Raw genomic sequence first — 57671 nt, 5'->3', positions numbered from 1 at the left:
ATTAGCAAACAACCAGGTTGAAAGCAGGGCGTTAATGATCAACATCAGCCAATAGGAAAGGCGCCCACGGAAATAAAGGGCAATCCCTAGAAAAACTAATGCCCCTGGAATAGTGTTAAAGGCTAACAGAAAGTGTTGAATGCTTCCCTTAACGCCAAGGTTAAATTCAGTACTGTACGCCCAGTAACTTTTGATTCCGAACAGGAGTACTACTAGCAGAAAGAAGCCGAGTTTGGTATTTAAACCCTTGCGTAGCTTCTGCAAAGCTGTCTTCATAATCGTTCCTCCATAAAAAAATATCAACGTTAACAATAATACTATAATAATCGATTGCAAAGGGAACGAAGAAGCTTTTTTTAGAAAATTTTCAAATTTGTTTACTTTATGGTGAATAATCTGTTAGATTATTGCTATCTTATTGAACGGGGAGCGGTTAAAAATGACCAAGAAAAAGGCTAATTGGTGGCTGTTAACGGTCGCCGTCATTTGGGGATTTTCCTATATTTTTGTAAAAATGGCATTAAATGCCGGTATGCACTCTGGAATGCTCAATGCCGGTCGTGGGACGATCTGTGTTCTGGGTTGCATAATCTTTTTCTTTCCGCAATTACGGCGGATGACCAAATTTGATTTTAAAGTTGGCCTCTTGCTCGGCATCATTAACTTTGTGGCCTACTTTCTCCAAACGGACGGTTTAAGGTTCAACACGCCGGCTAGCAATGCCTTTTTAACCACGATGTATGTGGTCTTAGCACCATTGCTCCTGTTCTTCTTCTGGCATGAACGGCCACGACTGAAGACATACTTTGTCCTCCCAATTGCAGTCCTGGGAATTGCCATCCTGACCAATGTTATTTCCAGTGGCTTGCAGCTTCAGTATGGGGACTTATTGACTCTCATCTCTGCCATCTTCTGGGCCCTCCAAATTATCTACTTCGGTAAGCTGGCTTCTCGGGCATCCAGCCCCTGGGTAATTATCTTCATGATTGCCCTCGTTCAAAGTATCTGCGGATGGATCACGGCCCTAACAACCGAACAGGCAACTTTTCCCCATATTCACTGGCTGCAAGCAATGATCCCCGTGGTCCTGTTAGCCGTCCTAGTAACCTTTATTGCCCAAGGAATGCAACTCACTGCGCAAAAGTACACCGATGCAACATCCGCTGGTTTATTACTGATGCTCGAATCATTCTTTGCCAGTCTGCTTTCTGTCCTGATGGGCTATGATCATTTAAGCTGGTCACTAGTCATTGGTGGTTTACTCCTGTTATTTGCCAACGCCGTCATGCAAACGGACTTGCACTCACTTTCAATTTTGAAGAAACATTAATCCTGCTGATCTAATAATAAGGCGGTTGACCCAATGAAATTATCACGACAAGGTGCTAATCTGACTCTCTTCATCGTCACTGCGATGTGGGGTAGTTCCTATATTTTTAATAAAATGGTTGTTCAGGCTGGAATGCAGCCAGCAACCATCAACGCCGTCCGCGGCGTGATGTGTCTTCTCACTGGCCTGCTTATTTTTCATCGCCAGCTGCGGCACATGACAAGTTATGACCTGCGTGTTGGCCTAATGGTCGGTGTAGTGAATTTCTGCGGTTTCTTTCTCCGAACTGCCGGTTTGCAGACCACTACTCCCGGCAAAAGTGCTTTTTTAACCGTAACTTACGTGGTGTTTACCCCACTTGTTATGTGGCTCTTTTGGCATGAACGTCCCCAGCGACAGATTTGGATTGCTGTCCCGCTCTCGTTACTAGGAATGGCGATTTTAACCGGAGTTACTAGTACAAGCTTTACTCTCTTGACTGGCGATTGGTTAACCTTATTATCAGCGGTCTGCTGGTCTTTTCAGATTATTATCTTTGCTAAGTATGCCAGTCATGCTTCCAGCCCATGGGTAATCATTACGTTAATTGGCTTTGTCCAGGTTATTCTGGGAACCCCATTGGCGCTACTATTTGAAGGACCATCATTTGGTCATATTGACTGGTGGGCAGCACTATGGCCACTGGCGATCGTCGCCATTGTGATCACCTTCATTGCCAGGAGTCTTCAACTGGTCGCGCAGAAGTTCACTGACCCCACCACGGCCAGTCTAATTCTCATGACCGAATCTTTCTTTGCCACCGTCTTCTCAGTTCTGTTTGGATTTGAAAAACTCACTTCCACTCTGGCAATTGGTGGGGCCTTGATCCTATTAGCCAACGTTATCTTACAATTAAAGCAAAAATAAGGAAGCTGGGAATTAACCTTTTCAAGAGCCTGGTGGGCTAACCTAGAACAATGAATGGCGATAGAATCACCAGAAATGTTCGTAGTTAGCCTCGAAGGCTCTGGTTAATTCCCGCGATTAGACTTGGTAAGTTCGATACTATTAGTAACATTGAAGAGGATGAGAAAAAGCAGAAATGTTTTTTCTCATCCTCTTCATTAGTTTTCAATTAATTGATACTCATCAGTAGGGACACCCTTTAATAAGGGCGTTGGTTGCCCGACTGAAATTAATGTCAACAGGTGCATTGCTCGAGATGCAATCGTGTACAAGAGCTGCCGTTCTGCATCGTCTGGGTATTGTGTTGCGTTACAGTTCCAGACAATCACGGCATCGAATTCCAACCCCTTGGCCAGGTAAGATGGTACGATAATCACCCCATCAACCAGCCGTTGGTTTTCGGTACGGATCAAAGTGGCCTTAACATTACGCCGCTTAAGTGCCGATGCTAACTGCTCACACTCAGCCAAGTCCTTACCAATAATGGCAACGGCATCGTGCTGCTGTTGGTCAGTCCGCAATGTCTTCACTAGAGAATCAACGCCATGCTGATAATTTCGATCCACAATTACCGTCGGCAAATCACCGTTCCGGTCAAAAGCCTCAATCTGTTCACCATTCATTAATAAATGCTTGGTAAAGTTAGTGATTTGTTTAGTAGACCGGTACGACTTCGTTAATTGAACCACCTTCGTTTTATCTGGATCAAACATGGTCGTCAGTTGTTGCAATAGTGATCGACTGTTCTCATGGGTAAAGATGGCTTGGTTGAGGTCTCCTAATAATGTAAACCGAGCAAATGGGAAGCGGAACTTCAGGTATGCTAATTGGTAAGCATCATAATCCTGGACTTCATCAATAAAGACGTAGCGGATATCCCGCTGCCCTTTGCGGCCGGTGATTAAGTCATATAGGTACAAGTAAATAGTAATACCGCTAGCACTAATTTGACCGTGGCGCAGTTCTTCCTTAGTCTGATCAACAAATGCTGTCCAGTCAGCTTCCGTGAGTCCAAATTTACTTAAATCAAGCAACTTAGGAGTAACCCGTAGTAAGTGAATAAACTGACCGTTAATATTGATCCATAAGTTATGATCAATGGCCCGCTTTACTGGTGTCAGGGCTTCCATCACAATTTGCCGGGCCAAGAAGCGGAATTGCTGGTCTTCATTTTCAAATTCCCGAGGCTGATCGCCCATCATATCGTCAATCTGTTCCTTACTCAAGGATTGAACATCTTCTTCAACCCACTTACTCCGCATTTCCACGCTAATCCGGTGGTTCAAAGCCTTGATGAGGGCTTCCTTGGTTCCGTCTAGCCGATTTCCCAGGTTATAGTTCTGATTGAAAGAATAATAGATCTCCTTGATTTTCTCTTTACTAAAGAGGACTTTTTTGCGGAACATAATGTTACGGAAACGAAGGTGGGCCTTCCCCAGATGCTGAGCGTAACGTCCCGTCGCCTTAAAGTAATCCAGACTGGTGGTCAGGCGAACCGCTTTTTTCATCATTGGATCCTGACTACTTTCAAAGCGTTGGCCGAGGGTTTGGACATGGAGCCGTGGTACCCGGCGATTAGCAAACTGGAAGTAGGTCATTTGAACCATATTATGTTCACCCAATTCGGGCAACACTTGATCGATGTAGTCGTTGAATAATTGATTAGGCGAGAATAGGACCACTTGTGAAGAAGTCAGATTACCCCGGTAGCGGTACAGTAACCAGGCCACCCGTTGCAAGACGGCTGCGGTTTTCCCGGAACCAGCAGCCCCCTGCACAAATAGCAAGTCATCTTTAGTGTCCCGAATAATTTCATTCTGCGTTCGTTGAATGGTAGTAACGATACTCTTCATCTTGGTACTGGAATGGTTGCCCAATGCTGACAAGAGCATCTGGTCACCAACTTGTTCATCAGTATCAAAGATAGTAACAATCGTCCCGTCCTCGATTTGAAATTGTCGTTTTAAGGTTAAATTAGCTTCCTGTTTGCCAACTGGCGTATCATAAGAAACTTTGCCCAATTTTCCTTCATAATAAATAGAGGAAATTGGTGCCCGCCAATCGTAAACCAGAAAGTGGTCAGGACGGTCTGAAAAGGAAGCTAGTCCAATATAGATAGTTTCCGGATGATCGCTCCCTTTTTCCTGAAAGTCAATCCGTGCAAAGAAGGGCTTCTTCTCTAATCGCCGCAAAGTTGATAGGTGATCTGCGGCGTGTTGCCAACTATTGTGCCGTTCATCCAGCATCTGCTGCTGAGTACGGAAGGACATGGCAGTATCCATCATCCCTGAATAAGTCGTCGTGTTCAGATGAATATCGTCAATCTGCTTATTAATCCCCTTGATATCACGTTTGGCAGTCTTGATTTTGCCTTCCGCAGAGGTTTCTGCTTTTTTGACCTCATCAATAACGTGATCCAAGTGGGCTTGTTCAAATTGTTGTTCCGATTGTTCTACCAAACTAATCCCTCCCGGCAAATAAATCGTCTAATAATTATAGCATTTCTGAGTCAACGCTCCTAATACAAAGCCAACTATTAAAAGAAGGTTAATTTTGGTCAAAGTGGTCATCTTTTCATATAATTAAAGGGTAGAATAAGACAAAATAACGGGAAGGAAGTGATCGCCATCGCCCATATTCTTTATATTTTGACCCACCTTGCTGAAGTCATCATCCCGATGTTCGAATGGTTAGGTCCCTGGAGCTACGTCCTCCTGTTCGCCTTAATTTTTATGGAAACCGGTCTGGTGGTTTTCCCCTGGCTCCCTGGTGAATCACTAGTCTTTCTTACTAGTTCGTTTATTGCTTTCCACCCCTTCCTGAAAATGGAAATCGTGGTGCCCGTTTTCTTCTTGGCTGCCTTCATCGGTGACACCGTTAACTACTTTATTGGTCGTTCTCTTTCCCACTGGAAGTGGCTGAAGAAACGGGTGGAGGGTCCCGGAATGGTCCGTGCCCACGAACTGCTGTATCGCCACGGAATTAAGGCAGTTGCTTTTGGGCGGTTTGTTCCGCTAGTACGGACGTTTGTTCCATTAATTGCTGGAACAATGCGCTTCGACCTCCGTCGTTTTATGATTGGCAACATTATTGGGGTTACCGTTTGGGTTATCTTGGGGTGTACCATTGGTTACTACTTCGGCTCAATTCCATTTGTTAAGAAGCACTTCTCACTGATCCTGTTGGCGATGGTTGCATTGGGATTAGTGGTTGTTGGCATATTAGCTCTGATTCGCTACTTACGTCGCCAAATTATCAAACGTAATCAGATGCTCTAGCTTGATGATTTAATTCAGACCAATTCATGGTAAAATGAAGAGTGAATTATTTTCTAAAGGAGTTGGTCAAGTTGGCAATTACTGCTTACTTTGTTCGTCACGGGCAAACCTATCTTAACCGCTACAATCGTATGCAAGGATGGGCAGATGCCCCACTAACTGAAAAGGGAATTGAAGATGCCAAGCGGGCAGGAAAAAATCTGGCTGCGGTGGACTTTGATTACCTCTTTGCTAGCGATCTGCCACGGACAATGGCAACAGCTCGGTTGTTGCTAGCTGCTGATCCGAATACTGATATCCAGGAACCAACTCCAGAGCCAGCCTTCCGGGAAGAATTTTTTGGCTACTTTGAAGGTGCTAATGGTGCTGAATTAGCTGACATGCTGGGCGGTGTTGAAGGTTATCACACGTTTGCCCAAATGGCTGCCGGTTGGGGCCCTGATGAATTGAAGGACCGAATTGCTGCTGCTGACAAATATGGTGATGCGGAAAATGCCGAACAGTTTTGGACCCGGATTAACAAAGGATTTGATCACTTACGTCAATTACCGGATGACTCAGTTGTCGTGGTTGTTTCTCACGGAGCAACAATTCGCTCCATCGTGCAACATTTTTCTAATGAATACGATCCGAGTGAATCACCACGTAACGGCAGTTTAACTAAATTAACGATTACTGATTCTAATGTTCACGTGGACTTCTTCAACAAGTTACATGTGCCTGATAATTAAACCAAGGGGGAAATTCTTTCTTCAATGGAAACAAACATACAAACTGAAGAACAAGTATTGATCTCCGGCTTAAACACGGAGCAAGAAGATTTCGACTATTCGATGCGTGAATTAGCTGAGTTAGCTCAGGCCAACCATATGGAAGTTGTCGGTCAGGTATCTCAGGCAATTGACCGTCCTAACCCTGCCACTTACTTTGGGAGCGGGAAAGTCGAAGAGTTAAAAGAACGGGTCTTTAATGACCATGTCCATACATTAATTACAAATGATGAACTGACACCAAGCCAGTTACGAAACCTCGAAAATGAACTGGGGTGTCGGGTTTTAGACCGAACAGCTTTAATCCTGGAGATTTTTGCCGAACGCGCAAAGTCAAAAGAAGCCAAGCTGCAGGTTCAGATTGCTCAATTGCAATACCGTTTACCACGCTTGCAAACATCCGCCAACCAACGGCTTGACCAGCAAACTGGTGGAGGTAGCGGCTTCACCAACCGTGGTTCTGGTGAAACACAGTTGGAAATGGATCGACGGACGATTCAACGTTCAATCAATCACCTCCGTCATGAATTGTCAGCGATTGATCGCTCTGAAGAAGTTAAACGAAAGCAACGGGAAAAGAGTAATATCCCAACGGCAGCCCTAGTTGGCTACACTAACGCTGGTAAGTCCACCATCATGAATGGCCTGGTTCGGCGATACGGTGCGGTTGAAGATAAGACTGTTTTCGAAAAAGACATGCTCTTTGCAACGCTTGACACCAGTGTTCGGCAACTGCACCTGCCTGACCAGAAGCGTTTCCTGTTATCTGATACCGTTGGGTTTGTCAGCAAGTTACCAACGCACTTGGTGGAATCATTCAAGTCGACGCTGGCCGAAGCTGCAAGTGCTGACCTCTTGATTCAAGTGATCGATGTTTCTGACCCCCACTATGAGGAAATGATGAAGACCACCAGTAAGACGCTTAAACAGATTGGCATTGAGAATATTCCAATGATTTACGTCTTCAATAAAGCTGACAAGACCGAAATGGAATATCCAGTCATGGAGGGTGATGATCGAATCATCATCTCTGCTAAACAAAGCGAGTCGCTTGACCTGCTGACCTCCGTGATCCGGAAGCACCTCTTCAAGGATTACGTGGAGGCTAAGATGTTGGTTCCATTTAAGGATGGTGCAGTAGTATCATACTTCAACGAACATACCAATATCTTAAATACCGAATACCAGAGCAGCGGTACTCTACTAACCCTGGAATTATCAGCGGAAGATTACGCTAAATATGAAAAGTATGCTGTTAAATAAAGTAATAAAAAGGACTGAGTTTTGAAGCTCAGTCCTTTTTTGCTGTCTTACAAACGAATTTCGTTCTTAGAATAACCACCATTAATGATCTTAACGGCATCGTTCAAGCTAATTTCAACCATATTCCGGACAGACGTCTTTGTCAGGAAAGCGGTATGCGGAGTAATAACGACATTTGGCATATGGACTAATTCTTTGAAGTCCTCTGGAACATCTTCAGCCGAAACCTTCTTACTAAAGTAAGTTGTTTCATCAGCAAGGGTATCCAAACCAGCACCGGCAATTTGGTGATTCTTCAAAGCAGCAATTAAGTCAGCGGTGTTAACCAGCTTTCCCCGTGCCATATTGATCAGGTATGCGGTGTCCTTCATTTCCTTGAATTGGGGAGCCGCAATCATGTTCTCAGTGCTAGGCAGTAATGGCGTGTGGAGGGACAAAATGTCGGCGTTTTTAATAACCGTGTCAAAGTCGGTGTACTCCACGAATGGTTCGTATTCCACATTGTAGGATGGATCATAAGCAATCACCTTTGCACCCAAGGCTTTGTATATCTGAGCAGTTGCTCCCCCAATGTTGCCAAGACCGACAATTCCGACTGTTAAGTTGTAGATTTCATTAGAGATCATGTCCTTGCTCCAGGCAAAGTCGTGATCTTCCAGCATCCGTTGCTTGAAAATACCGATCCGCCGTAATAGGTACATCGCATGGGCAACTCCCATTTCCGCAATTGCCCGTGGTGAATATACGGGAACGTTGGTAATCTTCAAGTTATTAGCTTTAGCAGCATCCAAATTAATCATGTCTACACCGACCATCCGGACAGAGATCTGTTTGATCCCAAAGTTGGCTAGCTTTTCATAGACCTTTTCACTTCCCAGACTAGAAGTCTGCTGGATGGAAATCCCATCATAACCGTTTGCTAGGTCAACAGTATCATCATTGAGTGGCTGGTCGACCATCTTAATGTTGTAACCCTTCTTGTCTGCAAACGCCTTAATAAATGGGACTTCCTTATCACCAACGCTATACATAATGAGCTTCATGTCTAATCCCGTCCTTCATATAAATTTGGTGCACTATTAAGTGCTTTCATGTCAATTTTATCATTAGATTGTGACATTCCAAATCGAATCGCCTGGAATTAACCAAAAGGCAAGAATTCGTTTGCAACATAAAAGGAGTCCAGAGAAATAATCCAGACTCCTTAATTATTTTACTTTTTATCTGAGGTAAAGCCATCACCCTCACCCATTGGACCGTGAGCATTTTCTGCATCAGAGGCCACTTGTGGACCGTTGAAACGGTGGGATGAGATTCCGGCCATTGTCAACAGCAACAGCAAATTGAAGACTACTGCGATTCCTAGGAGAACTAGGTTACAGAACATTGTGTAATGTGCCCCGAGTCCACCAGAAATCGAATCACGCAATCCTAAGATGGAGTATGTCATTGGCAAGTACCAGTGAATGACGTTGTAGAACTTCATCGTTACTTCCATTGGGAAAGTCCCACCAGAACCACCAAGCTGAAGCATCAGCAGAACCATTGCAACAAATCGACCAGGGTTATCGAAGGTCATGGATAAGAACATAACGACAGCCATTGAAGCAAGGCCAAACATTGCGGTCGTTAAGAAGAATGATGGAACATGGTCAATAGTTAAGCCACAAGCCATCATGATGGCACATTCAACAACTGCCATCGCGATTGCGGCACAACCACCAACAACAACCTTACTTGCCCACCATGAAACAGCTGATTGCCCTGGTAAGGCCACCCGTCGAATTGGGTAAACAAAGTTGAAGACCAGCATACCAACATACAAAGCAACTGACAGAACATAAGGTGCCAAAGCGTGACCATAGTTTGGAACGTATGAGTAATTGGTGTGCTTTTCGACTGAAGGTTCAGCAAACATTTTCGCGGTATTGTGGTTTGGCTTGAGCGCCGTGACTTGACGAGCACCCTTAGCTAAAGCAACTGCCAATTTACTTGCTCCAGCATTTAATTTAACAATCCCTTGTGTTAACTGTGGTGAGTTGTCAACTAACTGTTGAGTTCCAGCGGCTAATTGATTAATTCCAGCAGTTAAAGCAGGCACCTTAGCATTTAATTGACCTAAAGCACCAGCTAATTGACCAGCACCGGCGTTTAAGGCGCCAGAGTTAGCGTTTAGCTTTGCGGCACCGGCACCGGCTTGAGCAACACCAGCAGTGTATTGACCAATACCAGATGTTAAGGTTCCAGCACCAGCAGCGGCGGTATTAACGCCGTTCGTGTATTGGTTAACGCCAGCGTTTAACGTTGTGGCACCAGAAGATAATTGACTAGTGGCCTCTTTTAGCTTTTGGGCTTGCTCAGGCATTCCTGCTAATGAACCTTTGTAACCATCCAGCTTCGTTAATAGCTGGTTAGCTTGTTGTAAAGTCCCATCAGCATTATTAAGGACTGTATTCATTTGTGACAACTGGTTCAATTGCGATTGCATACCATTTAATGCTGAGCCCAAACTGTTTAATTGACCAAGGGTTCCTGATAATCCTGAGATCGTTGAAACATTGGCACTGGCCTTTTGTTGAATCTGTTGGGCAGCAGCTTTAGTTTCAGCACTGGCATGAGAATCACTAGCAATTTGGCCAGCTAATGCGGCTATTTGACCATCATTTTGACCAACGCTCCGCAATTGATTACCTGCCTGTGAAGCACCCTGCAGTGCCCCAGAAGCTTGTTGAAGCTTCCCAGCACTCTCTTGAACACCAGATAAGGCCGCTTTAGCCTGGCTCAAGCCGGTTTGGAGTTGTCCTAAGCCAGCCTTTAATTGATCGGCCTGGTTCATGGCACCCATAATGCCATTAAAGTCCATACTACCGAAGCTGGCGTTAACAGCAGCGTTCAGTTGATTAGCACCATTTGACAGCTGACTGGCACCACCTTGTAGATCACCTGACTTAGCACTTAATTGTCCTAAGCCACCTTGCAATTGGCTAGCACCAGAGTTCAGCGCACCGGAATTAGCCATTAGCTGATTCAACCCAGCACCGAGTTGACCAACACCACCAGTGTATTGGGCAAGCCCGTTTTGCAAAGTAGCGGAACCCGCCGCTAACTGTTGCGCCCCAGCTGCCAGTGGAGCCACCCCCATCTTCAGAGTTTGAACCCCGTTATTAACCTGGGAAACACCAGCAAAATATTGGTTAAAGCCATCTTGCAAGGTCATCATTCCGTTGCTTAGTTGCTTAGAACCAGAAGCGGCGGTCGACATTCCTTTCCCAACTTTATGTAAGGCCTGGAACATCACCGTTGCGTAAGCTTCCGTAACCTGGGCGCGAATCTTTTGATTTAACTTAGTCATCCCCAATTGACTAATAACTTGACCAATGTAGTTTAATGATCCATTGGTTTCGTATTTTAACTTCATTTGGGTTGGGTGTTTGTGCAATACGGTCGTGGCATCCTTAGAAAAGTCTTTTGGAATTGTCACAACTGTATAGTATTGCCGGTGTGACAGCCCATATTTAGCCTTTGCTGGTGAAACAATCTCCCACTTCAATTGTTTATTATGGCGCAGTTGCTTGACCATTTGGTTACCAACGTCCATTGTCCGGCCTTGATACTCGACTGGTATATCCTTATTAACCACCGCTACCGGTAAGTTTTCAGTACTGCCGTATGGATCCCAGACAGACTTCAGGAAGAAGATACTGTACATAAATGGAATCAGACAGATGACCAGCGTGGAAATCAAGAGCAGACGATTATGCCGAATATTGCTAAATTCAGCTTTAATCATTCTCCACATATCTATCTCTCCTCTTACGCGTGTTTCTTTCTCATCATTCTTTGCCCATTGGATAAGGAGATGAGCGCTTCTTCGGCGAACTTCACAACCTGATCAATGGAAACATCATAGTTCTGTTCTTGCCACCAGTAGAATGTTCCAATAATCCCGCCCGACAAAATGTAGGCCAGCATTTCTGGATCATCAGCACTTTGCAGTAATTTAATAACGGTATCATTGCTCTTTTCATGGCGCCGTTCCAGAAGAATCTTACTAATGATGTGCATCATTTCTGAATATAAGGAACTATGAGCAGTTTCAGAAGCCAAATGCCGGAACACGTTCTTGTGCTGGGCAATGTAGTTAATCAATTGGTTAATGATATCTTCTTCAGAATCACTGTTATTGATCACCCGACTGACTTGACTGTTGAGCGTTTGTTCAAGCAAGTCATACTTGTCACGAAAATAACGATAGAAGCTACTGCGGTGTAACATTGCCTCACGACAAATTTGGTCAACTGTCAACCGTTCAAATGAGTGATCTTCAAGTAGCGTTAGTAATGCGTTTTGAAAATCGCGTGTCGTTCTGGTTACTCGCATGGTGTCTCCCCCCTTTTATTATCCAATTTAGCAATGAATAGTATAAATCGTGTCCATATGAAACAACAGGGGTAATTTAAGATTGATGTTCAATAAAAAGACAAAATGATGAATTTGTATCATTCACAAAATAAAAATAGAGCTTAAAAAAGCTCTACTGTTTATCGTCTCATGAAACTATACCTTTTTAACAACAATTTTGGCAGTGAAATAAATTCCTAAAAGTAGACATGCCAAGCAAAAGTAAACCTCTAATATAGAAGTAGCAGTAAATACTGGAGCAATCCAAATTAACATAACTAATAAACTAAGATAAAAGGAAAGTTCTTTAAAGCAATGTCAATTAACCTTATAAGACACTGTGGTCACTCCCCATGTAATCCCTTTCTCTTCTTCCAATTTGATTATACTCCTCACGTTTTGAGTTGAGAAAGCATAAAAATTCCTCGGCACATCCAAATGCCGAGGAATCTGTATCGTATTTTAAAGATTGCTACTATTTCTTTCCCGGTAAGCGACTTGGGCCCGCAAGCCATAGTCGGCGGTGGTCATAATCGTCGTCCCACTCCGTCCCGGAATCTTGTTTGGCCCACCAGTTACAACCAGGTTAGCAAGATAAATTCGGTACTTTTGGTGGGCTTCCCGAACGTCGGTTAATCCGATCTTAGTAATGTGACCAACGGGCTTACGTTCCATCTGGTTCATCCCCATATAAATCTCCAGGCGATGTTTCATTGGGTCATGGACCAATTCAAAATACGGAGGAATTGATTCAGTATTCAATGCTTGTACCGGTCGCTCCGTCTCTTTGTATTGCGCAATAATATCCCTTTCGCTCATGCCATTGAAGTCATTTACAAAGATCTGCTCCATTAATAGCCGGTCAACCACTTCTTGAAGGTTTGCCTGCTCACGACTATCAATGGCAACTTGCGCTGGAATTGTGTCTTCACCAGCAAACAGCCCATTAGATTGGTTGGCCAAGCCAGTCGAAAAACGACTATCTTCCCGCCGGCCACGACTTGGGGTGCCATTCTCTGCAAATTTTTGACCAGTCACCTTGGCAATCTTTGGTGACAAGAAGTCAAATTCCGAGGTTTTTCCTAAAAAATAAAAGACAAAGTTAAGATAAAGGAAGTAAGTTAACGCCACCATTGCCAAGCAATAAAGAAAAGCCCGCAACCAAACATGGTTAGCAAAGAGCCGGAAGGTAACATAAACCAGGTAGCAGTCGCCTAAAAAGCCGAGCACAATATAAATCCGGTTTTTTAACTTAACGTCCAGGTTGAAATAACTCAATGATGAGTTAATCATATCTAGAAAGCTAAACATTAATCCAGTTCACCTCACCTAATCGTTAGTGCTATTCGTATTGGCAGTGTTAGTGCTATTCGTATTGGCAGTGTTAGTGCCCGCATTATTCGTCCCAGCAGTATTATTGGTTTGATTGCCAGTTTGCTGATTGTTGTTACTATGATTCTGGGTCGAACTCTGTCGCGTTTCATTATCGTCATTGTTATTATCATCAGTATTTTGCTGATTGTTATTATTAGTAGCGTGGGAACTTGATTGTTGCGGGTTATTATCATCATCTTGGGAACTTGCCCGACTAGATGAATTCCGCTCATTTTGTTGATCCCGATCATTAAATGATGAAGAGGTCCGTGTGACTTTGGCCCCTTCAGAAGTGTGTGTCGCTTTGTTAATCACAACGTTAGTTGCACCCAATGCTAAGGCAATTGAAAATAGAGCAAAGGGGGTAACGATAGGTGGTATTTTTTTTGCCATATTAAATGCTCCTTTTCATAGCTCTATCATACTCGCTTTTTCCGTCAACAATTATTAAGGAAATATGAAGTTATTTTGAACCTTGTTTCTTTTGGCAATTAGCACAAACCCCATGCAATTCAAAAGTATGACCCGTAATTTTTGCTCCTGGTAATTGCTGGGCAAAGAATTGTTGGTCAAGCGGTGGCATCTGAATTTCCTGCACCTTCCCACAAACATCACAAATAAAATGATGGTGGTGGTTAACATCACACCGGTACTTAACCTGCATCTGATCGCCATTAGCGCATAACTCGACGATCCCGCAGTCTGCAAATTCTTTCATATTACGATAAATGGTATCATGACTGACTCCTGGGTATGTCTGCCGCAAGAACCGGTCAACTTCCATAATATTAATGTAACGGTCTGGATCTTGTACTAGTCGTTCAATGATCAGTTGTCGCTGCTTAGTTGACCGCAAGTGATGTTTTTTCATTAAAGAATGTGCACGTTCAATCAGTTCATTCATTATGCCACCTCCTTAAGAACAAACATTATAGCAGAAATGAAATATTATTTACCTAATTGAGCGATTAATTGGTCAATTTGCCGTTTGGTGGTCGTCCAGTCATCATTTACAATCACGTGAGCAATCCCCTTTAAGTAATTGGGTAGATTTAGATCACGATGATACTCACGACTATGCAGACGCGAATCGATTGCGGATGGCTGATCACCACGCAGCTGCATTCGTTTAGCCAAGACAGTTAGTCGGCTGACTGTTAAAAAGATAATAATCGCTTGGTGAGGAAGCTTTTGATGATAGGTCAACGCTCCCTTCGTATCGAGGACGATCACATTGTCATGTCCCGTTGACCAGCCAGCTTCCAAACTTTCCATTGACGAACCATAGTGATGATGGTCATACTCCACCTCTTCTAACAGGTGCAACCGCTCCATCGATTGTTCACTTTCAAAGTGATAGTCAACGCCCTCTTGTTCACTTGACCGTGGTGGTCGTGTCGTATGAGTGATTACTCGTTGCATTTGGTACTGCCGCTGAAGGTAGTTGGCAACGGTGGTTTTACCAGATCCGGCTGCCCCAGCAATTACATATACTTTATTTACCATTATGCCTTATTTACCAGGTAAGTATTAACTTGATCGAGGAGTTCTTTCAGATTATCGTAAGTTAGCCGTTCCCGTGCATCCGCGTATGTGAACCAACCACAGTTTTTAATTTCCTCAACCTGTAGTTGAATATCTTCAGATTGATTTAACTCCGCCGTATACAATGTCATCTGTTTCCGGTTACCATTTGGCAAGTCATACTCGGTATAAACGTGGAAACTGGTGTCGATTGGCAAGACGAGTTGTGTTTCTTCCTTAATTTCACGTTGCGCTGTTTCCAGTAAGGTTTCAGAACCTTCTACATGACCCTTAGGGAAACCCCAGAAGTGTCCCTTATTCTGACTTTGCAGTAACAAGTATTCAATGTCACCAGTATCATTCCGTCGATAAACAACTGCCCCTGCAGTAACTTCAATTGCCATTGTCAGTTCCTCCCTTAAAAATAATTAATGTTTCTCATTGACTTTTAATTTTAATGACTGTATTGTTGTTGGTATATGGTAAGCATATTTAATTTTATTAACTGTTTACCGAACTATATTATAGCAAAGGTGGGATAAAAGATGGGCTTAAACATTCTGCGCAAAGAAAGTCTTGATCGGTATTTAGGTGAAGACAAGCTCTTTGTAAAGTCAATGAATGCTCGCGATCTGATGGCGATCGGAATCGGGACCGTTATCGGAACCGGGATTTTCATTTTGCCAGGAACAATCGCAGCACAGCAAGCTGGACCGGGGGTGACCTTGTCCTTCCTCTTGTCCGCGCTCGTTTGTGCCTTAGCAGCGATGTGTTACGCTGAGTTTGCGTCAGCATTACCAGTTGCCGGTAGTGCTTACTCATATGGTAACGTGGTGTTTGGCGAATTTTTCGGCTGGCTCTTAGGCTGGGCGTTAATTCTGGAATATATGCTAGCAGTTGCTTCTGTTTCAACAGGGTGGGCAGCCTACTTTAATTCCTTTATTGAAAGTTTTGGGATCAAAATTCCCAAAGCATTGTCAGGGCCATTTGATCCGGCCCACGGCACTTACATTAATATTGTCGCGGTGATTATTGTCTTACTAATTACCATCCTCCTATCACGAGGATTAAAGACTTCGGTACGGGTTAACAATATTGCCGTCATTATTAAAGTTGCTATCATTTTAGTATTCATCATTGCTGGTTTGTTCTTCATCAAGCCAAAGAACTACCACCCGTTCTTGCCATATCACATGAGCGGTGTAATTCATGGTGCCACAACCGGATTCTTCGCATACTTAGGATTTGACTGTGTATCATCATCCGCGGCCGAAGTTAAGAATCCCAAGAAGAACATGCCATTAGGAATCATCGGCACACTTGGTGTCGTCGCAGTTCTTTACATGGGCGTGGCGATTGTATTGACGGGGATGGTTCCTTACAAGAAGTTGGACGTCGCTAACCCCGTATCATACGCCTTAATGCTGGTTCACCAAGACTGGCTCGCAGGTCTCTTATCAATTGGGGCTCTGATTGGAATGTTCACCATGATGGTCGCAATGATCTATTCCAGTTCGCGGTTAATTTACGCGATTGGTCGTGACGGCTTACTTCCAGCTTTCTTAGGCAAGTTAGATAAGAAGAGTCATTCACCAGAAATTTCCTTGTGGATCGTCGCTATTATCATTGCTGTGATGGGTGGCCTGGTTTCACTGGATCAATTAACCAGTTTGGTTAACATTGGGACATTGTTCGCCTTCACATTGGTTTCATTCGGAATCATTCCACTGCGGAAGCGGTCTGATATCGGTAACCGGGGTGGCTTCAAGGTTCCGCTATATCCAGTCTTACCGATTCTCTCCGGTTTGATTTGCTTAGCCATGATGACCCAACTCAAGATGGAAACTTATATTGGTGCCGGAATTTGGTTCGCGATTGGTTTAATTATCTACTTCACGTACGGTTACCGTCACAGTAAGTTAAATAAGAATGCTGATTAAATAAGTAAACGGTTAGTGCATTGCGCACTAGCCGTTTTTTGGTGACTAAAAGGCGCCGCACGATGCTGGCGCCTTTAGGAGTTGTTATCATTCAAAGTATTATTGAGCAGTGTAGCCACCATCAGTGACAAATTCTGAACCCGTGGAGAATGAAGACTTATCGGATGCCAAGAATACACACATATTGGCAATTTCATCAGCACTGCCTAACCGACCCATTGGGTGTAATGCTTCCAGTGATTGACGCATTTCAGGATAAGCATCAACCATTGGAGTGTGAGCATACCCTGGGTGGACAGAGTTAATCCGAATTGGGTACTTCTTTTCACAGCAGTACAATGCAGCTGACTTAGTAATCAGACGGACGGCACCCTTCCCGGCATTGTAAGAGAACAGATTTGGAATACCAATCAGGCCAGCAATAGAACAAAGGTTAATGATCGAGCCACCATGTTTCTTCATGTGCTGAATACCATACTTTTGACCCAAAACTACCCCATCGAGGTCAACGGACAAGATCTTGTGGAAGTCGTCCAGTTTAAACGTTTCAGCGTTATCAAAGATCAGGATCCCGGCGTTGTTTAATAAGACATCAACTGGTCCAAAAGTGTGTTCCGCTTTTTCAAATACTTGTGGCCATTCTTCTTCCTTGGAAACATCTTGCTTAATAAAGATGACCTTATCCCCAATTTCAGCAGCTTGCTTTTGGCCTTCCTTGTCGTCAACGTCAGTCATAACAACCTTCGCACCCTCGTTAACGAAGGCTTTAGTGGTTGCTAAACCAAATCCCTTAGCGGCTCCTGTAACAATGGCAACTTTTCCATCTAATTGACCCATAATATAACTTCCTTCCTAATGAAATATATGATAACGCTTACATTTGTATAATAATTTAAAAGTTATGGTAAATGCAAAGGTTAATTGTCAATAAAATTTTACCTAAATAGACATAATGCGCGATGGGGCAATCTTTGCCAATTTACCGAAGAACCAATAATGACAACAAAAGGTGAGGCATCACAACGATGCTTCACCTTTTGTTTATATTATTCAAATTGCATTCCACCATCACAAAGAATGGTTTGACCAGTAATATAGTCGGCCTTATCTGAAGCCAGGAACTCAACGACCTTTGCAACGTCATCAGGATCTGATAACTTGTTCAGAGCAATCAATGATTCATAATCACTCATCTTAAGGCCTTGATCTTCGGCAATTTTACGCATCATTGGCGTGTCGACAATTCCTGGAGCATAGGCATTAACCGTGATCCCTTGCTTTGCCAAGTCCCGAGCCGCAACCTGAGTAATACCCCGGACAGCAAATTTCGTACTTGAGTACAGTAATTCATTCTTATTGCCCCGAACACCGGCTTGAGAGGTTGCATTGATGATCTTACCAACAACTTTTTTGCCTTGACGTGGCTTCTTTTCAAACTGTTCCAGAGCAGCCTGAATTCCCCACATATCACCAGCAACATTTACGTGCATGACTTTGTCAAACATTTCTGGAGTAACATCCTTAATGCGAGTAACCGGGCCAAGACCAGCGTTGTTTACCAAAACATCAAACCCGCCGAAGTGGTCAGCTGTTTGCTGAACAGCAGAAAACATTTGGTCACGGTCAGCAACATTCACCGTCACAGCTAGAGCATCCCCGCCAGCTTGCTTAATTTCATTCGCCACTTGTTGCGCGTTATCAGTATTTAAATCAGCTACGGCGACTGCGTAACCAGCATTCGCCAGGCGCTTAGCAATTGCTTCACCAATTCCTTGACCTGCTCCAGTAACCATTGCAACTTTAGCCATATCCATTACTTCCCTTCGTATTAAAACAACATCATCTACACTGTTTATTTTATGAGCTCTAATGAACATTGTAAACGATTTCATCTCGCAGTTAACCAGTTTTAAAAAGACTGTGAACAGGTATTTAAGAATATCTTAATTTGACCATTTTTGACGTTCAGTCATGATAAGATATCCTTACCAAAGATAAGAAGGACTGATAAACCATGAGTTTACACTAAAGTCGCTCTTACCCAGCGCAAGCGCTGAGCAACTAGTCACTTTATGCAAACCCACTACGAGGAGAACAAATGAAGAAACAATACCAACTTACCCTGAATGAAATTAAGCAGCAAAATAAACTGGCAAGCTTCACTGATGGCCTGTCCACCAGTGAAGCACAGGCGAGGCTAAGCAAAAATGGCCCCAACGTTTTAGAAGCAAAGACAACCCCTAAGTGGAAGATGTTTTTACGCCAGTTCAACAACATTGTGATCTACATTTTGTTAGTAGCAACCATGTTGACGATCATTATCGGCCACTACACTGATGCCATTGTTATCGGTGCCGTAGTCATCTTGAACTCCCTGATTGGCTACTTCCAAGAATCGAGTGCCGCCAACGCCCTTGCCAAAATCAAAGAAATGATGGCGCAAAACGCCACTGTTTATCGTGACCAAGAACGGCAAGACATTGAAGCGGCTGACTTGGTAGTTGGTGATATTGTCTTCTTAGAAGCCGGTGATAACGTTCCTGCCGACTTACGGATCGTTTCAGCTGATAACCTTCGAATTGAAGAATCCGCCTTAACTGGTGAAACTAATTCCGTCGCCAAGACAGCAGATGCTTTGTCTGACAACGATATTCCACTGGCAGAACGAACAAACATGGCCTACGCATCCACTTCGGTCACAAGCGGAAGTGGGATGGGAATAGTCGTCGCCACTGCCGAAGATACTGAGATTGGGAAGATTTCCCAAGAAGTGTCGCACATCAAGCCAAAGAAAACGTTACTAACCCGGGAAATTGGTAATGTTGGTAAGGTGGTTTCTTACATCACCATCACTGCTTCAGTGATCGTCTTTATCGTCGGCTTCATGCTCCAAATCTACTCCCTACCAGCTCTGGCCCTGGCCGTTGTGGCAATGCTAGTTGGTGCAATTCCGGAAGGGTTGCCAGCCATTACTTCCGTTATCTTAGCTTTCGGCATTAGCAAGATGGCCAAGCAGCATCAGACAATCATCAAGTCAATGCCAGCGGTCGAAACATTAGGATCGGTCGACGTCATTGCCACCGATAAGACCGGGACGCTGACTAAGAATGAAATGTCGGCGGTGGAACTTTGGGTGGGCAATACCCACTATGACGTTTCCGGGACTGGCTACGCACCCCAAGGAAAGATTATGCTCAATGGCCAACCAGCCAAATTAACAAAGCAGCTAAAACTATTCTTGGAAGCTGGCTTCCAGGCCAATGACACGGTTTTAGCGAAAAATGATGGCAAGTGGCAAATTAATGGTGAACCCACTGATGGAGCTTTCCTAACGCTGTATCATAAAGCGTTAGGTGTCGACCACCAGTCCAATTACCAGAAGATTGACCTCTTACCGTTTGATTCTGACTACCGTTACATTGCGGAATTAACTAAAGACCGGCAAACTGGTCAACAGTTTGTCTTCGTGAAGGGGTCCCCTGACAAGCTCTTTGAAATGGCGGCCCTGGCTGACCCATTCTTTGACCAGGCAGAATGGCAAAATCGGGTTAATGAATGGTCACAAGCCGGTAAGCGAGTCATCGCGGTTGGTTACCAACCAGTTCAAGGAACTGCTTTGACAGAAGTTCACCATGACCAACTGTACAAGGGTGTGCACCTGTTAGGTTTAGCAGCCCTGCTGGATGCACCACGTGAAGAGGTCATCACAGCTCTCAAGCAGATGAATCGGGCTGGTGTCCATGTCAAGATGATCACAGGGGATGACCCACAAACCGCCCGGGCCATTGGCCAGCAACTCGGCTTAACGAACGGGCCTATCCATGCCATCACGGGTGCTCAGTGGGACCAATTAAGTCCAGAAGAGCAGCAAGAAACTGCATTACAGACCCAAGTCTTCGCCCGGACGACCCCACAAAATAAGCTTGAAATCATTGACGCCCTGCAAAAGAAGCAACAAGTCACTGCCATGGTTGGTGATGGAGTCAACGATGCACCCGCATTAAAGAAGGCTGACATTGGGGTGGCAATGGGAATCAAGGGCACGGACGTCGCTAAGGACGCTGCTGACATGATCCTAGGAAATGACAACTTTGCTACGATGGCCGCGGTAATTAAAGAAGGCCGGCGCATTTACGACAACATCAAGAAGAGTATCCTCTTCCTGCTACCAACGTCGTTTGCAGAAGGCCTCGTGGTCGCTTTCTCAATTTTGACCGGTCAACAAGTTCCATTGCAACCAGCACAATTGTTATGGATCAACTTGATTGCCGCAATTACAATCCAATTTGCCTTTGTTTTCGAAAAAGCGGAAGAAGGTATCATGGAACGTGAACCACGACCAATGACACAACGGTTGATGAACCGACATGACCTTATTCAAATGGGGTATGTCGCTGCCCTGATGGCAATCTTTGCCTTGATTGGCTACTACTGGTTCATTGGCCAAGGTGCCGATGCGATTAATGCTACTACCATGATGGTAAACGTGATTGTGATCAGCAAGATCTTCTACTTCTTTAGTATTCGGACTGACCAGCCTGCTCTTGGACAAATCAAGACCATCAGCGGCAAGGCTTGGGGGATGATTGGTTTAATGATTCTCTTCCAGCTCATTCTGACCTATGTACCGTTTATGCAAACGGCATTTAAGGTTACTGCTATTAGTCCGATGGAATGGCTGATTGTCGTGATCTTCTCTTGCCTGATTATGTTCGTCAGTGAAGGAGATAAGATTATCCGATTACGCAAAGTGGAAACTGAATAATGTAAAAGGAGGGCCCCGATAAGGTCCTCCTTTTTTGTGGATTTAGTGTAACTTCAAGTGGAGTTGAAATGTGCTTGCTAGAGCTAGTTCCTACTGCAATCGGGTCGCAATGTGCTCGGCCTAAGCCTCTCTCATGCTGCCAAGTCGAAACGTGCTCACCAGGAGGTCTAAGACAACATAGTTGAAACGTGCTCACCCTAAGCCCTTCTCATGCTACCAAGTCGAAACGTGCTCGCCAGGAGCTTGCTAGAGCTAGCAACCTCCTTCCTAGGCGTAGAACGCCTTCGTCAGGAGAAATTGCTAGCCTTTCGCAAGCTCTCTGCTGGCTCGCACTTTTATTTTACAAACATCTTAAACTCCAAAAACAAATCGTTATATACCCCTAATGTCTTCAACGACAAGTCATGGTAAGTCTGCAAGTGCCGCATCGTCTGGTGTGGCGGGGAAAATGCCTGATCATCCGTAACCTTCTTCGGTAATTCCTGCTTAGCCTTCCAATTTGGCGTGGCATAGCCAACATAACGAGCATTTTGGGCCGCATTCTCGGGCTTCAACATAAAGTTAATAAACTGGTAAGCGCCCTGCTTATTCTTGGCTGTCCGCGGGATCACCAGGTTATCAAACCAGATGTTGCTCCCCTCTGTTGGCACAATGTAGTGCAAATGATGGTTAACGGACATCATTTCGCGAGCATCCCCCGAATATGTGATGCCGACTGCGGCTTCCCCTTGTTCCATGTACATTTTCATTTCATCGGCTACGATAGCTTTCACGTTCGGTGTCAATTGTTTCAAATGGTCTTGAGCTTGCTTCAATTGTTGGTAACTCGTGGTATTAACTGACTTCCCCTGCGTAATCAAAGCCACCGCAAACACGTCACGGGCACTATCAATCAGCATGATATTGTTACGCAATTGTGGATTCCACAGTTGTTCCCAATGAGCCACTTGGTCACCAGCTATTTTCTGATCATTGTAAACAATCCCCAGTGTCCCCCAGAAATATGGGACGGAGTAATGATTGCTGGGATCAAAATCCCGGTGAAGAAATTGGGGATCAATATACTTTAGATTTGGCAGCTTGCGATGATCTAGCGGTGCCAGCAAGTGTTCTTTCTTCATTCGTTGAACGGTGTATTCACTTGGTACCACCACGTCATAATTGGTCCCGCCCTGACGAATTTTCGTCAACATTGATTCATTACTATCGAAAGTTTCATAGTCAACATGGTAGCCGCTTTGGTGTTCAAATTTTTTTATCAAAGCGGGATCAATATAGTCACCCCAATTATAGACAGTCAATGTATGACTACCACCGCCGCTGGTCTGGCGATTCATCGTATAGTCGCCAATCGCCAATAACAAGCATAGGACAAGGATGCCCACGAAAGCTGATAATAGTTTTTTCATTGAGCATCACCTTCCTTAACAGTAACCAGGTGGTGCCGTCGACCGGCATGCTGACTAATGAAGTAGTAACTAATTACTAACAGGAGGGATACGATGAACATTAACGTGGACAAAGCATTAATCTCCAGGTTCACTCCTTGTCGTGCCCGGGAATAAATTTCCACTGATAGGGTTGAAAAACCATTACCGGTAACAAAAAAGGTCACAGCAAAATCATCTAGTGAATAAGTAAAGGCCATGAAATAGCCAGCCATAATGCCCGGACCGATCGCCGGTAAGATCACCCGTGTGAGCGTCTGCCACCGTGATGCACCCAGGTCATAGGCCGCGTCCACCAACGTTGGCGACAATTCATTTAACTTTGGCAGAACCATCAGGACGACGATTGGAATTGAGAAGGCAATGTGTGAGAGAAGAACCGAGATAAATCCTAAACGAACTCCTAGGACTGTAAAGAAAATCAAAAAACTAGCCCCGATGATAACATCTGGTGAAACCATCAAGACGTTATTTAGCGACATCAAACTATTTCGCCACTTACCATGACTATCCTTAATGGCGAGTGCGCCCAGTGTTCCGATGATCGTTGCCAGCAGGGATGCTAATAACGCCACCAACAGGGTATTAATAACAATTGTGATCATCCGTGTATCAGCAAACAGGTCCATGTAATGTTGGAAGGAAAAGCCATGGAATGATTCCATTGTCTTCCCGGCACTAAAAGAGTAGATCACGAGGTAAATAATGGGGGCATATAAAATAATAAACACGAATGCTAAGTAAATTGTGCTCCATTTTAATGAATGCTTTTTCATTATTGGCGTCCTCCCTTCTGCCGAGTATCACCAGTAATAAACATCACAATAAACATAGCAATGATTAGAATGACCCCGATCGTCGACCCCATCCCCCAATTCTGGGTGGTGAGGAAGTGTTCTTCAATGGCAGTCCCCAAAGTGATAACACGATTTCCCCCAATCAACCGGGTAATCATGAAGAGGGAAAGGGACGGAATGAAGACTGCTTGGATACCTGCTTTAACTCCCGGCAGTGACAGTGGCCAAATGACTGAACGAAAAGTCTGCCATTGAGTTGCCCCTAAGTCTTTACTAGCATTGATCAATGAAGGATTAATTTCTGCCAATGCGTTAAAAATGGGCAACACCATAAATGGAATTTCAATATAGGCCGCCACAAACATAAAACTCGCATCCGTAAAAAGTAATTGGTGGCTTCCCAATTCCACGAATTGCAAGAATTGATTAATCGACCCATTGCGCGAGAACAATCCAATGAAGGCGTACGTCTTCAGTAATAAGTTGATCCAGGTCGGCAGGATCACCAGTAATAGCCAAAACTGCTTATTACGTAAGTGAATCAGGACGTATGCCGTTGGGTACGAAATCACCAAGGTAACTGCTGTGATTAAAAACGCATACCATACAGAGGCAACCGTCATTTTAAGATAAACACTAGACGTTAAATAAGTCAGGTAGTTATTAACAGTAAACTGACCATCAATGTTAAAAAAAGACTGGTAAAGGATCAGAACAAGTGGCGCAATTACAAACAGGACAATCCATAAAGCGTAAGGAACAATAAAAACTGCTTTTTGGCGCATTATTCTTCCTCCTCATAGCTGTCCAAACGAGCATCAAAGTCGGCTTCACTTTCGTTGTACCGCATTACGTGAATATCTTCGGGATCAAATGTCAAACCAACTTGCTGACCGACCGTAGTCTTATGGATTGAGTTGATCTTCCATTCATGATTACGGAGGTCATGAGCAGTAATTTGATAATCAACCCCACGAAAGAGCTGGGTATCCACCGTCGCAACTAGTTTTCCCTTGTCAGGAGTAGTGATATCTAAGTCTTCAGGACGGAGGACCACTTCCACCCGTTCATTAGTTTTCATTCCCGCATCGACGCACTCAAAGTCCTGACCATTAATGTTAACGAGGTAGTCCTCTTTCATCACCGCGGGCACGATATTGCTTTCGCCAATAAAGTCCGCCACAAAGTGATTGAGTGGTTCGTCGTAAATATCGACCGGGGTCCCGGTTTGCTGAATCTTGCCATCATTAATAATCATGATCTGGTCAGACATTGCTAATGCTTCTTCTTGATCATGAGTGACAAAGATGAAGGTAATCCCCAATTGCCGCTGTAGTTGTCGCAATTCAGTTTGCATATCAACCCGTAACTTGTGGTCTAACGCAGACAAAGCTTCATCCAATAAAAGAACCTTGGGTCGATTAACGATTGCCCGTGCAATTGCAACCCGCTGTCGTTGACCGCCAGACATTGCGGTAATCTCACGTTCCTCATAGCCATCCAGCCGGACCATGTGGAGGGCCTGGTGAACACGCTCCTGAATAGTTTTTTTATCAACCCCTTTGATCTGCAGTCCAAAAGCGACATTTTCCGCCACGTTCATATGCGGAAACAGTGCATAGTCCTGGAACACAGTATTAACCTGCCGCTTGTTGGCCGGTACGTCATTAATCCGTTGACCATCAAAGTAAACATCCCCGCTGGTGGCATCATCAAAGCCAGCAATGATCCGCAAAATGGTTGTTTTCCCAGAACCGGACGGTCCCAGCAAGGTGTAAAATTTACCCGCTTCAATGTCGAAACTAATGTCTTTTAAAACCACGTTGTCACCATATTTTTTCCCAACGTGACGAAATTCTAGTATATTCTTCCCCATTTGTTGTTCCTCACCTAATCGAATTCATGCAAATTAAATTATACGCTGATTTTGTCGCAAATAGGTGACGATTGGATGACATTTCTCCTTACCTGAAATCAGTGCGATAATTAAAGTATCACAGCAATGAGGTGATTTCCGTGCATATTCATCAATTTAGTATTTGCCAAACAAGTACTGAACAGCAAATTAAAGAATTACAACAACTCCACTTACTTAGAGGAAACGAGGCCAACCAGCTTGATCCTAATCAAATGTGGTTAACCTTTCTCACCCGTGTCAATACGGCCAGTCAAGAGCCAATTGCTATTCGTCAGTGGCTTCATGACCTGCTTGCAACAGCAGATCAGGCTGTCGACGATTGGCTGGCCGATGACGAACCACTAACGACCGATATTTTCTATCGGGTAGCCTTCCAGTTATTGCAGTACGAACCAGCCGTTGACTTTCACTTAGACCAGCCATTTATGGATTGGACTAGGATCGGCCTGCCTTACCGGCAATACACGACATGGACAACGGCGGACGTTATTGATGCCTTCTATTTACTCCTTAACACCCGCAATAAAAATGGGCAAATTTATCTGGACCAGCTCACTAGTGAGGGTTTCTTAGCATGGACCTATAAGCTGCCAGCTGATCAAAAGCCATTATTTTTCAATGGCAAACCAGTGGCCTGCTTTGACCCAGCTCAGTTCATTCGTGAAGTCGTTTATATTGAAACCGACTTGGATACCGATTTTGATGGTCACGCCGACCTCGTAAAGGCTGAGATTATGCGGCCAGTGGATACCGAACATGGTTTAAAGGTTCCAGCAGTCTTTACCGCTAGTCCATATAACCAGGGAACCAACGACGAATGGGGTGACATCTCAACTCATCACGTCAACCATCCCCTCATTCACAAGGATCCTAACTATCATGCTCCGACTGAAATGACTTTCCCAGCGAAGAGTAAGCACCAGCTGGTTGCTGGTCACAGTAAAGAAGCCACAGAAAGTTTTGCAACTACCCCGGCCTATACCCTAAATAACTATTTGGCGGTGCGGGGTTACGCTATCGTGTACGCTGCAGGAATTGGTACGAAGGATTCTGATGGTCTGCAGACCTGTGGCTCACCAGAACAAACTGACTCCATGAAGGCCGTCGTTGAATGGTTGCACGGGGATCGCCGGGCTTTTACTGACCGTCATAGCGGTATTGAAATCGATGCATGGTGGTGTAACGGTAATGTGGCCATGACTGGACGTTCATATTTAGGCACCTTATCAACCGCCGTTGCAACTACTGGCGTCGCAGGGCTAAAGGCAATTATTTCTGAAGCAGCTATTTCTTCGTGGTATGACTACTATCGGGAAAACGGTTTGGTCCGCGCTGCTGGCGGTTTCCAGGGTGAAGACGCGGATACGTTAGCTGATGAAACCTTCTCCAGGACAAAACGTCCCGCAGATTACAAGCGGATTGAAGCCACCTATCAAAAATATGCCCAACAAATGGCGAAAGCGATGGACCGGGCCACGGGTAATTACAACGCCTTCTGGGATGCCCGTAATTATCGTAAGTATATTAAGGGAATCAAGTGTGCCGTCATGATGGTCCACGGTTTGAATGATACGAATGTTAAACCCAGCAACGTCAAAGCATTGTATGATGGCCTACAACAATTACCAGTTACCAGCAAGTTGATCCTTCACCAGGGTCAACACATCTACATCAACGCCTTTCAATCACTGGACTTCTCCGAAATGGTCAATCTATGGCTAGCCAATAAGCTATGGGGATTGGATAATGATGCCGATCGGCGATTGCCAAATGTCCTTGTTCAGGATAATGTTAGCGCAGAGAAGTGGACCGCCTATGACCATTGGACAGGTGCCTCTCGGCGCTGGTACTTGAGTGGCAACCAACTAACAAATAACCCAGTAGCCAATCAGGATACGCAGTCATTTGATGACGAACAACCCGTTGACAAGTACAAAGCATGGTGTCAATCACCTGCCAAGTGGCAACGCGCATTGATGAAGGATAACGGTCAGTTCAGCCGCCACTTTACTTCAGCACCTGTATCCCACGAATTATTATTACGGGGAACCCCAACGTTAACCATCAAGGTCGCTTCTTCGTTAGATCACGGCTTACTGTCCGCTGAACTGGTTGATTTAGGAGCTGCCCAGCGGCTCACCACTTCACCAGTCTTGATCAACCGTGGTGGTCTCCAGTTAGGATTCCACTGGGCAACTGATGACCTGCGAGAATTCAAGCAGCAAAAGAAGACGACTGCTGCTAAGGTAATTTCCAGTGGGCACATTAATTTGCAGAACCGGCACAGTGCCGGCCAGGTAGATGAATTAGCGGCTAACCAAATGGTGACCGTATCATTTGATTTGCAGCCTATCTTCCACCGGTTAGTAAAAGGCCATCGTCTTGGTCTGATCATCTATGGAACTGATTATGAATTCACGTTAAGGGGCAACGAAGCGGTTAAATATACACTTGATGTGAATGATGCTCAGTTAACAATTCAATAACAAATAAAGAACAGGCTCCCAAAGCAACTCATCATATCGTTTTGGGGCCTGCTATTATTTTTATTTGATATTCCCGATAATGTATAATTTTCGCAATTAGAAATAAAATGCGCTAGACTGTTTATTATACGTTTATCATTTTCAATAATGAGAGGGATTGATTAGATGAAAACTGGAACTAAAATTTTAACATTGGATAATGGATATCACCTCTGGACCAACACCCAAGGTGAAGGTGATATTCACCTATTAGCTTTACACGGTGGCCCTGGTGGTAATCATGAATACTGGGAAGACGCTGCTGATCAATTAAAAAAGCAGGGGTTAAACGTTCAAGTCACCATGTATGATCAATTGGGTTCTTTGTACTCAGACCAACCAGACTATTCTGACCCCGCAATTGCAAACAAATATCTCACCTATGAATACTTCCTTGATGAAGTGGAGGAAGTGCGGCAAAAGCTGGGCTTAGACCATATGTATTTGATTGGTCAAAGCTGGGGCGGCTTGTTAGTCCAAGAATACGCTGTTAAGTATGGTCAACATCTCAAGGGAGCCATTATCTCATCAATGGTTGATGACATTGACGAATACGTTGCTCATGTTAACGCATTGCGGGAAAAAACTTTATCGCCTCAGGCAGTCGCTTTCATGAAGGATTGTGAACAACGAAATGATTACAGCAACCCTAAGTACCAACAGTATGTTGAAGTTATGAATAAGGAATACGTCGACCGGAAGCAGCCTTCTAAGCTAGAACACCTGAAGGACCTCGGTGGCGACGCTGTTTATCACGTTTTCCAAGGAGATAATGAATTTGTTATCACCGGAAAGTTAAAGAGCTGGCACTTCCGTGATCAATTACATAACATTAAGGTACCAACCCTATTAACGTTTGGTGAGCACGAAACGATGCCATTAGACACCGCTAAGAAGATGGATCAACTGATTCCTAATTCTAAACTCGTTACTACACCAAATGGTGGTCATCACCACATGGTTGATAATCCCGACGTTTACTACAAGCATCTGGCTGACTTCATTCGCCAAGTTGAAGCCGGTACCTTCAACAAATAATTAAAGACTTACAAAGAGCTTGCCTGAAAGAAACCCGCGCAAGCAAAGATGAGCTCTAGTATTCGGATCTGCCGAACACTAGAGCTCTTTTCTGTACGACTTATCTTTAACTGAAAAGTTATGTCATACCGTTAATTTAGTGAATACTATTGTCACCTTCGCTACTAATCAAGGTTAAAACATTCGTAGCGTGGCTATTCTTTTGCAATACCGTTTGGTCTTCCCCATCTTGTTCCTGGTGGAAGAGCGAGTTGTCACCTTCATCAGTCCGCAAGTAATAACCTTCAGCTGATACTCCCCGAACAGTATTATCACCTTCATCATTTACCACTTTACAATGATGGTGCACAGTGAGCCGATGGGCCCGAAAGTCTCCTTCAGAAAGTTTAAATTGACTACTATTAGCATTGACATTATTAACGGCCACATCACCTTCATCAATCGAACTGGTTAATTGATCCAACTCCACATTATTCAAATATAAATCTCCCTGACTCAGGGATAAGCGACCACTTAACTTAACTCCTTTAGGAACCACAATAGTCACTGTATCATTCCCATAGTGGCTACTAGACCAATGAAAGCCAACCTGTCGATCAGTAGCATCCTGTTTAATTGTCGCTTGACCATTTTTTACCTGAATTTTAGGCACATTCTTACCATGATAAATGATCTGAAATTTGTTGCCGCGAACAATCGTGACATCGGCAGAGGATAAGTCAGCATTAATCTGGTGGAATTCTTTATTAACTACTTTAGAGCGTGTCCATGTTTTATTGACAATTACTGGTTTGGTCCCTTCAAACGAGACAGCTTTATTGCCATGGTTAAAGCCCCCAACACCAAGAGCAATTAAACCCACGATTAAGATGGCGAGCCCAACTTGAAATAATCTTTTCATTGCTTATTCCTCCGTTCTTGTAGTTTGCGGTATAAGAACTTCGCTAAGTTAGCGACTTGCTGACTAAGCCATCGCGTAATCCAATATAACAGTGGCAAACAAATCAGGAAGAGACCAATTAAGCTTAATCCGATCCCGCCGTAAAAGAGGCCAACGAATGGCTGGAAGCTCAATAGGCTAATTCCAGTATATAAAGTAGTCCCCGCTGCTGCAGCTAATCCAATGAAGCAGCCAAGCAACCCTACCACGATACTAAAGGCCACCGCTGCTACCGTAATTAAGAGCACTAATGCGGCAATTCCAACCCCAAAAAGCAATGGCGAACTAATAATGGCCAATACTACCCACCAAAAGACTCGCCAATTAGAGTGGGGACTTGCCGGATGACCATTGGCGGCTGATTGTTCGTTAGTCTTAATCGAGTAATCGGCAAGAATTTTATGACTTAATTGTTTAGCAGTTCCCAATTTTTCTTCAATTTTAGCAACCGTGGTCAATTGAGCATCTGCGATATATTCATCATAGAATTCAAGGGCATCCTCCCGTTCAACTTTCGTGAGCGGCCCTAGATACGTGGCTAATTCCGCAATATATTTTTCACGCGCATTCATTTTGAATTCTCCCCCTCGCTTTGTTCATTCAAGAGTGAATCAAGTTTTAATTTATAATTTCTCCATAATGTGCGAATGTTTGCTAAGTCCTTACGTCCAGTAGCCGTGATTTGATAATAACGACGGTTACGACCTTGATAAGGTTGATCATAGGTTGTTAGAAAACCATCCTTCTTCAAACGGCGAAGGACTGGATACATCGTTGACTCTGAAATATCAACTACCTGTTGAATCTGCTGGGTTAATTCGTAGCCATAGTGGTCATTTTGTTCCAACAGCGCAAGAACCATGCCATCTAGGAGATCTGCAGTAATTTGAATTTTCATATCACCACTCCATTTCTCATCGCATACTATATGCTATATAATATTATAAAAATAGTCAATATATTTCTTAAAGAACATTACTCGCATTTGTAGACCAATTCTTATAAAATATACACGAGACTTATGATTGCGAGGTTAAACGAATGGAACGTCAAATTACCAATTTTATCTTCGACATCGACGGAACACTTATTGATACGTACAACATGTACATGCCAGCCATGATTGAAGTCATGGAAAAGCATGGCTACCACGTTCCTGCGAACCAAGTGGAACCAATGAAGAAAAAGCTCTTCGGAATTACCGGTGCTGATTCACTACGCCAAGCTGGTATTCGCAGTGAAGACATTCCAGAAATGGTTGCCGAATGGGGTAAATTAGCCTTCTCACGAGAAGATCAGGTTAAGGTGTTTGATGGTGTCGTTAGCACTTTGAAAGAATTAGCTGCCCGTCCTGATACCCATATTGCCATTGCAACGTCTAAGAATCAGGATGCCTACGATCACCATTTTGCTAACGTTTGGGATTGGTCAAAATGGTTTGATGCTGTCGTGACTGAGGATCAAACCAACAAGCACAAACCAGATCCTGATCCAATCTTATTAGCAATGAAAAAATTAGGTGCTAGCCCCGAATCCTCAGTTTATGTTGGTGACACAATTAATGATCTGAAGGCGGCACATAATGCTGGTATTAAGTGTGCTGGCGCCTTGTATGGCTCCTCACAGCCACAAAACATTGCAGACGCTGATTTTCCATTGCATGAACCAAGCGATTTATTGAAGATCGATTAATTTGCAAAAAGTAGTTGCATTTTAACTTTTCTAATGATATTCTAATTTACAATCAAGTAAGTACCTATGGAGGAGATTTATGATGTTAACTTTTAATCAAAACTTTAATCAACAATCTTCTTCCTCAGCCTCTAGCTCTATCCGAGGCTGAGTGGTTTTAGTGTACTTATAAAACGGTTCAATTGAGAAGCCGGGTTCACTTAATCATTTGGCAAAGCATACCATCTGATTAATAGTGAATCCGGCTTTTTTATGCCGATTTTGAATGGAGGAATGAGGATGAATACGCAACCTAAAGAAGATTTGAAACGGTCGCTTGGCTTTTGGTCGGCAATTTCGATTGTCGTGGGGACAATTATCGGTTCCGGAATCTTTTTCAAACAGGGATCAGTCTTAGATAGCGCCGGGACGTCAACACTTGCCATTGCGGCATGGGTGTTCGGTGGCGTAATTACCTTAACCGGTGGTTTAACGGTTGCTGAAATTGGTTCGCAAATGCCTTACACTGGTGGCCTGTATGTCTACATTGAAAATATTTACGGGCGGCTGCTAGGCTTTTTAGCCGGTTGGATGCAGGTGATTGTTTATGGCCCGGCCATCATTGCCTCGGTCGCTGGCTTTATGAGTATCTTAATGGCTAATTTCTTCGGTCTTGGTACTGAATGGCGAATTCCATTGGCTGTGATTACTGTCTTAGCAATCGGTGTTATGAACCTGTTAGAAAACAAGGTCGGTGCTATTTTTGCTATCATTACCACTGCTGGTAAAATGATCCCGATTGCCGCCATTATCATTTTCGGCTTGTTTTGGGGTAACCAGCACGCTTTCGGACAAACTGTCACTGAAGTTCAACACGCAACTGGTGGTTTTGGTGTTGCTGTGCTGGCAACCCTCTTTGGTTATGATGGCTGGATCTTAATTGCTAATCTTGGTGGTGAAATGAAGAATCCGCAAAAGCTGTTGCCAAAGGCCATTGTGCTTGGGATTACTGCCGTTCTCGTTATCTACACTTTGATTACCATTGGGATTCTTAAATTTCTTCCCGCTAACCAAATTCACCGCCTGGGCGAAAATGCTACGGCCTACTTAGCAGTTAAAGCATTCGGCAATATTGGTGGTAAGTTGCTTTCAGCTGGTATTATTATCTCGATGATGGGAACGCTGAACGGTAAAATGATTACCTTCCCCCGGATTGTATACGCAATGGCACGGCGTGGCGATTTGCCATTCTCGCGGTTCCTGTCGTACGTTACTCCTAAAGGTAAGTCGCCAGTAGTTGCCACCCTGTTCATCGTCGCCTTAGCAACGGTCATGATGTTCTTCTTCGACCCCGACCACCTGTCGGACCTGTGTGTCTTTACAGTTTACTGTTTCTACTTACTCGCCTTCTTTGGAATCTTCATTCTGCGGCACCAGAACCAGGGACCGCGACCATTCAGTACTCCCCTATACCCATTAGTACCATTAGTGGCGATTGCCGGTGGTGTTTTCGTGCTAATCAGTGAAATCTTAAATGACCCGGCTGGAGTAGTCCTATTCATTGGGATCGTAATCGTTGGTTTGCCAATCTTGTATGCTGTTAAGCGGATGGATCAACACCGGATGAAGTAATAATCAATCAAATATTAAATTACTAAATAAAAAAGCAGTTTAGCTGTTCAAAGATGAATCAGTTAAACTGCTTTTATTATTTAAACAAGTTCCGCATTTTCTCTGCCAACTCAGGATCAATATCATCGGCTAATGTTCCTTCGTCCGCAGTTTGGTTACTTTCTTGATGGTTTTTAATGGTTTCAACTAAATCATCGACAACAGCTTGCTCGCCAACCTTAACAGGATTAACCGTCAAGCGTCCGCCTGCAGCATCGGCATGACCGCCACCATTAAAGTATTTCTCCGCAAACTTGGCGACATCTAATTTACCATTGGACCGCAATGAAACGCTGACCGGACTAATTACTAAGGCTGCTTCGGCATCAGGATGTTCTTTTAATAATTCATGAGCAATTTCCGACTTATAGTCACTCGCGTACACTACCCCAAACGTATGACCATCAATCTGCGTTATTAATGTATCTTTCAAATGGCTCTTCAAATATTTTGCACGACGCTCATTCAAAGTTTTAATCAACAGGCTATTTTGCGCGGCGTAATTTTGCCAATCAGTGCTCAATACATTTTCGACAAACGCAGCAGAATCTTGCAATGGGTTAAACCAGAATAATTGGTCAAAATTATCAGCATCTTGCCGTTCCTGGTCAGACATATCTGGATCATTTTGCCAATCCCAAGTATCATAGGCCCGAATCAATTCAACCAGATATGCTAAATTCTTTTGTCGTTGCTCTGACAAGTCAGCAAAATGGGCTTGCTGGTGCAACCAGTCCCACACTAAACTAGTGGCACTTGGTGCAATGTCAGGGTTAGTAGCCACTATACTATTAGCTGCGTACTTATTACGCAACTCTGCCTCACTTTCATGGTGATCAAAAACAAGCCAGTGATTAGCGAAGTTGCTGTTGAGTTGTTGAAAAGTATAATCACTATCTGGTGTCATATCCATAATGTAAACATCCGTTGTCTGAGAAGCCTCAGAAGTGGTCAACCATTTTGCAAACTCATCGTCAATCCGACCAGCACCACAGTTGGTCATACTAATTTCAACATTAGCAAGCATCGTCGGTTGAACAGCTTTCAGCAATAATGGTGCCCCAAAGCCATCAAGATCATTATGGGAAAAAACTTTAATAAGTTGTTGAGCCATCTTTATCATTCCTTCTTGTCAATTCGTCATCATTATACCGTACCACGAACCGTTTTTCCTGACATAGATGGCACTTATTGGTATGATTAAATTAGTATTCACTAGAAAGGAATGACTCAAAAATGGCTCTTTATGACTACCGCCAAGAGCTCATTCAGTTATTAGAGGAAACTGGTAATGATCAAACTAGTTTACATACCACGCTGAAGAGTCTCAATACGATTATCAATATTCTCAATCATTACGATCACAGTGATGAACAGCCGGTTGCTCACCACTTTGTCCAACGGCAACGTCACCCGCACGTTCATCAGCAACCTCATCATCAACAAAGGAGTAATCAATCGCTCCTTACTGGCCCCGAAACAACTCCAGTAAATGCGACAAGACCAGTAGCTTCAGCTGAACCAGTCACCGTACTACAAAAGGTTTCACAAGAAGAGCGGTTAGCAGCGGATGACCTGTACCTCGTTCACCGCAAATTAAGTGGCGCTGAAATTAACCACCATTATTACAATGAGGCGGTTCTACACAGTCTTCATTTTCCAATTAACGACGGGGACATTGTTCAATTAGATCCAACACAAACGGTACGGGGGCTTCCTGTAATTCGGCGGGTCACAAGTCAACATCTTGATGACTATGAACCAACCAAAATCAACGTCTTAGAATACGCTACTTTGACTGCTGTTCCGGGTTCTGACGTTCTCCAAATTAGTTCCACAATGAAGGGCAATTCTATTCTGGACGAAAACGCTGCTAATACGGTCGTTATTGACCCATTCAAGTTCCCTGGGCGCGCTCTGAAACCTGGCATGGTAATCGATTATGCTTATGTTGATCATGGGAATGGTTTAGCAGATACCCAGAATGGTTCTATTCGTTGGATCCACGAAAAGCAAGACTATGACACCACCAAGCAGCCAGCCAAGCCTAAGCAAACTAAAAAGGTTGAGCACCCGCGTCATGATTACGCTCAAAAATTAGATTACGACCTCAAGCAAAAAATTGTCCTGGTCATTACAGGAGATAAAAAGCAAGTTAAAGAATTGAAGAATGTTGTCGATCAACACCACGGTGTCTACCATGGTCTTGATGCCTCGATGGAAGATAATGTTTCCTCTAGCAAGATTAAACGAGCCATTCGTGACGCTAACTTTGTCATTGTTTGCATCGATAAGATCCATCACCGAATCAGCCAGTTGGCTAACCACCATGCTAAACGGTATGACAAGCCCCTGGCAATTGCCAACACTTCTGCCAATACAATGGTTGAACGGGCCATTGGTCGTGCATTAGATGGCGATCCTGCTTATGCGGTTAGCGGTCAAAAATAAGAAAAACAAACTTTTTTCTCAAAAAGTGTTGACATTTATTAAAAACTCATTAGAATAAGAACCATCAAATTTAATTATTCGATCGCAATGAGAAAGAAGAGTACGTTAAGTAATAGCTCTAAGCGAGTCTCGGTTGGTGAAAGGAGACAGTTCCCTACTTAACAGAAAATCACTTTCGAGCTTGAATCTTAACCTTATTAGTAAGATTCAATGGTAAACGCCCATTATCGCGTCTGCGTATCGCTGTTTAGCCGTACGTGAAAGGTGTCAGTAGTAATATTGGCATAAAGATAGGGTGGTACCACGCTCAAGCGTCCCTTAGTCAAAGCAATTTGACTAAGGGACTTTTTTATTGGGATCGGAAAGATGCAATTATTCTGATTATTTTCTTAGGAGGAAAGAGATTATGCAGGATCTTACAAAGAAGAAATTATCATTCCGACAATACCTTGTCGTTGCCTCATTACTATTTGGTTTGTTCTTTGGCGCCGGGAACTTAATTTTCCCTCTTCACTTAGGACAACTGGCTGGTGCTAATTGGGGCCCAGCTGCTCTTGGTTTCTGTGTCACTGGGGTTCTACTACCACTGCTCTCTGTATTAGCCGTTGCCGTTACTCGTGCCGAAGGGGTTTTTGATATTGGACGACCACTAGGCGTTGGGTTTGCCCTTGTCTTCATGGTTTTAATTCACGCCACTATCGGTCCCCTCTTCGGAACTCCTCGTACAGCAACCGTTTCCTTCACCGTTGGAGTTGCACCTTTCTTACCAAAGGCTGATCAGGGCTGGGCATTATTACTCTTCTCTGCAGTATTCTTTGGCTTAGCATTTGCTTTCTCTTACCATCAAAACAGCATTCTTGCCAATGTTGGTAAAGTATTGAACCCAACTTTCTTAGCACTCTTATTCTTAGTATTCGTTGTCGCTTTCGTTAGTCCAATGGGTAACCCCGCAACTGCTCACGTTACTCACGCTTACCTTGCTTCACCTGTTACTAATGGTTTCTTGGAAGGTTACAACACAATGGATGCCCTCGCTGGTTTAGCCTTTGGGGTTACTGTTGTTACCGCTGTTCGTTCAATGGGTGTTAAACGTCCTGGTGCCGTTTCTAAAGTGGTTACCTTCTCTGGATTATTATCAATGGCCGCTGTTGCCTTTATCTACTTATTACTGATTGTCCTTGGTGCAATGTCACTGGGTCACTTTAAGTTATCTGCCGATGGTGGTGTTGCCTTCAACCAATTAGTTAATTACTATGCTGGTGCCTTCGGACAAGTTGTCTTAGCTTTCTTATTAACGGTTACTTGTTTAACTACTGCCGTTGGTTTAGTTGCTGCCTTCGCTCAAGACTTCCACAAGCACTTCCCAAAGGTTTCTTACCACACCTGGTTAGCCCTTTCTTGCTTAGCTTCCTTCTTAACTGCTAACTTCGGGTTAGATCAAATCATCGCTTGGTCCACACCAATGCTGATGTTCCTCTACCCACTGGCAATGGTTTTGATTCTTCTATCTGTTTCATCACCACTCTTCCATCGAGACGGCGTTGTTTACTTCTTCGTTGTTCTATTAACAGTTGTTCCGGCTCTTGGCGATATGGTTGTTGCCTTCCCATCAGTAGTTTCACAAAGTGCCTTTGGCCTGTGGGTTGCGGGCGTGCGGAGTGCCTTACCATTAGCAAGCATGGGACTTTCATGGGTTGTTCCCGCATTAGTTGGCCTCGTTGTTGGTTTACTGGTTCACTTCTTCCGGCGTAACCGGGTTAGTGTCAATCAAACAGAAACTAACTAGACACCGTTCATTATTAAAATAACTTCAATTTAAAATCAAAATACGTTACAATACAAAGTGTTCAAAAAATAAAGTACTACTTGGTTTCTCTATTACGGAGAATCAATAAAAGGCTGGATTGTTTAATTGCAATCCAGCTTTTTATTATCTAATGATCATATTGAGCTAAGTTAAATTTCTTAATCGCATAAACCAGCTTATTAGCATAGTCAGGATCAGTGGCATAGCCATGCCGCTGTAACTCACGCGCAGCGGTTTCGTAGTCTGTTCCCGTGCGGACACTTTTAAAACGGGCATGGTCATCATGCGTACCATTAATAATCAAATCCGTATGCGCATCAATGGAGTCTGCCCAACTTTCGTAAACAGCAAAATAAGCTGGTAAGTAACGTTTGTGACCATTAATATTTTCAATCGTGTACATTCTTACTCGCTCATCCCCTTTGGTGGCTTTCATCCCAAAGAGGTTATTATACTTGTATCCTAGCTTGGAACGCCCCCATTCTGATTCAAGCCCTGCTTGAGCAATCGTAATACTAGCAGGGATCTGGTAACGTTTTTGTTCACGTTGAGCAGCAGGGGCAACCTGCTTAATGAATTGGCTCGTACTAATATCAGCCGAGTGTGTCTCACGTGGCATCCCCGATAACTGTGATTGGTGAATGGTTACTGCACAAATCCCAAAAATTACTAATAATGATGCGAACACTCCCACAATAATTACTTTGATTTCTTTTTTCATTTTTATCATCCTTATTATTTCAGGCTTAGCTTTTCAACATTCAAGATCTTGTCTAACCAGCCCTCATAAAAGCTTTGCTCGTGACTAACGAGAATTAAGTTTCCTGGAAATTCCTGAAGGGCTTCCTTTAAACCATCCTTGGTTTCATCATCCAGGTGGTTCGTTGGTTCGTCCATAATTAGGAAGTTGCAAGGTGTCAATTCCAGGATCGCCAACTTAACCTTTGTCTGTTCACCACCAGACAGCAAGTGTAGCGGTTTAGCAGTGTTAGCAGCATTGATCCCCGCCTGCGCTAATTTGCGGCGAATTGTCTTTGGCTGCATGGTGGGAAACATATTTTGAATTGTCTGCAACGGCGTTAACGATGGATCATCCCATTCCAAGTCCTGGTCAAAGTAATTAACCCGAGCCGATGGTGAAAAGACAGCTGTTCCGCCAAGTGCAGGGATCTTTTTCAAAATTGACTTTATTAACGTGGATTTACCCACACCATTGAATCCAGTAAAAAGCAACTTTTCTCCCATGGTCATGGAAAAGGTTACTGGCTTCAAAAGCGGGTGCCCATAGCCAACCGATAAGTTTTCTACGCGTAAGGCATTGGCCGAACCTGTGTTTTCGTATGGAAAATGAAAACTTGCTTTGAGGTTATCCGAAGGCGGGTCAATTCGTTTCATCCTAGCCAACATCTTTTCCCGTGACTTCGCCATTGTGGACTTCGAACCCGCCTTATTCTTTCGGATGAAGCGTTCAGCTTTCTCAATTACCACTTGTTGCTTTTCATATTCACGCTCTTGAGTTTCCTTGCGTTCTTCCTTTTGCCGCATTGCCTGTTCAAAGCTGCCACGATATTTGGTAATTTTACCAAAAGCAACATCGCAAATCGTATTAGTAACCTGCTCCAGAAAATCATAATCGTGGGAAATAATCATTGCGGCCCCATCAAAGTCATTCAGATAATCAATTAGCCACTCAATGTGTGCCGTATCCAGGTAGTTAGTTGGTTCATCAAGTAAGATCACATCTGGATTTTCCAACAGCATTTTGGCCAAAATAATCTTGGAACGCTGCCCACCACTCATTTCAGAGACAACATGATCTTTACCAATTTCTGTTAGACCCAAACCATTCATGACCCGCTCCACTTCGGTTTCAATATCATAGAAGTGATGAGCATCCAATTCTTCTTGCAAGCGACCAGCTTTAGTTAATAATTTCTCATCCATATTAGAAGCATAATCTTCATAAAGCTTGTTCATCCGGTCATTGATAGCATACAAATCCGCAAAAGCGGTGTGGAGGAAATCAATCAAAGTCATGCCATGTGGAATATCAACATACTGGTCAAGATATCCAATCTTGACGTTTTTCGCCCACTTTACCGTTCCAGCAACAGGCAGCACCTTGCCAATCAGAATTTTAATTAATGTACTCTTACCAGCCCCATTTTGGCCGACAATTCCCATGTGCTCATGTTTTTCTAGTTGAAAGCTAGCGTCGTTATATAATTGCTTGTCTGCATAGCTCATCGTCAAGCCTTCAACATCTAACACTGCCATGAAGTTCATCTCCTATGTCTTGTTTAAAGTCAACAATTATCCTATCATACATGCGGTGCTGGTTCTATTATTACCAGTGTCCATCATCAATTATTAAAAAAATCTCATTTTTATATTGACAGTAATTCTATCCTTCGCTATACTGAGAGCAACAAAAGCAAAGGAAGTAAAATATGATGAGCATTTCTAAAACTCAAACTGTGAATAATCGTTGGCAAAGCCGGTAGTTCAGGTTGGTCCCGTCATGGATGCAACCTGATGTGACAGATTGCATCTGTGCCGGCTGAGTTTTAGCGTTCATTCAGTCTGCATGGATCCTACATGCGGACTTTTATTTTGCATTCCAAAACGGGAGTCCTTAAATGAGGGCCCCCGTTTTTTTGTTAGAGAGGAGTTTGTTTTATGAAACGGATGTACACATTAATTATCATCCTGTTAGGTTTCCTAGGTGTTGCCTTTTTCACCGAAAACGGTGGCTTTAAGCAATCCAAGACACCAACAGTCGGGGTACTAACCCTGATGCATCACCCCGCACTAGACCAAATCTACAAAGGGTATGTCGATGAGTTAGCTAAAGAAGGTTACCATAACGGCAAGAATATTAAAATTGAATATCAAAATGCCAATGGTGACCAAAGCAACTTAAAGAATATGGCAACAAAGCTGGCTAACGATAACCCGTCTGTAATGCTCGGCATTACCACCCCAGCTGCTCAAGCGTTAGCTAACGCGGATAGTCGGACGCCAATTGTTCTTGGGGCGGTTTCCGATCCTCAAGGTGCCGGGTTAGTCAAAAATAACCGTCACCCCGGTAGTCACATTTCCGGCGTGTCTGATTTAGCGCCAGCAAAGGAACAGTTACAATTGATTAAGCAGTTCATGCCGGATATGAAGACACTCGGTGTAATTTATACTTCAAGTGATAGTTCCGGTGTTACTGGTTACAAAGCAATTGCCAAAGAAGCCAAGAGAATGCACATTAACCTAAAGGCATACTCGATCGCTAACAGCAATGACTTAAACCAAGTCTCCGAACAGATGCTGTCCCAAGTTGATGCCGTGATTGTTCCTGAAGATAATACGGTTGCCGGGGCCATGCAGACGCTCGTTAAAAACGCTAATGCCGTTAACAAACCAGTCTTCCCCGCTGCTGATTCAATGGTTAAGCAGGGTGGGGTGGCCACTTACAGTGTTAACCAGTACGAATTAGGTGTGAAGTCAGCTCAGATGACGGTCCGCGTCCTCAAGGGTAAGAAAATCGGCGATATGCCAATCGAATACATCCGTCATGGTGAACCAGTGCTAAACCTCAAGCAAGCACGGAAGCTCCACTTACAAGTTCCAAAGCAATTCCAACACGAAGCAGAAACGAAAGGAGAGGTCTTCAAATGAATTTAATCGTCTCATCAATCGGGCAAGGTTTACTCTGGGCTCTTCTCGGCCTTGGCCTTTACTTAACATTCCGGATCCTCGACTTCTGTGATATGACTGTTGAAGGAACCTTCCCCCTGGGTGCGGCCACAGCTGCCGCCGCCATTGCTCACGGCATGAACCCGTTGTTAGCCACCCTCTTAGCGATTGTGGTCGGGATGATCGCCGGCTTAATTACTGGGTTGCTATACACCAAGGGCAAGATTCCTAGTTTATTAGCCGGGATTCTGACAATGACTGCTATTTACTCAGTCAACTTGCGAATCATGGGTAAGTCTAACGTCTCTCTCCTTGGCCACAACACCCTCTTTTCCGGAGACTTCATGCGGAGCCTCCCCCAATACTTTGACACGGTTACCATGGGGATGATTGTGATTGCGGTCGTGACAATTCTAATGATGTTATTCTTAGCAACCGATTATGGTCAAGCCTTCATTGCTACTGGTGATAACACCACGATGGCCAAGTCATTAGGTATTCATACAGACAAAATGATTAACATGGGACTAATGGTTTCTAACGGGATGGTTGGTCTATGTGGTGCTCTCGTTGCCCAGTCTAACGGTTATGCAGATGTTAACATGGGGATTGGGACCATCGTTATTGCCCTGGCTTCAATCATCATTGGTGAAGTGGCCTTTGGTGAATTAACCTTGAATCAACGGCTAGTTGCCGTCACACTTGGTTCTATCATCTACCGGCTGATTTTATTAGCCGTCCTGCAGCTTGGCTTCTCTGCTAATGACCTCAACCTGATTTCTTCCATTGTGCTGGCCATCTGCATGATGATTCCACAATTCGAAAAAGTGGTTAATATTCGAAAACCAATTCTCAAGGGGGTTCGTCCACATGAGTAAAGCAATCTTAGAATTACGCAACGTTAAAACAATCGTCAATAAGGGGACCTCAAACGAAACTACCATTCTCAAGGGAATCAACCTCACCATTAATGAAGGTGACTTCATCACCATTGTGGGAACAAACGGTGCTGGTAAATCAACACTCTTTAACGTCATCGGTGGCAACCTGCCCGCAGATGAAGGTACCATTCTTCATAACGGTAAGGATATTACCCACGAAAGTGAAGAAGACCGGACCAGCTTCCTCGCCCGAGTTTTTCAGGATCCTAAATTAGGGACAGCTCCCCGGATGACGGTGGCCGAAAACATGCTATTAGCAACTAAACGGGGCGAAAAGCGACACCTGGTTATGCGGAAATTAAAGCAGAATATGGCCCGGTTTACCAAGTTAGCGGCCACGATGAACAACGGGTTGGAGGACCGAATGACAACTGCTACCGGTGCCCTATCTGGTGGTCAACGGCAGGCCCTTAGCTTCTTGATGGCAACGTTAAAACGACCAGATATTCTCCTCTTGGACGAACATACAGCTGCTCTTGATCCGCATACTAGTCTGAACCTCCTTCATGCAACAAATGAGCGAATCACTAAGGACCACTTAACAGCCCTGATGATCACTCACCACTTGGAAGATGCCCTCACTTACGGTAACCGCCTAATCGTCCTCAAGGATGGTCAAATTAAGGCCGACTTAAACGCCGCAGAGAAGGAAAAACTGACAACCGACCAACTTTACACTTATTTTGAAGATTAAACTTGCTAATATTCCAAATTCGGTATATATTGATAATACTAAATATATCGTTTTTGGAATATTGGAGGTTTAAATGATGAATTTCTGGTTAATCTTTATTACGTTTATTGCAGTAAACCTTGATTTCTTTTTCATCCTGCTCTGCTTAATTAATCAATATCCCCTTCGTGACGTTATCATTGGCTATGTCATTGGGGTAGCCATATTAGTAACTGCTAGTTTTGCCGCTGGAAAAGCTCTAGCCCTATTTTTGCCGGAGTGGTTACTGGGCTTCTTAGGGATACTGCCAATTTATATGGCCCTCCACGATAATGATGAAGAAGCCGGTGAAAACAAGACCACCCATTCCCCAGTTTGGATTGTCCTGGTAACCTATTTGGCTGTTTGCTCGGGGTGTAACCTGTCTATTTTTCTTCCAGTCTTAACTGGTCTACCACTAAGTCAATTTGGCTTGGCGTTAGCTTTTATTCTGGTATTAACGGTCTTGGTAGTAATCCTCATTAAGCAAATTGGTCGAATCCCGGTCATCACCCACTTTATGAATAAGTATAGTGAGTTAATGATGAAAGTTGTCTACATTGGAGTTGGTATTTATGTATTCTTCGACAGCGGTTTAATTAGTCATTTGGTTCGTCTGGCCGGTTTGATATAATATTCACCAAAGATGCAAGGAAGGTAAATACTAGTGACCCAACCAGATCAATTAATCAATGAGGCAGCAAAAATATACAAGGTATTAAGTAATAGCACGCGGATTAAGATTCTCTATTATCTTCGCCACCATAATGGTGAGGTTGACGTTAAAACCATTGTTAATGATTTAAGTCTTGCCCAACCAGTCGTGTCAAAGCAATTAGGAATTTTACGCCGCTATCAACTTGTTTGTTCGCGAAAGGTTGGCACACGCGTATTTTATATTCTAGACGACCCCCATATTGTTCAATTAACTGATGATATGATTGAACACGTCAAGCATGAAATTAAGGGTGAACCCCATCCCAAGAATCTATATCAAGTTCATCAATAGTTTCTTACATAATAATCTTAAATATGATAGTGTTGACTATATCTTTAACGGGTGCAATGATTTGCGACCCGTTTTGTATTTTAGGGAGTTTATATAATGGATAATTTGTTTGAAAATATGTCAATCAAGCGGGCCTATTTTACACTCGCTTTACCGGTCGTACTGAGTATGGCCGTTACGCTCGTGTATAACTTGGTTGATACCTTCTTTGTTTCGAAAACCGGTAATCCTAACCTAGTGGCGGGGGGATCCCAAGGTGCCCCAATTTTTACCTTAATGATTGCCCTTGGTGACATCTTTGGTCTAGGCGGTAGTTCCTTAATTTCCCGTCTCTTTGGTGAACACAAGGATAAGATTGCACGGAATGTCTCCGGATATTGCTTCTATTACTCCATCGCCTGCGGATTAATTGTGACCCTACTACTATTTGTCTTTCAAACGCCTATTCTGCACCTGTTAGGAGCTTCCCCCGCTACCTGGAAATATGCCCGAGAATATTACTTAGTTATTGCTGGCGGGTCTACTTTTATTATTTTTAGTCTTTCGCCAAACAATATTCTGCGAACGGAAGGATTAGCTATTCAATCCATGATCGGCTCCATGGCCGGAACGATAATTAATATTTTCCTGAATCCTATCTTCATCTTTACATGCGGATTAGGAGCTGCGGGGTCGGCTTTAGCTACTGTTACTTCCAGCGTGATTGCTGATGTGATCTTAGTCTACTACCTAAGAACCAAGAGTAAGAAACTGACAACTTCGATTCACGAAACTAAAATCAGTGGTCGCCTGCAATTGCAAATATATGCAATTGGGATCCCCGCATCAATTACCAACATCATGGTTTCATTTGCGACAGCCTTGACTAACCGTTACCTGATTTCATACGGTGCCAGCAGCGTTGCTGCAATGGGGATCGCCATGAAAGCTAACTCAATTATCGTCATGATTATGGTCGGCTTTGCCTTCGGGGCGCAGCCATTAATCGGTTATGCCTATGGGGCCAAAAACCAAAAGCGGTTTTACGAAACCATTCACTTTGACCTCTTTGTGATTTCCGCATTGAACATCGTCTTAACGATTGTTCTGCTGATCTTTGCCCCCAATGTCATCCGACTCTTCATGTCTGATCCAACGATTGTCCATGAAGGGGGATTAATGCTTCGCTGGCTGTCATTGACGACCACTCTGGCTGGTATCATCTTGGTATTCACTACCGCCTTTCAGTCAATGGGAAAAGCTGCCCCCGCATTCTGGCTATCCTTTAGTCGTCAAGGGCTGATCTTTGGCTTTTCCATTGCCATTCTCGCCCACTTCTTTGGATATACTGGGATTATAGCTGCCCAGGCTTGTTCAGATGTTCTGACGTTAATTCTGAGCCTTATTTTCTATAAGATTTATGAACCACACTTTAATCAAAAATAGGAAAACCGTTAGTAGGTAATGTTTATTGCCCTACTAACGGTTTTGCATTTATTCATTGATTTTACGTTCAAAATAATGAGCTAACTTTGCTTCTGGGTAAACTCCAGTAACTTTTTCTTTAGCAACCCCATCCCTGAAGAGGACGAGTGATGGAATGGACATCACCTTGTAGCGTTGGGCGATCTCCTGATTACCATCAACATTCATTTTGACGAATTTGATGTCACTATCATACTGTTGTTCCAGTTTTTCCATAATCGGTGCCATCATCTTGCATGGTCCACACCACGGTGCCCAGAAATCGACGACCGTTAATGGACCGGCAACACTCTCATTAAAATCATTTGCGGTTGCTTCGATCATTTTGATCCTCCTTCGTTGGTTGATCGCCTTTCCCCTTTGGATTCCGGATAAAGTGAGCAACTAGCGTCACGATAAATACTCCGACAACAAAAATTCCAAACTGACCAGATGGAATTTCAATGTCAATTGCCGGAATCGTCAGGAAAAGTTTAATAGCAATAATAAAGATCAATACATACGCCATTGGTTCCAATTCTGGAATCTTCCGCATCAAACGCATGATTATTTCAGCGACGCCCCGCATGCAGGCAATCCCAATCATTCCACCAATCAGGACAATTACTGGGTTGCTAGAAATGGCCAATGATGCCAGGACAGAATCAATGGAGAAAATAATGTCCATCATTTCAATTTGAGCAACAACTGACCAGAACAACCGTCGTCCGGTAAGGTGACGGTTACGCATTTTAGGATGGACCTTTGTTTGTTTAGCTTGGTGTTTTAGTTTACTAGCAAAAAAACGATAAACAAGGTACATCAAGTAAAGTGAACCAATGACTTTGATTTCCCAGAAGTTAATCAAGTAGGTTCCAATTCCAATCACTAAGAACCGGAAAATATAGGATCCCCAAATACCATAGAAGAGGGATTCTTCCTGTTCCTTCAGGCTTGGCAAGACTCTGGTCTGGGCCGCCAAAACAATCGCATTATCAACGGACAATAGGCATTCAATTAATACCAAGGAGAGGATTACTAACCAGTCCTGTCCGGACGTAATCACTGTTTCCCAGTTATGACCATCAAAGAAGGGACCATATAATTGATTTAAAAGTGACAATCAGCTGTCTCCTTTGTTTTTATATTCTAGGTTATATTTTACCAGAGTCTGGGCAAAATAATCAGGGAGCGGTGCATCAATAACCATATTTTGCATGCTAAACGGGACGATTAACTGCTGGTGAGCAGCATGTAATAACATCCCCGCTGGCGAACTAGGATTGTAAATTGGATCCCCGACAATCGGGTGTCCACTGTGTGCCAGATGAACACGCAACTGATGAGTCCGTCCTGTTTCTAAACGCAAGCAAACAAGTGAATGATCGTGATTTGCCACAATCGTCTGGTAATGGGTAACCGCCCGTTGTGCACCTTTACCATCGACCTTTCGCCGCCATGGATCTGATGGATCATCACCAATTGGCCACTGCCATTGTCCAGCACCTTGCAAAAAGCCATCCACAACTGCTAAGTACTCCCGGTGAATTTTGCCGGCTGCAATGAGGCGATCTAAGACTGGCACAACCACTGGATTTTTAGCAATAATGATTGCCCCGCTAGTTTGCTTATCGATCCGGTGAACCATATAGGCTTGGCCACCAAGATAGCCAGCAGCATCATTCATTAAAGTTCCCGTCTCGCCGTCATCATTAGGGTGCGTCTTTTGCCCTCGGGGCTTATTGACCACCAGTAAATCACGGTTTTCAAATAAAATACCAAGTTGGGAATGTAGTGTTGGCACATACTGGTTAGCAGTGGGGGTTCGAAATTCATCGCCCTGAAAAGTCATCTGAATCACGTCCCCAGGTTGAACCACGTGATTCATCGGGTGATATTGATTATTAACTACTACATTGCGACGGATTCGGAGGTAGTGAACCAATCGTTTTGGTATTAGCCATGTTCTTTGTAGTAATGACCGTAAAGGCTGACCGCCCTGGGATATCCTGACCGGTTCCGTTAACTGCCATCGTGTATGTTCCATTACTACTTCACCTCACGAACCGTTAAACGATCTGGAACGTGGTAAACCTTGGGCTTCGTCCACGTTAACATATTATCAGTTAGCTGCAGTTTGGTAATATCGCCACGGTGATATGACTGGAAATAGTAAGAACGGCTTTCGGCCACAGTAACTGCACGATAAACAGAATAGGTGCGCTGATGACGTGAATTTTGCGGAACGGTCACGCTATCTAAAAGATGCCATTCAGAAATTAAGCCCTCTTTCTCATCGGCTGGCACGTCAGCCCGTTCCTTTAAGTAAGCAGCCCGGATAAAGCGGGCACTTGGTGAGTAATAGCCAGGTGGATTGGTTTTACCGGAAAGCCGTCCAGTGGTTACCCGGGGAGTATTTAATGGCACCCGACCGGCTTTGAATGCAGAAGTAAATTCTACATAGTCATTCATTTGTGCCAGTTGTTTAGCAAAATGCGGACTATTGGTAACAACGCCGAGTGGATTGTTAATCACTTGCATTGGGTTAGTTGTTGGCTCGATGACCACTATCCGTCCTGTTTTATCGGCTAAGGCAAAGTGAAGTTCTGGTTTGCCATACTTCGTGTCACTATGCAATTCGCTCATTAGTTCCACTTCATCAAGGTGGGCTTCTAGTTCATCGATTGTTTTAAAATTACCTAGTACCCAGAAAATAAATTCGTAGGCTGCTAACTGGACTTTATTGGCATGACGGTTATCGACGTAATGAGCACCATTCGCAAATGTGAGCTTTTGAGCCATCAAGCCGTGTTCATTTACCCCATCGGAAACATCAATTCTGGTGGAAGACAAACTACCGCCACCGATTAAGGCATACTTATTGGTATAGACTCGGTGATCAAAGGCTGTTGCCCATTGAAACCGACGCGGCACAAACAGTGGCGAAACTGCCAGTACTGGCCAATCCATGGTCCGCGCTAACAAATGCGTATGATTATCAGTGACTTGATAAATGCTTGTGCACATGAATGTCCCTCCCGTTCGTAATCCTCGTTCCAGTATATCTGATTTCCCGGGAAATATCGTCAATTTTGCCTTGACACGGTGAACATGCTTTACTTTTATCTCTGAAAATAGTTGAATAGATTTATAAGTGCTTTTAAGGAGATGATAGCGATGATGAGCAAGCAACGAATTAATGCTCACAGCTGGTGGATTAGTGTCTTTGAACCTCTTCCTCACGAACGGCGAGATTTAATTCAAAAATACGAGGTTACTCAAGAGTTGCTTGATTACGCTATTGACCCCTATGAAAAGGCCCGAGTGGAAGTCGATCCCGATGCCGGTGTCACCCTGTTAATATTCGATGTTTACGTGCCAACTCACGCGGTAACGGCACCACAGACGGCTCCAATCGGTTTAATGATCACAGCCAATAATTTAATTACCTTTACAAATGCCAAAACCAACTTTGTTAATGGTATTATTGCTAATCAATTGAAACAACTAGGACACCACGATAGTGTCGTTGAAAAGCTTAGCTTGGTGATGGCAGTCCTTTACCGCCTCTCAACGGAATACTTTGGTCCATTGCGACGCGTTGACCAACAGCGGCAAATGATCCAACGTAATATTCAACATCGGATCGGACGGAAAGCCATTGGTGAATTCATGGAAATTGAAACTGGTTTGGTTTATATCTTGACTTCACTTAAGGGAAACGTTTCATTACTAGAGGAATTCAAACGACGGATGTCCAATAAAATGTCATCCCGTCAGCAGAATGACCTTGATGACGTGATCGTTGAAGCACAACAAGGTCTAGAAATGGCCCAGATGACCTCTGACGTTTCCGCACGGGTCTCTAATGCCTACAGTAAAGTATTGGATAGTGACCTAAACCAAACGATGAAGTACCTGACTATTTATTCGATTGTCCTTTCCATCCCCACGATTGTTTCTGGTTTCTACGGTGAAAACGTTAAACTTCCAGTTGCGAACGATTGGTGGTCATGGATCTTCACTCTCATTGTGACTATTTTGCTGATGTTACTATGTGCAATCTTTATGATGACGCGGAAATGGTGGAAATAATAAAAAGCGGAGCATATTGTGCTCCGCTTTTTATTTAGTCATATTGATGAAGGTATTTAGATAAACGTGTTAATCCCGCGCGCAATGTTGCTTCCGGTGCACAATATCCGAGACGGACATGAGCTGGTGTATCAAAAGCATCACCGGGCACTAATAACACTCCTTCATCATGTAACAGGCCGCGACAGAAACTTCGTATATCAACTGGCACATCCAGTTTGGGGAATGATGTTGAAACAGCTTCAGGCATCACAACACTGGCCCGTTCTTCATGAGCGATCCAGTCCCGATAAATTGCTAGATTGCCCAACACTAATTTCCGATTGCGCGCCAACACTTGATCGCGGTGCCGCAAAACATAGGTTGCTGCTTGGTCATTGAAAACACCACCACAAATCATTGTGTAGTCGCGGAATTTCCGAAACAAGTCAGCTAACTGGGCGTTGGTGGCCGTCCAGCCAATTCGAATACCAGGCATCGAATATGTCTTGGATAAAGAGTTGGTAGCAATCCCCTTATCATAAAGGTCGACAATAGATGTGAATCGTTCTGGATGATTTAATGGCAAGTACACTTCATCAACTAAAACATAGGCACCAACTGACTTGGCAATGTTGACCACTTGTTCCAAAAAGGTGCGACTAAGAATTGTCCCGGTTGGATTATTAGCATTATTCAAACAAATGAGCTTAGTGTCTGGCCGAATTAGCTGCTTCAACTCTTCAATATCTGGATACCATTGATCTGCTTCGTGAATCTTCCACAGGTCAACATCCGCACCCAAAGAACGCGGTATGTCGTAAAGCTGCTGATAAGACGGATACTCAGAAATGACGTGATCACCAGATTTAACTAGGGCGTACAAGGCCAAAAGGTTTGCACCGGTAGCCCCGTTTGTTTGAAGAATGTTGTCAGGATCAACGTGGTCGTATAATTTAGCAACCTCGTGTTTAAATTCTGGTGAACCTTCAATCCAGCCGTAGTTCATCTTTTGCCGGTCAAGCATTTGGTAGAATTCTTGACCGTTATGCCCATCAAGATTGAGTAGTTCATTCATCGTTAAAGAAGCAATGGTGCTTTGCGAAATATCGTATTGGGCACTCTTCTCCCACTTATTTAACCATGCTTCAACACCAAATGGTGCGATTTCAACCATCCTTTTCGCCCCCTTCTTATCAATTTTATATCAAAAAACGGGTACTAGAAAAAGCTCTTTTGACTTCTAGCACCCGTTAATAATGCGTTGTTTAATAGTTATCACCACGTTCAAACTGGAACTTGGAATTCAGTAGGGCGTGATGAATTAGCAAGTTCATCAACTTCTTGGTTGCCTTAATAGCGTGGTCAGCTGATTGATCATTACCGGCAGTTAAGTAGTCAGTCAATGCTTGACCATTCTTTCCCGCGGCACCCGCCGTCAGCTTGTCGACCTGGCCGACGCCAAAGCTCTGGCATTCATCCCGGAAAGCTAACACTTCGTTAATGTAGTCATGATAGTGTGGTTCGACTAGGACTTCGAGACGCTTCTGCAACCAATATGCAGAATCATCAACTTCATTGCCAGCATGGTTGTAAGCAGTTGGCGTGTCATTAATATTAGTGAAGAATGGAACGTATGGACTATATGCAAAGAAGCCAAAATTAATCCATTGGATAGCAGCGTATTCAGCTGGTACATCATTCCGGATTTGCATAATGCACGAGCTTTGGTTCCGGTCTAGGGCAATGGAACGGAACTTACGTTGGTCGTTTGCATCCCCTGAAGCGTAGGAACCAGTTGGGTCATAAGGGGTGCCATTGTAGTGTGATGACAGGAAGAATTCGACGTCTTCAACGGCAATTTTTTTATCGGGGCGTTCAAAGAATGGAATGTCCAAGCTTGTTGGTTCGTACTGGTGGGAAGGAGTAAACAATTTGTGGCCGTACCAAGTCCGTGGAGTATTGTAGTATTGGTCCGCTTCGTCATTAGTTCCAAAAATCCGCCGGAAGTTAAAACCAGCATCATATGGATTCAAGTGGTATTTTTCCACAAACTCCTTAATGCCATCAGCATACATAAAGTGGTCTGGATCATCAAAGTCAATTTCTTCAATCACCATGATGTTTGGACAAATAGCATAAGCGTTGTCTGGAATCCGTTCGGCAACCCACTGGTGACCGCCAGCTGTTTCAAAGTACCAAACTTCATCTTTATCAGAAAAAGCAATCCCATTAGATTCACCGGTGCCGTATCTTTCGATCAAACTACCAAGCCGTTGAACACCTTCACGGGCAGTTTTAACAAATGGCAATACCAAGTAGATCATCGAGTCTTCATCGACTCCGTTCTCTACTAGCGGATCATGACCGAGTACCCGGGGATTGGTCATTTCCGTTTCTGAAGCGGACATGGCCACATTGTATTCATTAATACCCTGCTCATCCCAGCGGCCATGATGAATATCACCATTCGTCGTAGCGGTAAAACGGCAACCTTGACCATTCAAATCAATTTCCAGTCCATCATAGGTGGAAACAAAATGTTCTCCCGTATAATCCTTAGCTGGATATACCTGGAATGTTTTCGGGTTAACCCCGTCATAGTAATCTTCGTTCCGGGCAATCATGGTTGAACCATCGATCGACGCACCCTTACCAACTAACATGGCTGTACACGAACTCAGCTTTGCTCGACTCATTATCGTCGCATCCTTCCATTAAATTATTATTAGAAACAATTACTATTATCATACCACTGTTCCCATCATTACACTTGCACGAACCGTCGTCAGGTGATAGGATTACAATCACTAATGCCTATATAATGCCGTAATATGGTCGGCGAGTTTCTACCCAGAGCCGTAAACTCTGGACTATAAGCAAATCGATGATTCCCTACTTGATTTGCTCAAGTAGGGATTTTTTATTGGGAGGATTATTGTGGACGAACAATCAGTAGCAACTACTAATAAAGGCCGCTTCTTTTCGTGGCGCGATTTTATTCTCGGCTTCCAGCACCTGCTGGCAATGTATTCAGGAGATGTTCTGGTTCCCTTACTGATCGGGAACTATTTGCATTTTTCAACCTTGCAAATGACTTACCTGGTTTCCATCGATATCTTCATGTGTGGGATCGCGACCCTTTTGCAACTGAAGCAAACTGCCCTGACCGGAATTGGCCTGCCCGTTGTGCTTGGATGCGCCGTTCAAGCCGTTACTCCATTGGAATCAATCGGGTCCAAGCTGGGTATCACCTATATGTACGGTGCCATTATTGCGGCCGGTATCTTTGTATTCTTGATTGCGGGCGTCTTTTCCAAATTAAAGAAGCTCTTTCCACCAGTGGTCACTGGCTCTTTAATTACTATCATCGGGTTCACCCTGGTACCGGTTGGTTTCCAAGACTTAGGTGGTGGTGACCCCACTGCTCATTCCTTTGGTGATCCCAAGAACCTCATCGTTGGTTTTATCACCATTGCCATCATCTTGTGTCTCAATGCCTGGGCAAAAGGATTTTTGCGCTCCATCGCAATCCTTTTAGGGATCCTGATCAGTTCATTTATCGCTGGGGCAATGGGTTTAGTATCCCTTAATCCAGTGCGCGAAGCTGCCTGGTTACATGCTCCGCAACTATTTTTCTTCGGTATCCCCCATTTTAATGGCTCGGCCATGATCACGATGATTCTGGTTTCTCTAACGACCATGATTGAATCCACTGGAGTGTTCTTTGCCCTTGCAGACGTTACTGGTCGTGAATTAAGCACTAAGGATATCGAGCGTGGTTACCGGGCTGAAGGAATTGCAGCGGTTCTCGGTGGCCTGTTCAATACTTTCCCATATTCTACTTTCTCTGAAAATGTCGGGGTTTTACGGATGTCTGGTGTTAAAACACGTCGGCCGGTTTATTACGCTGCCTTCATGCTGTTAGTATTAGGCTTACTTCCTAAGGTTGGGGCATTAGCAACCATTATTCCGAACCCTGTCTTGGGTGGTGCAATGATTGTGATGTTTGGAATCGTTGGTGTCCAAGGAATCCAAATCCTGCATAAAGTTGACTTTACTGATAATGGCAACATCCTCGTGGCTTCTGTCTCAGTTGGCCTGGGACTTGGGGTAACGATGTACCCGCACATTTTCCAATTCTTACCTACAGAAGCCCAAATCATCCTTGGTAACGGGGTGGTTGTCGGTAGCTTAGCCGCTGTCTTACTAAACCTCCTCTTCAATGGTTATGGTAAAGAAAAGCCGGCTAAAAACTAAATCTCATTATTTTTTAATAAAAGTGTTGACAATCTCATAGAGTCACGCTACTATAATACCAACAATTATCGTTACAGTAGTTACTTCGTTCGGTGTTCAGAGAGCCGGTGGGGATGTGTGAACCGGTCAGGCGAAGATTTACGAATTATCGCGGTTCTAATAATTGTCCGACCCCAGTCAGTGTCGTTACCACCTGATACGAGAGCGTATAAATAATTATACGTAGCTGGGTGGTACCGCGGTTAATTCGATCGTCCCGTTGATGTTTTTAACATCAGCGGGATTTTTTGTTAGGAGGATAAACATGGAAAATTGTGGCGGAATTATTCGTTATCAACTCACTTTTATGAATTAATTAGTCTTAATTTAAAAAGGAGTTGTTAAAAATGAAGAACGTTAAATTTAGTGAAGCGATCACTATTTTAGTGATTATGTTAGTTATTTTGGGGACAGCAGTTATTAAGTTTGAATTATCCCCACAAATTCCAGTATTATTTGTTATCGCTTTAATTATGTTCTGGGCCAAATTACGTGGCGCTAGTTGGGACGATGTTCACAAAGGGATCCAAGATGGGATCAGCACAGCAATTATTCCAATCTTTATTTTCATCTTGATTGGGGCCCTGATCGCTGTCTGGATCAAAGCCGGAATCATTCCATCAATCATGGTGGTTGGCTTCAAACTAATCTCAGCTAAATGGTTTGTTCCATCAACCTTTATCGTTTGCTCATTGGTTGGTCTGTCTATCGGTTCTGGTTTCACGACTATTTCAACCATTGGGTTAGCCCTCTTCGCTGTCGGATCAGCAATGGGGATTAGCCTTCCATTATTGGCCGGTGCAATTGTCTCTGGAGCGGTCTTTGGTGATAAGATGTCACCTCTTTCCGACTCCACCAACCTTGCTTCCGCAATTGCTGGAAGTGACCTGTTCGAACACATTAAGAATATGATGTGGTCAACAATTCCATCATTTATCGTTTCATTTATCCTGTTCTGGATTCTCGGCTCTTCTGCTTCATCAATGAGTTCTACTAAGATTGCCCACACGACAGCAATTCTCCAACAAGACTTCCCTGTTTCTTGGTGGGCCCTGTTGCCAATCCTGTTGATGTTTGCTTGCGCATGGCGTCACATTCCAGCTATTGCCACTCTATTCATCAACATTATCGTGACGGTTGTAATGATCTTCTGCCAAGCACCACATACTTCCCTCAAGGCATTGACCTCCCTCTTAAGTGATGGCTTTGTCGCTCATACAAGTGATGCTTCTGTTAATGCTTTACTTTCTCGTGGTGGAATCACTAGCATGATGGGAACAGTTTCCTTAATCATTGTTACTCTTTCCCTTGGTGGGATCTTGATGCAGTTCCATGTTGTTCAATCAGCAATGGAACCACTGGTTAAGCACTTGCACAGTGCAGGTAGTTTAATTACTACAACTATTCTTTCAGGGATTGGTGTTAACCTCTTTGTTGGTGAACAATACCTGTCAGTTATTCTTCCTGGTCGGGCCTTCAAAGAAGCCTTCCATGATATGAAGCTTTCTCCATTGGCCTTGTCACGGGTTCTGGAAGATGGTGGATCCGTTATTAACTACTTAATCCCATGGGGTGTTGCTGGACTATTCACTGCTTCAACACTTAGTATCCCAGTTATGCACTTCTTACCATTTGTCTTCTTCAGTATCTGCTCACCAATTTTCTCCATCATTTCTGGATTTTCCGGAATTGGTCTTAAGTGGGCTGCTGGTCATAAAACCGCTAAGAACTAACTTACAAACCTAATTAACGAAAAAGATCGAGCTGCATTTTGCAGTTCGATCTTTTTTCATTTTCAAGAGTATTAATACAATTAGCCCACTACTAACTTACCGGTGAAGAGACCAATTAAGCCAGCTAATGCCATTAAGGCAATGATCGTCCAGCAGACCTTTTCAGTAGTGGTGAATTTGATATGCTGTTCCTTCTTACCCTTGTAGAAGAACCAGAAACCAGTCATCCAAACAATGGCAGCCAGAAGCAAGTAACGTAATCCGGCACCAAAGACCATGAAGAGGGCAAAGGCAACGGCTAAGACAGCTAAGATACCAGAGGTGATCCGTTCATGGGTCGGCCGGTTTTCAAAACCAGTTCCCTTGATAACACTCTTCAATGCGTACAGAGCAACAAAGAGATATGGGACAATTGACAGTGAAGTCGAGAACTTCAGCAGAACAGCGTATCCGGCAGAGTAAATTCCGGCAATGATCATCAGGACTTGGGTCAGACCAGAAGTTACCCAGAGAGCGTTGGAAGGCGCTTCATTCTTGTTTAGTTGGTCGAGCCAAACAGTAGCAGAGCCACCCCGTCCTGGCAAACGTAATTCTTCAGAACACATATCAACCCAGGCAATTAATGCACCAGTAACGGCAATGATCAGGCAGATATCAATTAAGTAACCACCCCAAGCACCGGTCATTGATGCCATTAGGCCGGCCATTGAAGGGTCATGCAAGGCACTAATCTTACTTGGTGCCATTAATCCTAGTGACAAAACAGAAGTACCAACTAACAGAATAATAACAATTACGGCACCGATTGTCGTAGCTTTTGCAACATCAGATAACTTCTTGGCACGGGTAGCAAAAATTGTTCCAGATTCAATCCCAATCAAAGTCCACATTGCAGACAGTAAAACCGTTTTACTTTGATCAAAAATGGAAACATGGGTCCAGTGACCCGCAGAAACGCTGTAAACAGCTGTAGAATTAAAGTGAGCCATAAAGGTATGCGGGTTAAAGTTCAAAATTGCCAGAATAATAAACATCGCAATTGGAATAACCTTCGCAATCGTCGTAATGTTGTTCATCATGGTATCAGTTTTAACACCGTGCATTACTAGTGCAGTGACACACCAGAGAACAATTGAGGCGGCAATGATTGACGGCCAGGTTGTTCCGTTCCCAAAGAATGAGAAAATGCCGAATGAACCAAAGGCGGAAAACAAAACCGTCAGATAGGAAGCATCCCCAACGGCATCCCCAATGCCGTGTCCGTAGTTAGCAATGAAACCACCAAGGTGTCCAAAGAGGTGTTTCGACCAACCATAAATACCATCATCAATGTCAGGCTGTTGTAACGTCAGGTTTCGATAAACACCAGCTAATGAGAACATCCCAATGGCAACAATTGCCCAACCAATTAAAATAGCTTCAGGGTTAGCACCGGCTGTAACTGTTGCTGGCAGTGCAAAGATCCCTGAACCAATCGTTCCACCAACAACCAGCCCGGTTAAGCCTCCCAGGCCAACTTTCTGTTTAATGTGATCCTGCTTTACCATTCTTAGCCATCCCTTCCTGATATCTAAGTCAATTTCGTTTATGGTAATTATGCAGCGTTCGAAAACGTTTTCACATTATTTATTCTAAGAAGGACCTTCAAAAAGCCACAAAAAGCCACAAAAAGCCTCGTAAAAGAATTCACAAATTTGCAATTTTATTAGACAAAACCGGTTTTTTATCCGATAACGCGGCTTTTAACACGAATTATTAACGCTTATTGCTTTACTGTGAACTATAATAAAGACGTTCTATAAATTCACGTTACTTCATAAATATTCAAATAAGCACGAGGAGATAATTCAAATGAATTTTTGGTTATGTCCGTATAATTGGTGTAAATTCTAAATAGGACTTTGTGAAATCTGAAAG

General features: G+C 43.7%; 52 protein-coding genes, 1 riboswitch and 1 other annotated feature (1 of these 54 running past the window's edge). Of the genes, 22 read left to right on the top strand and 30 right to left on the bottom strand.

Annotated features, from left to right (window positions below):
• Positions 1-276 carry the 5' portion of an LTA synthase family protein gene (locus FD27_RS02440; protein ID WP_057749002.1) on the bottom strand. 1818 nt of this gene lie to the left of the window's left edge, so only the first 276 of its 2094 coding nucleotides appear in the window; its start codon is at positions 274-276; its stop codon lies beyond the left edge, outside the window.
• Between the two features lie 163 nt (positions 277-439).
• Between FD27_RS02440 and FD27_RS02435 the strand changes: the two genes are divergently transcribed.
• Together FD27_RS02435 and FD27_RS02430 are read left to right on the top strand one after the other, a co-directional pair.
• Complete coding sequence (locus FD27_RS02435; RefSeq protein ID WP_057748999.1) at positions 440-1330, top strand: DMT family transporter; 891 nt, start codon at positions 440-442, stop codon at positions 1328-1330.
• Positions 1331-1363: 33 nt separating this feature from the next.
• Positions 1364-2236 carry a DMT family transporter gene (locus FD27_RS02430; protein ID WP_057748996.1) on the top strand — a complete coding sequence of 291 codons (873 nt, stop codon included), beginning with the start codon at positions 1364-1366 and terminating at the stop codon, positions 2234-2236.
• Between the two features lie 197 nt (positions 2237-2433).
• On the opposite strand, the gene helD is transcribed toward FD27_RS02430, so the two are convergent.
• Positions 2434-4734, bottom strand: a complete 2301-nt coding sequence (gene helD, locus FD27_RS02425; RefSeq protein ID WP_057748992.1) for an RNA polymerase recycling motor HelD — start codon at positions 4732-4734, stop codon at positions 2434-2436.
• A 168-nt stretch (positions 4735-4902) separates the two neighbouring features.
• Between helD and FD27_RS02420 the strand changes: the two genes are divergently transcribed.
• The 3 genes from FD27_RS02420 (at position 4903) to hflX (ending at position 7586) form a co-directional block, all read left to right on the top strand.
• Entirely contained in the window at positions 4903-5553 is a 651-nt protein-coding gene (locus FD27_RS02420) for a DedA family protein (RefSeq protein ID WP_057749383.1), read from the top strand.
• 71 nt (positions 5554-5624) lie between these two features.
• Positions 5625-6284, top strand: coding sequence for a histidine phosphatase family protein (locus FD27_RS02415; protein ID WP_057748989.1), 660 nt, complete (start codon positions 5625-5627; stop codon positions 6282-6284).
• A gap of 24 nt (positions 6285-6308) precedes the next feature.
• Complete coding sequence (gene hflX, locus FD27_RS02410) at positions 6309-7586, top strand: GTPase HflX (RefSeq protein ID WP_057748986.1); 1278 nt, start codon at positions 6309-6311, stop codon at positions 7584-7586.
• Positions 7587-7633: 47 nt separating this feature from the next.
• On the opposite strand, the gene FD27_RS02405 is transcribed toward hflX, so the two are convergent.
• From FD27_RS02405 to FD27_RS02370, 8 genes are all read right to left on the bottom strand, one after another.
• Entirely contained in the window at positions 7634-8629 is a 996-nt protein-coding gene (locus FD27_RS02405) for a D-2-hydroxyacid dehydrogenase (RefSeq protein ID WP_057748982.1), read from the bottom strand.
• Between the two features lie 170 nt (positions 8630-8799).
• Positions 8800-11385 carry a YhgE/Pip domain-containing protein gene (locus FD27_RS02400; RefSeq protein WP_057748978.1) on the bottom strand — a complete coding sequence of 862 codons (2586 nt, stop codon included), beginning with the start codon at positions 11383-11385 and terminating at the stop codon, positions 8800-8802.
• Positions 11386-11399: 14 nt separating this feature from the next.
• Positions 11400-11966: a TetR/AcrR family transcriptional regulator gene (locus FD27_RS02395; RefSeq protein WP_057748974.1), complete on the bottom strand. Its 567-nt coding sequence runs from the start codon at positions 11964-11966 to the stop codon at positions 11400-11402.
• Between the two features lie 483 nt (positions 11967-12449).
• On the bottom strand, positions 12450-13298 hold the full coding sequence (locus tag FD27_RS02390; RefSeq protein WP_057748971.1) for a DUF6681 family protein: 849 nt from the start codon (positions 13296-13298) through the stop codon (positions 12450-12452).
• 18 nt (positions 13299-13316) lie between these two features.
• Positions 13317-13754, bottom strand: coding sequence for a hypothetical protein (locus FD27_RS02385; protein WP_057748968.1), 438 nt, complete (start codon positions 13752-13754; stop codon positions 13317-13319).
• 70 nt (positions 13755-13824) lie between these two features.
• Complete coding sequence (locus tag FD27_RS02380) at positions 13825-14265, bottom strand: Fur family transcriptional regulator (RefSeq protein WP_057748964.1); 441 nt, start codon at positions 14263-14265, stop codon at positions 13825-13827.
• 44 nt (positions 14266-14309) lie between these two features.
• Entirely contained in the window at positions 14310-14867 is a 558-nt protein-coding gene (locus FD27_RS02375; protein WP_057748962.1) for a guanylate kinase, read from the bottom strand.
• Positions 14867-15289, bottom strand: coding sequence for a bis(5'-nucleosyl)-tetraphosphatase (locus FD27_RS02370; RefSeq protein ID WP_057748959.1), 423 nt, complete (start codon positions 15287-15289; stop codon positions 14867-14869). The genes FD27_RS02375 and FD27_RS02370 overlap by 1 nt, the downstream gene beginning before the upstream one ends.
• A gap of 141 nt (positions 15290-15430) precedes the next feature.
• Here FD27_RS02370 and FD27_RS02365 point away from each other — a divergent pair, with 141 nt between their 5' ends.
• Positions 15431-16825, top strand: a complete 1395-nt coding sequence (locus FD27_RS02365) for an APC family permease (RefSeq protein WP_057748956.1) — start codon at positions 15431-15433, stop codon at positions 16823-16825.
• 99 nt (positions 16826-16924) lie between these two features.
• On the opposite strand, the gene FD27_RS02360 is transcribed toward FD27_RS02365, so the two are convergent.
• Together FD27_RS02360 and FD27_RS02355 are read right to left on the bottom strand one after the other, a co-directional pair.
• On the bottom strand, positions 16925-17662 hold the full coding sequence (locus FD27_RS02360; RefSeq protein ID WP_057748953.1) for a glucose 1-dehydrogenase: 738 nt from the start codon (positions 17660-17662) through the stop codon (positions 16925-16927).
• A 209-nt stretch (positions 17663-17871) separates the two neighbouring features.
• Positions 17872-18639, bottom strand: coding sequence for an acetoin reductase (locus FD27_RS02355; RefSeq protein WP_181577934.1), 768 nt, complete (start codon positions 18637-18639; stop codon positions 17872-17874).
• A gap of 284 nt (positions 18640-18923) precedes the next feature.
• On the opposite strand from FD27_RS02355, the gene FD27_RS02350 reads away from it, so the two are divergent.
• Positions 18924-21590 (top strand): HAD-IC family P-type ATPase, encoded by a 2667-nt coding sequence (locus FD27_RS02350; protein WP_057748947.1) that lies wholly within the window; start codon positions 18924-18926, stop codon positions 21588-21590.
• A gap of 335 nt (positions 21591-21925) precedes the next feature.
• On the opposite strand, the gene FD27_RS02345 is transcribed toward FD27_RS02350, so the two are convergent.
• The 4 genes from FD27_RS02345 to FD27_RS02330 are packed head-to-tail and all read right to left on the bottom strand — an operon-like array spanning position 21926 to position 25711.
• Positions 21926-22999, bottom strand: coding sequence for an ABC transporter substrate-binding protein (locus FD27_RS02345; protein ID WP_057748944.1), 1074 nt, complete (start codon positions 22997-22999; stop codon positions 21926-21928).
• A complete protein-coding gene (locus FD27_RS02340; protein ID WP_057748941.1) occupies positions 22996-23814 on the bottom strand; it encodes an ABC transporter permease in 819 nt (272 codons plus the stop codon). Before FD27_RS02340 ends, FD27_RS02345 begins: the two co-directional genes overlap by 4 nt.
• A complete protein-coding gene (locus tag FD27_RS02335) occupies positions 23814-24620 on the bottom strand; it encodes an ABC transporter permease (protein WP_057748938.1) in 807 nt (268 codons plus the stop codon). The genes FD27_RS02340 and FD27_RS02335 overlap by 1 nt, the downstream gene beginning before the upstream one ends.
• Positions 24620-25711, bottom strand: a complete 1092-nt coding sequence (locus tag FD27_RS02330) for an ABC transporter ATP-binding protein (RefSeq protein WP_057748935.1) — start codon at positions 25709-25711, stop codon at positions 24620-24622. Before FD27_RS02330 ends, FD27_RS02335 begins: the two co-directional genes overlap by 1 nt.
• Positions 25712-25851: 140 nt before the next feature.
• Here FD27_RS02330 and FD27_RS02325 point away from each other — a divergent pair, with 140 nt between their 5' ends.
• Both FD27_RS02325 and FD27_RS02320 read left to right on the top strand, forming a co-directional pair.
• The gene (locus FD27_RS02325) at positions 25852-28239 is read left to right on the top strand and encodes a Xaa-Pro dipeptidyl-peptidase (protein WP_057748932.1); all 2388 of its coding nucleotides are present in this window, start codon (positions 25852-25854) and stop codon (positions 28237-28239) included.
• Between the two features lie 165 nt (positions 28240-28404).
• On the top strand, positions 28405-29316 hold the full coding sequence (locus tag FD27_RS02320; RefSeq protein ID WP_057748929.1) for a proline-specific peptidase family protein: 912 nt from the start codon (positions 28405-28407) through the stop codon (positions 29314-29316).
• A 136-nt stretch (positions 29317-29452) separates the two neighbouring features.
• Here FD27_RS02320 and FD27_RS02315 read toward each other — a convergent pair whose 3' ends face one another.
• From FD27_RS02315 to FD27_RS02305, 3 genes are read right to left on the bottom strand one after another with little or no spacing between them, the layout of a single operon-like run.
• A complete protein-coding gene (locus FD27_RS02315) occupies positions 29453-30217 on the bottom strand; it encodes a DUF4097 family beta strand repeat-containing protein (RefSeq protein ID WP_057748924.1) in 765 nt (254 codons plus the stop codon).
• Positions 30214-30828, bottom strand: coding sequence for a DUF1700 domain-containing protein (locus tag FD27_RS02310; protein WP_057748920.1), 615 nt, complete (start codon positions 30826-30828; stop codon positions 30214-30216). Before FD27_RS02310 ends, FD27_RS02315 begins: the two co-directional genes overlap by 4 nt.
• Positions 30825-31154 carry a PadR family transcriptional regulator gene (locus FD27_RS02305; protein ID WP_057748917.1) on the bottom strand — a complete coding sequence of 110 codons (330 nt, stop codon included), beginning with the start codon at positions 31152-31154 and terminating at the stop codon, positions 30825-30827. Before FD27_RS02305 ends, FD27_RS02310 begins: the two co-directional genes overlap by 4 nt.
• A 143-nt stretch (positions 31155-31297) precedes the next feature.
• On the opposite strand from FD27_RS02305, the gene FD27_RS02300 reads away from it, so the two are divergent.
• Positions 31298-31948 carry an HAD family hydrolase gene (locus FD27_RS02300; RefSeq protein WP_057748913.1) on the top strand — a complete coding sequence of 217 codons (651 nt, stop codon included), beginning with the start codon at positions 31298-31300 and terminating at the stop codon, positions 31946-31948.
• Between the two features lie 279 nt (positions 31949-32227).
• Positions 32228-33559: an APC family permease gene (locus FD27_RS02295; protein ID WP_057748910.1), complete on the top strand. Its 1332-nt coding sequence runs from the start codon at positions 32228-32230 to the stop codon at positions 33557-33559.
• Between the two features lie 76 nt (positions 33560-33635).
• Here the strand turns inward: FD27_RS02295 and FD27_RS02290 are convergent, their stop codons facing one another.
• A complete protein-coding gene (locus tag FD27_RS02290; protein WP_057748907.1) occupies positions 33636-34712 on the bottom strand; it encodes a DHHA1 domain-containing protein in 1077 nt (358 codons plus the stop codon).
• A 122-nt stretch (positions 34713-34834) separates the two neighbouring features.
• Here FD27_RS02290 and FD27_RS02285 point away from each other — a divergent pair, with 122 nt between their 5' ends.
• Entirely contained in the window at positions 34835-36049 is a 1215-nt protein-coding gene (locus tag FD27_RS02285) for a DUF2325 domain-containing protein (RefSeq protein ID WP_057748903.1), read from the top strand.
• Positions 36050-36127: 78 nt separating this feature from the next.
• Positions 36128-36371 (top strand) — a binding site (T-box leader).
• A gap of 84 nt (positions 36372-36455) precedes the next feature.
• Positions 36456-37835: a branched-chain amino acid transport system II carrier protein gene (gene brnQ / locus FD27_RS02280; RefSeq protein WP_057748900.1), complete on the top strand. Its 1380-nt coding sequence runs from the start codon at positions 36456-36458 to the stop codon at positions 37833-37835.
• A gap of 148 nt (positions 37836-37983) precedes the next feature.
• Here the strand turns inward: brnQ and FD27_RS02275 are convergent, their stop codons facing one another.
• Together FD27_RS02275 and FD27_RS02270 are read right to left on the bottom strand one after the other, a co-directional pair.
• On the bottom strand, positions 37984-38577 hold the full coding sequence (locus FD27_RS02275; protein ID WP_057748897.1) for a glycoside hydrolase family 73 protein: 594 nt from the start codon (positions 38575-38577) through the stop codon (positions 37984-37986).
• 14 nt (positions 38578-38591) lie between these two features.
• Positions 38592-40133, bottom strand: a complete 1542-nt coding sequence (locus tag FD27_RS02270) for an ABC-F family ATP-binding cassette domain-containing protein (RefSeq protein ID WP_057748895.1) — start codon at positions 40131-40133, stop codon at positions 38592-38594.
• 402 nt (positions 40134-40535) lie between these two features.
• Between FD27_RS02270 and trpX the strand changes: the two genes are divergently transcribed.
• The 6 genes from trpX to FD27_RS02240 all read left to right on the top strand — a co-directional run bounded on the left by trpX (position 40536) and on the right by FD27_RS02240 (position 45630).
• Positions 40536-41525, top strand: a complete 990-nt coding sequence (gene trpX / locus FD27_RS02265; protein ID WP_057748892.1) for a tryptophan ABC transporter substrate-binding protein — start codon at positions 40536-40538, stop codon at positions 41523-41525.
• Positions 41522-42421 (top strand): ABC transporter permease, encoded by a 900-nt coding sequence (locus FD27_RS02260; RefSeq protein WP_057748889.1) that lies wholly within the window; start codon positions 41522-41524, stop codon positions 42419-42421. Before trpX ends, FD27_RS02260 begins: the two co-directional genes overlap by 4 nt.
• Positions 42414-43178: an ABC transporter ATP-binding protein gene (locus tag FD27_RS02255; protein ID WP_057748886.1), complete on the top strand. Its 765-nt coding sequence runs from the start codon at positions 42414-42416 to the stop codon at positions 43176-43178. Before FD27_RS02260 ends, FD27_RS02255 begins: the two co-directional genes overlap by 8 nt.
• Before the next feature lie 76 nt (positions 43179-43254).
• Positions 43255-43830, top strand: a complete 576-nt coding sequence (locus tag FD27_RS02250) for a cadmium resistance transporter (protein ID WP_057748883.1) — start codon at positions 43255-43257, stop codon at positions 43828-43830.
• Positions 43831-43863: 33 nt separating this feature from the next.
• Positions 43864-44205, top strand: a complete 342-nt coding sequence (locus FD27_RS02245) for an ArsR/SmtB family transcription factor (RefSeq protein WP_057748879.1) — start codon at positions 43864-43866, stop codon at positions 44203-44205.
• A 96-nt stretch (positions 44206-44301) separates the two neighbouring features.
• Entirely contained in the window at positions 44302-45630 is a 1329-nt protein-coding gene (locus FD27_RS02240; protein ID WP_057748877.1) for an MATE family efflux transporter, read from the top strand.
• A 48-nt stretch (positions 45631-45678) separates the two neighbouring features.
• On the opposite strand, the gene trxA is transcribed toward FD27_RS02240, so the two are convergent.
• From trxA to FD27_RS02220, 5 genes are read right to left on the bottom strand one after another with little or no spacing between them, the layout of a single operon-like run.
• Positions 45679-45993 carry a thioredoxin gene (gene trxA / locus FD27_RS02235; protein WP_057748874.1) on the bottom strand — a complete coding sequence of 105 codons (315 nt, stop codon included), beginning with the start codon at positions 45991-45993 and terminating at the stop codon, positions 45679-45681.
• The gene (locus FD27_RS02230) at positions 45971-46771 is read right to left on the bottom strand and encodes a TerC family protein (RefSeq protein ID WP_057748869.1); all 801 of its coding nucleotides are present in this window, start codon (positions 46769-46771) and stop codon (positions 45971-45973) included. Before FD27_RS02230 ends, trxA begins: the two co-directional genes overlap by 23 nt.
• Entirely contained in the window at positions 46772-47536 is a 765-nt protein-coding gene (locus FD27_RS02225) for an RluA family pseudouridine synthase (protein ID WP_235802996.1), read from the bottom strand.
• Positions 47537-47552: 16 nt separating this feature from the next.
• Positions 47553-47681, bottom strand: coding sequence for a hypothetical protein (locus FD27_RS08990; protein ID WP_268872914.1), 129 nt, complete (start codon positions 47679-47681; stop codon positions 47553-47555).
• A gap of 16 nt (positions 47682-47697) precedes the next feature.
• The gene (locus FD27_RS02220) at positions 47698-48675 is read right to left on the bottom strand and encodes a linear amide C-N hydrolase (RefSeq protein WP_057748863.1); all 978 of its coding nucleotides are present in this window, start codon (positions 48673-48675) and stop codon (positions 47698-47700) included.
• A 150-nt stretch (positions 48676-48825) separates the two neighbouring features.
• Here FD27_RS02220 and FD27_RS02215 point away from each other — a divergent pair, with 150 nt between their 5' ends.
• Positions 48826-49743: a magnesium transporter CorA family protein gene (locus FD27_RS02215; protein ID WP_057748860.1), complete on the top strand. Its 918-nt coding sequence runs from the start codon at positions 48826-48828 to the stop codon at positions 49741-49743.
• Positions 49744-49777: 34 nt separating this feature from the next.
• On the opposite strand, the gene FD27_RS02210 is transcribed toward FD27_RS02215, so the two are convergent.
• Positions 49778-50899: an aminotransferase gene (locus tag FD27_RS02210; protein ID WP_057748858.1), complete on the bottom strand. Its 1122-nt coding sequence runs from the start codon at positions 50897-50899 to the stop codon at positions 49778-49780.
• A 91-nt stretch (positions 50900-50990) separates the two neighbouring features.
• Positions 50991-52421 (bottom strand): C69 family dipeptidase, encoded by a 1431-nt coding sequence (locus FD27_RS02205; protein ID WP_057748855.1) that lies wholly within the window; start codon positions 52419-52421, stop codon positions 50991-50993.
• Between the two features lie 98 nt (positions 52422-52519).
• Positions 52520-52618, top strand: a riboswitch (purine riboswitch).
• A 41-nt stretch (positions 52619-52659) separates the two neighbouring features.
• On the opposite strand from FD27_RS02205, the gene FD27_RS02200 reads away from it, so the two are divergent.
• Both FD27_RS02200 and nhaC read left to right on the top strand, forming a co-directional pair.
• Positions 52660-53982 (top strand): nucleobase:cation symporter-2 family protein, encoded by a 1323-nt coding sequence (locus FD27_RS02200; RefSeq protein ID WP_413230734.1) that lies wholly within the window; start codon positions 52660-52662, stop codon positions 53980-53982.
• 386 nt (positions 53983-54368) lie between these two features.
• On the top strand, positions 54369-55754 hold the full coding sequence (gene nhaC / locus FD27_RS02195) for a Na+/H+ antiporter NhaC (protein ID WP_057748849.1): 1386 nt from the start codon (positions 54369-54371) through the stop codon (positions 55752-55754).
• Positions 55755-55834: 80 nt separating this feature from the next.
• On the opposite strand, the gene FD27_RS02190 is transcribed toward nhaC, so the two are convergent.
• Entirely contained in the window at positions 55835-57301 is a 1467-nt protein-coding gene (locus tag FD27_RS02190; RefSeq protein ID WP_057748845.1) for an amino acid permease, read from the bottom strand.
• Positions 57302-57671: the final 370 nt, after the last annotated feature.

Source organism: Limosilactobacillus frumenti DSM 13145, from assembly GCF_001436045.1.
Lineage (GTDB): Bacteria > Bacillota > Bacilli > Lactobacillales > Lactobacillaceae > Limosilactobacillus > Limosilactobacillus frumenti.
Note: the sequence above shows the minus strand (reverse complement) of the source record. Positions and strands in the feature narration are given on the sequence as shown.

Coding starts and splice junctions, on each gene's coding strand:
- FD27_RS02435 (WP_057748999.1), top strand. CDS start 440: ATGACCAAGAAAAAGGCTAATTGGTGGCTGTTAACGGTCGCCGTCATT.
- FD27_RS02430 (WP_057748996.1), top strand. CDS start 1,364: ATGAAATTATCACGACAAGGTGCTAATCTGACTCTCTTCATCGTCACT.
- hflX (WP_057748986.1), top strand. CDS start 6,309: ATGGAAACAAACATACAAACTGAAGAACAAGTATTGATCTCCGGCTTA.
- FD27_RS02405 (WP_057748982.1), bottom strand. CDS start 8,629: ATGAAGCTCATTATGTATAGCGTTGGTGATAAGGAAGTCCCATTTATT.
- FD27_RS02400 (WP_057748978.1), bottom strand. CDS start 11,385: ATGTGGAGAATGATTAAAGCTGAATTTAGCAATATTCGGCATAATCGT.
- FD27_RS02395 (WP_057748974.1), bottom strand. CDS start 11,966: ATGCGAGTAACCAGAACGACACGCGATTTTCAAAACGCATTACTAACG.
- FD27_RS02390 (WP_057748971.1), bottom strand. CDS start 13,298: ATGTTTAGCTTTCTAGATATGATTAACTCATCATTGAGTTATTTCAAC.
- FD27_RS02385 (WP_057748968.1), bottom strand. CDS start 13,754: ATGGCAAAAAAAATACCACCTATCGTTACCCCCTTTGCTCTATTTTCA.
- FD27_RS02380 (WP_057748964.1), bottom strand. CDS start 14,265: ATGAATGAACTGATTGAACGTGCACATTCTTTAATGAAAAAACATCAC.
- FD27_RS02375 (WP_057748962.1), bottom strand. CDS start 14,867: ATGGTAAATAAAGTATATGTAATTGCTGGGGCAGCCGGATCTGGTAAA.
- FD27_RS02370 (WP_057748959.1), bottom strand. CDS start 15,289: ATGGCAATTGAAGTTACTGCAGGGGCAGTTGTTTATCGACGGAATGAT.
- FD27_RS02365 (WP_057748956.1), top strand. CDS start 15,431: ATGGGCTTAAACATTCTGCGCAAAGAAAGTCTTGATCGGTATTTAGGT.
- FD27_RS02360 (WP_057748953.1), bottom strand. CDS start 17,662: ATGGGTCAATTAGATGGAAAAGTTGCCATTGTTACAGGAGCCGCTAAG.
- FD27_RS02355 (WP_181577934.1), bottom strand. CDS start 18,639: ATGGATATGGCTAAAGTTGCAATGGTTACTGGAGCAGGTCAAGGAATT.
- FD27_RS02350 (WP_057748947.1), top strand. CDS start 18,924: ATGAAGAAACAATACCAACTTACCCTGAATGAAATTAAGCAGCAAAAT.
- FD27_RS02345 (WP_057748944.1), bottom strand. CDS start 22,999: ATGAAAAAACTATTATCAGCTTTCGTGGGCATCCTTGTCCTATGCTTG.
- FD27_RS02340 (WP_057748941.1), bottom strand. CDS start 23,814: ATGAAAAAGCATTCATTAAAATGGAGCACAATTTACTTAGCATTCGTG.
- FD27_RS02335 (WP_057748938.1), bottom strand. CDS start 24,620: ATGCGCCAAAAAGCAGTTTTTATTGTTCCTTACGCTTTATGGATTGTC.
- FD27_RS02330 (WP_057748935.1), bottom strand. CDS start 25,711: ATGGGGAAGAATATACTAGAATTTCGTCACGTTGGGAAAAAATATGGT.
- FD27_RS02320 (WP_057748929.1), top strand. CDS start 28,405: ATGAAAACTGGAACTAAAATTTTAACATTGGATAATGGATATCACCTC.
- FD27_RS02315 (WP_057748924.1), bottom strand. CDS start 30,217: ATGAAAAGATTATTTCAAGTTGGGCTCGCCATCTTAATCGTGGGTTTA.
- FD27_RS02310 (WP_057748920.1), bottom strand. CDS start 30,828: ATGAATGCGCGTGAAAAATATATTGCGGAATTAGCCACGTATCTAGGG.
- FD27_RS02305 (WP_057748917.1), bottom strand. CDS start 31,154: ATGAAAATTCAAATTACTGCAGATCTCCTAGATGGCATGGTTCTTGCG.
- FD27_RS02300 (WP_057748913.1), top strand. CDS start 31,298: ATGGAACGTCAAATTACCAATTTTATCTTCGACATCGACGGAACACTT.
- FD27_RS02295 (WP_057748910.1), top strand. CDS start 32,228: ATGAATACGCAACCTAAAGAAGATTTGAAACGGTCGCTTGGCTTTTGG.
- FD27_RS02290 (WP_057748907.1), bottom strand. CDS start 34,712: ATGGCTCAACAACTTATTAAAGTTTTTTCCCATAATGATCTTGATGGC.
- FD27_RS02285 (WP_057748903.1), top strand. CDS start 34,835: ATGGCTCTTTATGACTACCGCCAAGAGCTCATTCAGTTATTAGAGGAA.
- brnQ (WP_057748900.1), top strand. CDS start 36,456: ATGCAGGATCTTACAAAGAAGAAATTATCATTCCGACAATACCTTGTC.
- FD27_RS02275 (WP_057748897.1), bottom strand. CDS start 38,577: ATGAAAAAAGAAATCAAAGTAATTATTGTGGGAGTGTTCGCATCATTA.
- FD27_RS02270 (WP_057748895.1), bottom strand. CDS start 40,133: ATGGCAGTGTTAGATGTTGAAGGCTTGACGATGAGCTATGCAGACAAG.
- trpX (WP_057748892.1), top strand. CDS start 40,536: ATGAAACGGATGTACACATTAATTATCATCCTGTTAGGTTTCCTAGGT.
- FD27_RS02260 (WP_057748889.1), top strand. CDS start 41,522: ATGAATTTAATCGTCTCATCAATCGGGCAAGGTTTACTCTGGGCTCTT.
- FD27_RS02255 (WP_057748886.1), top strand. CDS start 42,414: ATGAGTAAAGCAATCTTAGAATTACGCAACGTTAAAACAATCGTCAAT.
- FD27_RS02250 (WP_057748883.1), top strand. CDS start 43,255: ATGAATTTCTGGTTAATCTTTATTACGTTTATTGCAGTAAACCTTGAT.
- FD27_RS02240 (WP_057748877.1), top strand. CDS start 44,302: ATGGATAATTTGTTTGAAAATATGTCAATCAAGCGGGCCTATTTTACA.
- trxA (WP_057748874.1), bottom strand. CDS start 45,993: ATGATCGAAGCAACCGCAAATGATTTTAATGAGAGTGTTGCCGGTCCA.
- FD27_RS02225 (WP_235802996.1), bottom strand. CDS start 47,536: ATGAATCACGTGGTTCAACCTGGGGACGTGATTCAGATGACTTTTCAG.
- FD27_RS08990 (WP_268872914.1), bottom strand. CDS start 47,681: ATGGCAGTTAACGGAACCGGTCAGGATATCCCAGGGCGGTCAGCCTTT.
- FD27_RS02220 (WP_057748863.1), bottom strand. CDS start 48,675: ATGTGCACAAGCATTTATCAAGTCACTGATAATCATACGCATTTGTTA.
- FD27_RS02215 (WP_057748860.1), top strand. CDS start 48,826: ATGATGAGCAAGCAACGAATTAATGCTCACAGCTGGTGGATTAGTGTC.
- FD27_RS02210 (WP_057748858.1), bottom strand. CDS start 50,899: ATGGTTGAAATCGCACCATTTGGTGTTGAAGCATGGTTAAATAAGTGG.
- FD27_RS02205 (WP_057748855.1), bottom strand. CDS start 52,421: ATGAGTCGAGCAAAGCTGAGTTCGTGTACAGCCATGTTAGTTGGTAAG.
- nhaC (WP_057748849.1), top strand. CDS start 54,369: ATGAAGAACGTTAAATTTAGTGAAGCGATCACTATTTTAGTGATTATG.
- FD27_RS02190 (WP_057748845.1), bottom strand. CDS start 57,301: ATGGTAAAGCAGGATCACATTAAACAGAAAGTTGGCCTGGGAGGCTTA.